We start from the raw sequence: 56,570 nt of genomic DNA on the forward strand, positions 1-56,570 counted from the left end.
GTCGGGGGGGGGGACTTGTGTATACCGCCCCGGTGGGGTGCGGGGGCGGGAGCCGTGCTCCCGTTTTCGCGCGGCTGGCAGCCGCCGAGGAGAATCAGGGAACCGAGGGCGAGAAGAGAAAGGATTTTCATGGCGGTTAATGGGCGGGAGTGGTGTTCCGGTCGGGCTGGCGGCCGGGAATGGCGCTGTCAAGACGGGCGTTTTTCGGAATATTGTAGGTTTTGGAGATGCGCTTGTTGGCCGCCTCCATGGCCTTGCCTTCAAAGACCAGGGGGCGTTCCCCGTTTTTCAATTCAATGACTACGTATTCCGGCATGTTTTTCGGGTAAAGCAGTTCGTAGGCGTGGGTGAGGCCCTTGACCTTCACGCCGTTGATTTTTTCCACGATGGCGTTGGAGATGGAGCCGGACAGGCGCGCGTTCACTTCGTCGTCCAGCACCTTGGTGATGATCACCATGTCTTCATGGTCCACGCAGCCGCCGTCTTCCTGGTAATCCCGGATGTCCAGGGCGACGTCCAGCATGGAGATGTCCGCCGCCGCCAGCACGTTGCGCTGGATGGGCTGGAATACCAGGCCGCCAAAGACGACGTAGCGGGGCATTTTATCGTATTCCGCCATCAGCAGGTCCTTGGAGAGGGAGGGTTTCATCACCATCTCCACTTTCATGGGCTTCCCGTTGCGGATGATGTCCAGCGGGAGCCGGTCATCCTTGAAACAACGTTCAATGAGCTCTTTCATGCTGATTTTCTGGCCGTCCAGCTCGATCATGGCGGAGCTGTCCACGTCGTAGCCGTCCACCTTCATCAGCAGGTCTCCGTTGCGGAGCACGCTGTCTGCGGAGGTGCCCTTGAGCACCTTGCCGATCAGCACCCCTTTTTCGTCGTCCGGCAGTCCGAACGCCTTGCGCATGGCAGGGTTCAGGATGGGCGCCGCCTGGATGCCCATGTCCACGTAGCCGTCATAGACGCCGTCCTTGATGTCTTCCAGAAAATGGCGGATGACGGGGGTGGGAATCACGTAGCCCGTGTTGTTGGCGTTGTTCAGCCCCTGGAAGGCCACGCCGATGACTTTATCCCCCATCAGGGCGGGGCCTCCGCTGTTGCCCGGATTGATGGCGGCGTCCACCTGGATGGTCAGGTGTTCCGTGTTGCGCGGATGGGCGTACGTGGTGAAGTCAATGCGGGAGACCACGCCGCGCGTGACGGAGAGCCTGTTGCCGCCGATGGGATAGCCGATCACCCTCACCTCATCTTCCAGATGGGGCAGGCTCTTGCTGAATTCAAAAGGCCTGATGTCCTTGAAGGGCGTGGGGTCTTCCGCCTCCAGCAGGGCCAGGTCCGCGTCATGGGCAATGAATTTGACCTTGGCGGGAATCTTGCGGGAATCCCCGTACATGGAGATGTAAATGCGTTCCGCGTTGCTGACTACGTGGGCATTCGTCATGAAGGCGTTTTCCCCGATCAGGAAGCCGGTGCCGATGCCGCCCTGGTAGCGGCCTGTATCCCACGGAGTGGCGTAGTCCGGAGTCAGGGAGTCCACTTCAATTTTCACGACTCCCTTGTACTGGTCATTGATGGAAACGGCGGGACCGGACATAACCTTGTCCACACCGAAGTCTGAGAGGGAAACGGCCGGTTCATCCGCATGGGAAAGCGCCGCGGCGGCCAGGACTGCACACAGCCCTTGGAGGCAGGTATGGAAATGCATGGTGGTCAGTGGTGAAAGGATAATGTTATCAAAAGAAAGGGAGGTTACAAGTTGCTCTTTCGGCTCTGGGTTGCCAGGCTTTCCTGGAAGGAATTGACTTCCTCCAGCAGGGAGGAGAAGCGTTCCGTCACGTTGCCGTCCACCTGGTTTCCGCAGTTTTCCAGGGCGGCTACGGTCTGGCGCGTCTGTTCCACGCACAGGGTCATGCGGGCGGCCATGGTGCAGTAGTCCGCATCGTTTTCCTTTTCCTGCAGGAGGCAGGAAAGAATGCGGGGGGTGATGTAGCGGATGCAGTAAAAGATCTGGCTCAGGGGTTCGGGCGGTTCCGTCCGGTTTCTCTGGGCCTTACTGATTTCCCTGCTGAACTGGCGCTGGCACAGGTCCGTCAGTTCCATGACCTGCTGGAAAAGCGGATGGAACATGCAGGACTGCACTTCCTGGGCCTCCTGCTCGTTCAGGATGTCAAACAGGCTGAGCATGCCGGTGCTTTTGCAGGAACACGGAGTACCCGTCTCTTCCGACTGGGCGATGTTGTCCAGCACGTCGTCCCAGCCCATCACAAAGGCCAGCCGGATGTCTCCGGTGGGGTTCAGCCTGTATTTCTGGAACACCTCCTGATAGGCGATGGCGATGGCTTCCGCCTCCCGGAGGCGCTTGTCCCAGTGGTGGTCGGGAAGGTTGCCGTCCTCCTGGTTGTTGGAGTAGGCCCTGGACCATTCCTTCACATGGGTGCGCAGCATCTGCTGGCTCGCCATGATCTGCACCTGTTCCTCGCAGGAATCCATGATCCACTCAGGCAGGGACACCTTGATGGAAAAGGCCGTGCTTTCCAGCAGCACCATGTCGTGATGGCTGGTAAACCATTCCAGGTACAGGGCGTTTTCCATGGTTTTCTTCCCCTTGACGGGCATGCGGCGGCTGGCCGTCATGTCCCCCGCCACGCCCTGGATATTTTCCGGCAGCTGGGTAAGTTCCGCAGGAAGCAACTGGGGGGAGGGATTTTTAAAGTCAACCATGCACCCGGCCAGGTCCTGCAGGCAGTCTCCCTGCAAGGTGATGTTCACCGGATGGGACATCCCCATGAGCTGAAGCGTAAGCCGGATAGTGCCGCGTTCACGGTTGTCCAGGGTGCCGTAGTGGACATAATCTGTAATTCTAAATATCATATGGGGAGGAGGGGGTAGGGGGAGATGAAGCAATGCTGAATCAGCAGGCGGCTGTTACCTGGGGCAGCTCCGCGTTTTTCTTTTCCACGGCATCCATGTTGACCAGCAGTTCCGCAATGGAATCCCAGCGGCCCTGGATCAGGGCTTCCCTGGCTTCCGCCGGCATCTGGATGGGGAAGGAGCCTTCCTTCCAGGAGACGGTCATGTTCCGGAGGTCGATCGTCACTTCCGTTTCCGGATGATCGGAGATGTATCGAGCCAGGGAGGCAATATCCGCGGCGGAGGCGCACACGCATGGCAGTCCGATGCCGGTGCTGTTGCCAAAAAAGATTTCCGCAAAGGATTCCGCGATGACGGCCTTGACGCCGGAACGCCTGATGGTCTGCGGCGCGTGTTCACGGGAGGAACCGCAGCCGAAGTTGGAGCCTCCCAGAATGATGGAAGCGCCCTTGAAACGGGGATCATCCACCGGATGGGATTTGGACTGGCCGTTTTCATCAAAACGCTCGTCCCAGAACATGACCCCTGCCAGCTCGTCAAACGTTATGCATTTGAGGAAGCGGGAAGGAATAATGCGGTCCGTATCCATGTCCGGCCCGGGAACGGGAACGCAGGTGCCGGTGATAGAGGTAAATTTAGTCAGAGACATACAGGAAAAAGGTGGGAAATTAATTAAAGGAAAAAACTTCGCGGGCGTCGGAGACTTTCCCTGTCAGGGCAGCGGCGGCCACCATGGCGGGGCTCATCAGCAGGGTGCGCCCCGTGGGGCTTCCCTGGCGTCCCTTGAAGTTCCGGTTGGAGGAACTGGCACAGAGCTGGTCTCCCTGGAGTTTGTCCGGGTTCATGGCCAGGCACATGGAGCAGCCTGCCAGGCGCCATTCAAAGCCGGCTTCACGGAAGATGTCCGCAATGCCTTCTTCTTCGCACTGCCTGGCAGTCATCTGGGAGCCGGGAACGGCCAGCGCCCGGATTCCGGGGGCTACATGGCGCCCCTTGATGAGGGCCGCTACTTCCCGGAAGTCCGAGATGCGGCCATTGGTGCAGGAGCCTACGAAGCACACCTGCACGGGCAACCCCTTGAGGGGCATCTCCGCCGGGAATTTCATGTATTCCAGCGCTTCATTGATCATCTTCCGTTCGTCGTCGTTCCTGGCGGCGGCGGGGTTGGGCGTGCTTCCGCTGATGCCCGTATTCTGGTCCGGGGAAATTCCCCACGTTACGGTCGGTTCAATAGCGGCTCCGTCAATCTCCACGATCTCGTCGTATTCTGCATCCGCATCGGAAGCGAAGCTCAGCCAGCGTTCCACGGCCTTGTCCCAGTCCGCGCCGGTGGGGGCGAACAGGCGGCCCTTGAGGTATTCCACCGTGGTCCGGTCCGGATTCACGTAGCCGCAACGCGCTGCGCCTTCAATGGACATGTTGCAAATAGTCATGCGTTCGTCCATGCTCATGGCGTCAATCACGTCGCCGCCGTATTCATAGGCAAAGCCCAGGCCGCCCTTGGCGCCCAGAAGGCCGATGATGTGCAGGGCCACGTCTTTGGCGCGCACGCCGGGGGCCAGTTTTCCGTTCACGTTGATGCGACGCACCTTGAGCGGGCTGAGGGCCATGGTCTGCGTAGCCAGCACGTCGCGCACCTGCGTGGTGCCGATGCCCATGGCAATGGAGCCGAAGGCGCCGTGGGTGGCCGTGTGGGAGTCCCCGCACACGATGGTCATGCCCGGCTGGGTGATGCCGAGTTCCGGGCCTACCATGTGGACGATGCCCTGGAGACCGGTGGGAAGGTCAAAGAAACGGATGCCGTTTTCCGCACAGTTCCGGCGCAGTTCCTTAATCATGGCGTCAGCCGTGGCGTCCGCGAACGGTTCCGCCTGGTTGTCCGTGGGGATGATGTGGTCTACAGTGGCAAAGGTGCGTTCCGGGTGGCGCACGGTTAGGCCCAGATCCCGGACCATTCCGAAGGCCTGCGGAGAGGTGACTTCATGCAGCAGATGTGTAGCGATGAACATTTGCGTTCTTCCGTCCGGCAGGATGCCGACGGAATGAGCGTCCCAGATTTTTTGGAAAAGTGTTTTTCCCATAGCTGGCATAAGCATCCGTCCGTTCGGGAACCGCGTCAAGATGCAAGGACGTATTGCTGACACGGTCTGTGTCTTACAGGAGGTGTTTTTTTGAACATTTCCTCCGCATTCATGGTCTGAATTGGCCGTTTCCCAGCCTTTGGCGCATTTCCGTCTTCAAGGAAAGGAGTTTTTTTAATGGCTGCCGCCCTGATCTGCGGCCTTGGAATTCCGGTGGAATTTTTTCTTCCACAGTTCCGCAAAAACGTCTCCGAAACGGTTCAACAAGTCGTCTTTCGGCAGGGAAGGGGGCATTTCATGTGCCAGGCAGGTCATCTGCACGCCCTGGATGCCACAGGGAGTGATGGCCTGGAAGGGGGGCAGGGATTCAGGAGTCACGTTGAAGGCGAAGCCGTGCATGGCGATCCATTTTTTCACCCCGACGCCGATGGAGGCTATTTTGCGGTCTTCCACCCACACACCCACCAGTCCTTCCCTGATGCGGGCGTGCACGCCGAACCGGGCGCACGCTTCAATCAAGGTGTTTTCCAGAGCGGTGACGTAATGGTGCAGATCCCTGCCGCAGCGGTTCAAGTCCGTGATGGGGTACCCTACCAGCTGGCCGGGACCGTGGTAGGTAGCCTGGCCGCCGCGGTTGATTTCATGAACCGGGAAAGGGAGCCGGGAACCGGGGTGCAGGCTGGCGTGGTCCCGCGTGCGCCCGATGGTATAGACCCCGGCATGTTCCAGCAGGAGCAGTTCATTTTCCCGTTCCGGGTCTTCCTGATGGGCCCGGACCAGCTGTTCCTGGAGTTCCAGGGTTTCCTGATAGTCTGCCAGACCGGGAATGCGGATGATGTTCATGCTGCGGAAAGGCGCCCCCTTGCGGTGCGGGGCTTAGCGCGTTCTGCGCACCTGCTGGCCCAGGGCCGTGCGGTACTGGCGCACGGCGGCGGCCAGGGAGGAGGCCATGAAGTTCTGATAACGCTCCGTGGAGATGAGCAGGGCTTCCTGGGGATTGGACATGAAGCCCCCTTCCACCAGAATGGCCGGGTGCTTGATGGTGCACAGCACGGAATAGCGCGCGCGCTTGATGCCGCGGTCTACCATGGAGATGCCCTCCTTGATGGCGAGCGGCCCTTTCAGCATGTGCCCCTGCACGGCCGTAGCGAGGGCGATGTTCATGCTGTCCTGGGAGTTGCCCTGCAGGGCGTCCTGGCGGATGTTGCGGGACATGGAGGAGGAAGTGCCCGCAGGAGCCAGCGTGAAGGTTTCCACCCCGCGGGCGGAGGGACCGCCGTCATTGAAGTGAATGCTGATGAAGATAGCGTTGTCGTGCCTGTTGGCGATGCGCACACGGTCCTGAAGGGTAATGAAGTTGTCCGTGTCACGGGTCATCACCACCTGGTAGCCCATGCCCTTGAGGCGGTCCCGCAGTTTTCTGGCAACGGAGAGATTGATATCCGCCTCCCTGCTGATGCGGTTGCGTGTGCCGCTGTCATGGCCGCCGTGGCCGGGATCAATGACTACCGTGTTGAAGCTGCGGCGGTTGGCGATGTAAGTGGGGCGCAGGACCGGGTCAATGATTTTATGCAGGTCCATGTTGGAGACCATCAGCCCCTTGGACGGATGGTCCGCCACGGGATAGGAAAGCACGAACTTCATGTTGTTCATGAACATGTCCTGGCTGTGCGCCTGCATGCGTATCTGGATCTTTTCCGGCACTTCGTAGACTTTCTGCCGTCCTTCCGTCCGTTCCCGGGTCAGTTTGTAATGAGTGCGCACTTCAGACATCGGGATGTACTGCACTCCATTGATGGTTTCCGGGTTCCATCCGAAGGCCGTGGACAGCGTCAGCAGAAACATGCCCAAAACGCCAAGCATGGCTGCAAATGATGTGCGAGAGGTCGGATACATAGGACGATATCGCGTCCAGACTAGCGGATTTTTCATGACGCACAAGAGAAAAGTTTCCGTGAAAGATTCTTTTGCGTCCGCCTCCGGAAAGCGTAAAGGCGGCTCCCGGAAGGGGGAGCCGCCTTTGATAAGCGGGAGAAGAAAAAGCGACGGATTATTTGGCCGCCTTTTCGTCCATCTTGGCCTTGACCTGTTCCTCGATTTCCGCGTACAGGTCCGGATTGGATTTGAGGGCTTCCTTCGCGGCATCCCTGCCCTGGGCAATCTGGCTGCCGTTGTAGCTGATCCAGGAACCGCGCTTCTGGATGATGTCGTATTCCATCGCCAGATCCAGCAGGCTGCCTACGGAGGAGATGCCTTCATTGTACATGATGTCGAATTCGCATTCCGTGAAAGGAGGGGCTACCTTGTTCTTGACCACCTTGATCTTGGTGCGGTTTCCGGCTACGGAACCGTCGCTGGCCTTGATCTGGCCGATGCGGCGGATGTCCACGCGTACGGAGGCGTAGAATTTCAGGGCGCGGCCGCCGGGCGTGGTTTCCGGGTTGCCGAACATGACGCCGATCTTTTCACGGATCTGGTTGGTGAAGATGCAGACGGTGCGGGCCTTGGAAATGAAGCTGGTAAGCTTGCGGAGGGCGGCGGACATCAGGCGTGCCTGGGCGCCCACCGTGGAGTCCCCGATTTCGCCTTCCAGTTCCTGCTTGGTGACCAGGGCGGCTACGGAGTCCACGACGATGACGTCAATGGAGTTGGAGCGCACCAGGGCTTCGCAGATTTGGAGTGCTTCTTCACCGGAACTCGGCTGGGAGACCAGCAGGTCGTCCAGATTGACGCCCAGACGGGCCGCGTACTGGGGATCCAGCGCATGCTCCACGTCAATGAACGCGGCCAGTCCGCCGGATTTCTGCGCCTGGGCGATGGCCGTCAGGGTCAGCGTGGTTTTGCCGGAAGATTCCGGTCCGTAGATTTCCACGACGCGGCCGCGGGCGAAGCCGCCCACGCCCAGAGCGCGGTCAATAAGAAGGTTGCCGGTGGGGATGACGTCCACTTCCATCTTGACGTTGTCGCCAAGGCGCATGATGGCGTTTTCTCCGAAGTCTTTCTGGATCTGGGAGAGGGCCAGGTCAAGGTTGCGCTTGCGGGCCGCAGCCAGTTTTTCCGCTTCGGGGGATAAAGGTGTTTCGTTACTCATAATATCGTGAAAAGTATAGCTGACGCGGCGTTAATGGCAAGTGTTCAGTAGGTCTTCCGGTCCTCATTTCTCCTTGAAAAAGAGCAGAATTCTGACATGGGGGAAATCCTGTGAAAACCGGGCGTTTTAGCTGGGGGAATTGAGGAAAAATGGAGAGAATTGCCGTGAGCGCGGGCCACGCATGGGGGAAGAATGGATTCTGCGAGGGGGAACCGGGGCCAGGTCATTCCTCAATCGGTTCCGCCAGGGGAATGTCTTCATAGGATTCGTCAAAAAGGACGGGGATATTATGCTCCGGAATCAGGTTGATGGCGCTGATTTTGCGGTGCGTCTGGCGGGCGTGCTGAAGAGCCAGGGACAGTTTTTCCACCTGGTGTTCCAGGCCGTAATGGCTGAAAGTGGCCTGGCAGTCATTGGAGAAGCGCACGCAGAAGGACCAGTCGTTGGGCGTGGTGATGGAAACGATGCTTGGCAGGAATTCCGTCACGGTGCCGGACAGCAGTTCAATCAGCTGCATGGGCGCTTCCAGCTCCCGGATGCTGATTCCGTAGCTGAGCTGTCCGGAACTGGGCGGCCTGAGAGTGACGGAGGGCATGTGCTTCCCCTGGATGTAGGGCATGTGGACCTGCTCCATGCATGGAAAGATGACGCCTTCCTTGTCCGCCAGAATGCCGTATCTGGCGTCTCCCGGATGGATGCCCAGTTCCGGGCAGTCAATCCATGCCACGGGGATGCGCGCGTCAATGTCCACCAGAAGCGTGGGGTTGGAGGAGATCTGGCGTTTGACGGACGCCCGGCGGATGGCGGGGCATTTCTGCAGGCGCTGTTCCAGCTCTGCGGCGTCCATGGAAAAGATGTTGTCCCCGGGACCTATGCCCATGACGGAGAAGGCCTGCTCCGAATTGAAGATGCCGTTGCTTTTCAGCGTGACGGTATCGATGGAGAGCCAGTCGTACTTGAGGATGTAATCCTTCCAGAGAAAAACGATGGCTCCGATGAGACCGAAGATGAGCGTGTAAACGGTGACGATGTGGTACAGCTTGCGCCGGAAGAGCCAGAAACGGTAGTTCCTGCCCTTGCGCTCAATAGTTTCTTTTCTGGCCTCCCGTTCCAGCAGGAGCATTTCCGGCCTTTTGGCGGAGCGGGGGACTGGCGTTGTGGCTTTGTGCGACATCGGGGGGTGTGGAATGGGCGACTCCCCGCCCTCTGTCAGATATTACGCTATTTCCGGGGGGTGGCTAGCGATAATTCCGCTATTTTTTCGCAAAGAGCCTCGTAGGACCAGCCAACGGCGGCTGCGGCCTTGGGAAGCAGGCTGGAAGGGGTCATGCCGGGGATGGTGTTGATTTCCAGTACAAAGGGAGCGCCGTCTTTCTCACGCAGCAGAACGTCCACCCGGCCGTACACTTCCACGCCTGCGGCGCGGTAGGCCTTCAGGGCGGCCTCCTGCACTTTCCTGGCGGTTTCTTCCGGAAGGTCCGCCGGGCAGATGTAGTCCGTGCCGCCGCCCATGTTCATCCACGGGTACTTGTTGCTCAGGTCATAGAACCCGGAGCGGGGGCAGATGTGGATGACGGGGAGGGCTTCTCCGTCCAGAATGCCCACCGTAAGTTCCCGGCCCTGGACAAATTCCTCCACCAGCACGGTGGAGCCGTGGGTGACGGCTTCCTCCATGGCGGGGAGCACGTCTTCCTGCCTGTGGACGATGTGGACGCCCACGCTGGAGCCTTCGCAGGGAGGCTTGATGACGAAGGGCAGGGGAAGGGAAGGCATGACGATGCCGTTGGAGCAGTCCAGAATTTCCGCGCGGGGAGTAGGTACTCCCGCTTCCAGAAACACGTTCTTGGATTTGGACTTGTCAAAGCAAACGGCGCTGGAGCGGGAGCCGGCGCCCGTGTATGGAATGCCGCGTTCTTCCAGCATGGCCTGGAGGGTGCCGTCTTCTCCAAAGGTGCCGTGAATGATGTTGTAGACCAGTTCCGTGCCTTCCGGCAGCCGGAAATCCGGGCCTTGCACGTCCACCTGCGTTACGTTGGTGAATCCGGCCTGGCACAGGGCGTCGTAAACGGATTTGCCGGAGACGAGGGAAACTTCCCGTTCCGCTCCGGGGCCGCCTAGTAGAAGGGCGATCTTGAGGTCGCGCTTGAGGGTGCTCATGATGAAATAAAATAATGAATGGGTTAAAATTGAGGTTCCCGGTCTCCGATGACCTGGGCTTCCGATTTCAGGTCGATGCCGCGGTTTTCCATGGCTTCCTTGCGGATCATGTCAATCAGGATGGTGATGTCACGCGCCCTGGCATGGCCGCGGTTGATGATGAAATTGGCGTGCACGTCAGACACGCAGGCATCCCCCACGCAGGCGTTTTTCAGGCCCAGTTCGTCAATGAGTTTTCCTGCCGGGATTTCTTCCGGGTTTTTGAAGATGCATCCTGCACTGGCCCCGACGGGCTGGGAAAGCTTGCGCTTGGCGCGCGCTTCTTCCAGGCGCTGTTCCATTTCCTCCGGAGAGGCGGCCTGCGCTTCAAACACGGCCTGAAGAACAAAGTTGTGGGCCAGGTCCGGAATGGAGCGGTACTGGACGTTCAATTCCTCCTTCGTGTGGCTGCGGATTTCTCCGTCTTCATCCAGACACACTACGGAGACGAGGTTTTTAATCATGTCCATGCCCATGGCTCCGGCGTTCATGCGGAGGCTCCCCCCCACGTTGCCGGGAATGCCGTCCATCCATTCCAGGCCGCCCAGGCCGTTCTGAACAGCGGCGGAGACCAGCTTTTTCAGCCGTACGCCCGCCCCGGCGGAAAGGCGGGTTCCCTGAATTTCCAGCACGTCGAATTCCCCGCCGGAGGGATGGATGACGGCGCCCCGCAGGCCGCCGTCCCTGACGATGATATTGGAGCCGCGGCCAATGACATGCACGGGAATGTTCCTGTCCCGGCAATAGTTGACGGCCGTCTGCATGGCGGAGAAGGAGGTAGGTTCCAGCCAGTATTGGGCGCAGCCGCCCACTCCCATGGTGGTGTGGCGGGACATGGGTTCGTACAGCCTGCCTTCCAGGGATTCCCCTGCGGTGCGTTCCAGATCCTCCAGAAGGGCCAGGTCGCGCGCAATGCGCATGCCGCATTCGTGAACGTTTCCGGCTCCCAGCGTCAGGAACAGGTCTCCGGGGTTCAGGGCGTTGCCAATGGTGTGGTGGGCGGTATCCAGATGGGGAAGGTAGTGCGTTTCCACCGGGCCGTGCTTGCGCATGGCGTCAATGATGGTCTGGCCGCTCACTCCTTCAATGGGCAGCTCGCTGGCGGGATAAACGTCCGCCACAAAGACGAGATCCGCCGCCTGCAGCACCTTCCCGAAGTCGTCCGCCAGCATCTGGGTACGCGTGTAGCGGTGCGGCTGGAAGTAAACCACCAGGCGGTTCGGCTGGAGGGAGCGGGCGGTCTGGAGGGTGGCGGCTATTTCCGTGGGATGGTGGCCGTAGTCGTCCACGATCCGGATGGAGGGGGAAAGGTATTTGGTCTCAAAGCGGCGCTTGGCTCCGGCAAAGGAGGCCAGGCCGCGCGTCACCGCCGGGAAGTCCACGCCCAGTTCCGTGACCAGCGCAATGGCCGCCAGGGAATTCAGCACGTTGTGGCGGCCGGGAATGCCCAGCTCCACGCGGCCCAGTTCTTCTGCCCCCTTCAGGACGGTGAACAGGGTGCGGCCGCGGCGTTCCACCACGTCCGTGGCGGTATAGTCCGCATCAGACCAGCCGTAGGAAACGGAATTGGGGAATCCGGCGCATACGTCCGCCGCCCCGGGATGGGCACGGCAGTAAATGATTTTGCCCCGCGTCTGGGAGCATAGTTGGTGAAATACGGCTTTGATTTCATCCAGATCCTTGTAATGGTCCAGATGTTCCGGCTCTATGTTGAGGACGATGCTGTGTTCCGGGATGTAGTTCACCAGCGTGCCGTCGCTCTCGTCCCCTTCCGCCACCAGGTATTCGCTGTCCTCATTCCAGTGGGCGTTGGTGCCCAGCACGGGAATTTCCGCCCCCACATAGTGGCACGGGCGCATGCGGCCTTCCCTCATCAGGTGGGCGCAGAGGGCTGAGGTGGTGGTTTTGCCGTGCGTGCCGGAGACCACGACGCCCTTCTTCCCGTTCAGGATGGCCGCCAGGCATTCCGCGCGGCGCATGCAGGGAATGTTGAGCTTGCGCGCGGCGGACAGGGCCGGATTGTCCTCCCGGATGGCGCTGGAATAAATGACGATTTCCGCGTCGGAGACGGCATCTGCGGAATGGGGGCAGGAGAAAGACAGCCCCAGGCCTTGCAGCCGTTCGGTTTCCGTGCTGGTCACCCGGTCGCAGCCGCTCACCCTGTGCCCCATTTCCATCAGCATGAGAGCCAGGCCGGACATGCCGGACCCGGCCACTCCGATGAGATGGAGGCGTGCCGGGTGTTCCCTGTCCATCAAACGTTTTCGTAAGGTTTCAATCATGGCTGGTTGCAGGGTCCGTATTTTCAATGACATTGGCGATGCGGGATACTGCATCAGGCGTATCCAGACGTAAAGCACATTCATTCATGGAGGCCAGCAGGGAGGAATCCTTGAAAACTTCCTTCAGGAACGCTGTGATATCATCCGGCGTGAGGGTGTTTTCACGCATCATCCGCGCCGCGCCGTGAGCGGCAAAGACGCGCGCGTTGTGCGCCTGGTGGTCGTCAGCGGCAAAGGGATAGGGAACCAGCAGGGCGGCTTTTCCCATGTGGGCCAGTTCCGTCAGGCTGGACGCCCCGGAACGGGAAATGACGACATCCGCCGCCGCATAGGCGGTCGCCATGGCGGAACAGAATTCAATGACGTGCACGTGGGGCATGTCCGCCGTCAACTGGCTGACGCGCGCAAAGTCCGCAGAACCGGTGATGATGAGAAAATCGCACAGGTCCGCGCACTGCCGCGCCGCTTCAATGACCAGGGAGTTCAGGTTCTTGGCCCCCTGGGAACCTCCCATCACCAGGGTCACGCGGCGGTCCACGGGCAGGTTGAGTTCCGCCCGGGATTCATTCCTGTCCTTGCGGGCCACCATTTCCTGGCGTACCGGAGTGCCGGTGACGATGCATTTGGCAGAATTAAAGTAATGCCTGGCCTCCTCAATACCCAGCAGCACGTTCGTGCAGCATTTGGCGGTCATACGGTTGGCTTTTCCGGGCAGTGCGTTTGAATCGTGCACGTAGGTGCGGATGCCCTTGCGGTGGGCGGCGTACACGGGAGGGAAGGAGGTGAAGCCTCCCATGCCGATGACGACGTCCGCGTTCACCTCGTCCAGAAGGCTGCGGCTGAAACGGATGGCCTTATAGAGCCTGAGCCCGAAACCCAGCAGGGACATGGACGGGATTTTGGGCATCGCAATGGCCTCAATGGTGCGGAAGTTGAGGTCGCCGTAATTCTTGCTGGCCTGGGCGTCTACCTTCTTCTGGGAAATCAGGAGGGTGACGTTGTGGCCGCGCTTTTTAAGTTCCTGCGCCACGGCTATGCCGGGGAAAAGGTGCCCCCCCGTGCCGCCGCAGGCAATCACGATGTTCAGGGTGGGATGCGTGGGAGAGGGGTCAGTCATAATCTTACATCAATGGAACGTTCGTCTTTGCGGGTGATTTCACAGTTGGGCTGTGCCCCGGTGGAAAATCTCTGAATGCTGGTGAGCATGCCCAGGGCGGCCAGCGTGAATACCAGGTTGGTGCCCCCGAAGCTGATGAAAGGCAGCGGCAGACCGGAGTTGGGCACGGCGTTGGTCACCACGGCTATATTCAGGATGGCGGGGCAGAAGATGATGGCGACAATCCCCACGGCCAGGAACCGCCCGTAGGCGTCCCGGCACTGCATGGCCACGCCGATGCCGGCGTACGTCATCAGGAAATAACAGAGCAGGACGAACATGGTCCCGTAAAAGCCGAATTCTTCTCCAAGGGGTGCGAAGATGAAGTCCGTATGGGCAAAGGGGAGCGTGCCGTGCTTTTCCGCGCTGTTGCCCAGGCCCACTCCGTCCAGTCCCCCGCGGGACAGGGCGATGGAGGCGCGGTACTGCTGAAGTCCGGCGCCCAGGCGGTGGGCGTCCAGGTCCTTCCAGGCCAGGAAGCGTTCCAGGCGGTTGGCGTTGCTCTGCACCAGTACGTAAAGGGCCGCCCCGGCGAGCGCCATGGCGCCTCCCAGGTAGATCTTGCGCGTGCCGGCGACGAACATCACGCAGAACGCGGACAAGGCCAGTGCTACGGAAGTCCCCATGTCTTTTTCAAAAAGAATCAGAGCCAGTGGAATGCCGAAAATGACGCCGGGCATCACGAACCCCCACCAGAGGGAGGTGGTGCGGTCCCGGTACAGGGCCAGCCAGTGGGCCAGCGCCATCATCATGCAGAGCTTGGCGCATTCACTGGGCTGGAACTGCATGCCGATGGTGATCCAGCGGCGTTCCCCGTTGATTTCCTTCCCGATGCCCGGTACGTAGCACAGCACCAGCAGGAAGGAGGCGATTCCCAGGATCCACCAGACGTACTTCCTCCATATCCGGTAGTCTATCCGGGAGAGGACCAGGGCCCCCAGCAGCCCCGCGCAGGCGAAGGCGGTCTGCTTGAAGAGGGGTTCATACGGATGCTTGGTTTCCTCCGCCCATGCCGCCGTGCTGGATACCATCACCAGGCCTACGACCAGAAGGCAGATGACGAAAAACCAGACCAGAATCATGCAGACTTTGGAAGACATGGCGTCAGGGACGGGGACAGGGGGGAATTACTTTTTGGGGATCATGATCTTTTGGCCGATCTTGAGGCGCGCTACGTCCCGGTCGCTCATCTTGTTGAATTTCTGGAGAGAACGCCAGTTCATCTTGTACTTGCGGGCGATGACGGAAAGGGTTTCCCCCTTTTTCACGATATGCGGCACGCCATCCAGTTCCGTTTCAACTGCGGCGGTTTTTTCCGGAACAAGCGTATCGCCGGGGCGCGCCGGGATGACCAGCGTGCTTCCGCTGACAAGGCGCTGCACCTTGGGATTGACGGCTTTCAGGTCATTGACGGCTACCCTGTTGTCACGGGCAACGCGTTCCCAAGTATCCCCCGTGCGCACGATGTGGCGCGCAGGACCTGCCACCGGAGCGGCGTCCGGAATGTATTCCTGGGCGGCAGGGGCCGGAGCCGGCTGCCTGTTCGGCCGGGCATCCACGACCTGTTCCGGCTGGGTGATGGTGACCGGAGCCACAGGTGCGGCCTGGGGCGCCTGGGGCACCACCGCGGGAGCTGCCGCAGGGGCCGGAGTCTGGGGAACGGTGGGCGGAGCGGGCAGGGTGCCTGTCATTTCCACGGGTTCCACCGTATTCCTAAACCAGGTGCTGCGGATATAGACCCCGCCGATGACGAGAAGATGGAGAAGAAGCAGGACGACGAGCCAGCGTACGACGGTGCTGCTGGGCGCGTCATCTTCAAATTCAGAGACGCGCGCTCGGTATCTGCTGAGCTTGGCACGGAGGATAGTGCCCATTTTACGTTTCGGACGGGTACGTCCGGTCGGGTTGTGATCGGGGGTTTTGGTCGTTTTCATGATGGTCGTTCTGGTGGGTTGTCAGGAAAGGGGGGAGAGGGCGTTCACCGCGTCCCGGAAGGCCTGCCCGCGCTGGACGTAGCCGGTGAACATGTCAAAGGAGGAGGTGCCGGGAGAGAACAGGACAGTGTCTCCCTCCCGGGCAAGGGAGCGGGCCTTTGCCACGCAGTCCGCTACGTCCGCGGCTTTTTCCGTGGGAACAGCGGGGGAGAAGGCATTCCAGAGCTGGTCCGTAATCTGGCCGAAGACCACGCAGGCGCGTACTTTTTCCTTCAGCATGGGTTGCAGAGGCACATAATCCAGCCCCTTGTCCTTGCCTCCGGCAATGAGGATGACCGGGGAATTCTGGGATTTCAGGGCCGCTTCCAGCGCGTGCAGGTTCGTGGCCTTGGAGTCGTTCAGCCACAGTATGCCGTCCAGCGTGCGGACAGTCTCGCAGCGGTGTCCGGGCGGCGTGAACTCTTTCAATACGTCCGCGGCAACTTCCGCGGGAATACCCAGGTGGCGGCAGGCCAGAACGGCGGCCATGACGTTTTCCGCGTTATGGCGCTGACTCAGGGTGGTGTCCGCCAGGTTCAACAGGGGAACGTTTCCCTCCATGACCTGCGGTTCCCAGTAATAAAGGTCTGCCGCCGGGTCTTCCGAGCTGAACGTGCGGACGGGAGCTTTCAGCTGCGGGAGCGGTTCTCCGGCGCGTACGACAGCCAGGTCTTCTTCCGTCTGGTTGTCGAAAATGTGCAGTTTGGCCTGGTAGTAATCCTCCACGGTCTTGTAGCGGTCCATGTGGTCCGGCGCAAAATTGAGCCATACGGCTACGTCCGGATGGAAGTCACGGATGGTTTCCAGCTGGAAGGAGCTGACTTCCAGGGCCAGTACTTCCGGCACGGAATCCCGGAGCAGGATTTCCGCCATCGGGGTGCCGTAATTGCCGCAGGCGATGGCCGTTTTTCCCGCGCGCAGCAGGATTTTTTCCACCAGGGACGTGGTGGTGGTTTTTCCGTTGGTGCCGGTGATGGCAATGATGCGGCCGTGGTAGAAGCGGCTGGCCAGCTCCATTTCCCCGATGGTTTTCACGCCTTTCCGGCCAAAGGATTTGACGAAGGGGCTGTCCGTTTCAATGCCTGGGGAAATCACCACCAGGTCCGCGCGGAAGGAGCGCCCGTCCTCCTCCGTGGCCCCGGCGTACAGGGGAATGTCTTCCGGCCAGCCGCCGATGGAGGCGGAAGTGTCAAACACGCACACGCGGGCGCCATGCTTCATGGCGAGGCGTGCCGCGGCGCGTCCGCTTCTTCCCGCTCCCAGAACGGCGATGTTGAGGTTGTTGAGCTGCATGTTCGTAGTCGTCAGGCGGTGGTGAGCAGGAAAAGGCCCAGGAACGCCAGCAGGAGGCTGATCATCCAGAAGCGGGTAATCACCTGGGTTTCCTTCCATCCCTTGAGTTCAAAATGGTGGTGAATGGGGGCCATGGCGAAAATACGCTTGCCGTGGCGCAGTTTGTAGCTGCCCACCTGAAGGACGACGGATGTGGCTTCCATGACGAAGACGCTCCCGATAATGATGAAAAGAAGTTCCTGCGCCGTACAGACGGCGGCCATGCCGAACGCCCCGCCCAGGGCCAGGGAGCCCGTATCCCCCATAAAGACCTTGGCCGGATAGCAGTTATGCCACAGGAAGCCCAGGCAGGCCCCCACGAGCGCCATCATGAAAACGCTGATTTCACCTGCTCCGGGATGGAAGGGAACGTCCAGGGAATCCGCCATCAGCCAGTTGCCGCAGATGGCGGCAATGATGGCGTAGGAGATGCCCGTGGTGACGGAGCAACCGGAAGCGAGGCCGTCCAGGCCGTCCGTCAGGTTCACCGCATTGGAGGCGGACATGACCACCACGGTGCCGAAGGGGATGTAAACGTACCACGGCAGGTTCACCTGCCCGTAGAATGGAATGAACAGGGAGGAAACGTAGTCAGGCAGCTCCACGCGGGGGCTGCCTTCCGGATACAGGTACAGGAACGTAACGCCCAGCAGCCCGGCCAGGAACTGGATGAGAAGTTTTTTACGTGCGGAAATGCCGTCGGAGGTTTTCTTGGCCACCTTCAGGTAATCGTCCCGGAAGCCCAGCAAGCCCAGCGCCACCGTGACGAACAGGCAGGCGATGATGAAGGGATTGTTCATTCTGGCGCACAGCAGGGTGGCTATCACCATGGATCCTACGATCAGCACGCCGCCCATGGTGGGCGTCCCCGCCTTGGCTCCGTGGAGTTCCGCCAGCTTGTGCACTTCCTCCGCCGTCCTGATGGGCTGGCCGATTTTCAGGGAAATCAGCGCGCGGATCACCCGCGGAGCGAACGCCATGGTCAGGACGAAGGAAATGAGGCAGGCCAGCAGGGCTCTCCCTGCCGGAGCTGCAAGCGCCCCTGAGGGGCAGAGGTGTTCAATGAAGGAATGCATGCGGTTTACTGGGGCGGAAAGGTGAGGTTCATGACTTGCTCCATGCGGGCAAGGCGGCTGCCCTTGAAGAGAACGATGTCTCCGGGGGACGTGTGGCTGCGGAGCCAGGCGGCGGCGTCCTCCGCGGTATCCAGATGAATGGCCCTGGTAGACGAACCGGGGGGGATGGCATCCGTGATCCGCGCGGCATCCGTTCCCACGCTGATTACGCAGTCAAAGCGGAGCTTTTCCGCCGTGCGTCCCACCAGGGCGTGCCCTTCATCGGAAAAAGAGCCCAGTTCCCCCATCCTGCCCAGCACGGCAAACCGCCTGCCCGTGCAGGAGAGTTCCGCGACGGTGCGCAGGGCGGCCTGCATGGAATCCGGATTGGCGTTATAGGTATCGTCCACTACCAGCATGCCGTTGATCCGGGTGCAGTGAAGCCTGCCGCCCGTGATCCGGGCCTGGTTGAGGCCGGAGATGATCTGTTCCTTCGCAAGACCTGCCACCCATCCGGCCGCGGCGGCCAGCAGCGCATTGCCCACCATGTGGCGGCCGTGGACGGGAAGTTCCACCTCTTCCCGGCAGAAGTCCGGGATGAAAAGGGTGAAGCGCGTCCCTTTTTCCGTGGAGACAAGGTTTTCCGCCCGGACAGTGCCGGAGCCGATGCCGCAGTCAATGCAGGAGGCGCGGGTGGACTGGCGGATCATGTCCGCATAGTCGCAGTCCGCCGGGAAAATCATGAAGCCGTTTTCCGGCAGGCACCGGGCCACCGTGCATTTTTCCCGGGCGATGTTTTCCCGGGAACCCAGGTATTCAATGTGGGACGTGCCGATGCTGGTAATGATGCCGATCTTCGGGCGCGCCATTTCACACAGGGGGGCCAGTTCTCCCGGATGGTTCATGCCCATTTCCCACACGGCCGCCTCATCTGCCGGAGAGGCCTGGAGAATGCTGAGGGGAACGCCGATGTGGTTGTTCAGGTTGCCCTGCGTGGCGATGGTCCGGAATCCCTGGGAAAGGACGGCGGCGGTCAGGTCCTTGGTGGAGGTTTTTCCGTTGGAGCCAGTCAGGCCGACGGCAGTGAGGGTCAGCCCGGCGCGCCACCAGGAGGCGAGTTTTTGCAGGGCTTTCAACGTATCTTCCACCAGGATGACGGCGCAGGAGGGATCAATGCCCTGTTCCACGCGGCTGACGACGACGATGGCTGCGGTGCGGGAGGCCTCCGGGGCAAACAGGTTGCCGTCAAATTTTTCTCCCCCCAGGGCGAAAAAAACGGCATGGGGCGGCAGCTTGCGGCTGTCCGTGCACACGCCTCCGGAAGAGACCCTGTCAAAGGGGCCGCTGACCAGTTTTCCGCCGATGGCGTTGCAGATGCCGTGTGCCGTGAGGGAGGTCATGAAAGGTGGAATGGTGGCTATGTCTGGGGGAATTCTTCCCGCTCCTTGATGAACATGTTGCGGCGCACTTCCTTGGCGTCGCTGAAATCAATGCGGCCGGAGGAAAGCTCCTGGTAGTTTTCATGGCCCTTGCCCGCAATGAGGACGATGTCCCCCAGCCGGGCCTGGTCGATGGCCGTGGCGATGGCCCGGGCGCGGTCCGGGATGATGGCGTACCTGCCTTCCGGCATCCCCGCCGTAATCTGGTTGATGATGGAGAGGGGTTCCTCGCTCCGGGGATTGTCGGAGGTGACGATGCAGGCGTCCGACAGGCGCGCGGCTACGGCTCCCATGAGCGGACGCTTGCCTTTGTCCCGGTCCCCGCCGCAGCCGAACACGGTAATCAGGCGGCGGGAGCACAGTTCCTTGAGCGTCCTGCAGACGTTTTCCAGGGCATCCGGCGTGTGGGCGTAATCAATGAAAATCTGGGCGCCTCCGGGATGGGTGAACAATTCCAGCCTTCCGGGAACCTGCGGGATGTTCTGGAGGTTTGCGATGGCGTCCCGCACCGGAATGCCGGCACAGATGACGGCGGCCAGGGCAGCCAGGCTGTTGTACATGTTGAATTTGCCGATCAGGGGCACGCGCACCAGATAGCTTTTTCCCTTGTATTCCAATTCGTATTCGCTGCCCTTGGCGGTGGCGTGGTGCACCAGCATGCGGAAATCCGCACCCAGGGCGGAGCCGTAGGTCTTTACGGTCATCCGTCCGGAGAACATCTCCGCCAGCCGGCGGCCGTAGGCGTCGTCCATGTTAATGACGGCCACGGGCTTGCGGCGGGATTTGGTGTCCTGCGCCATCTGCTCGAACAATTTCACCTTGGCCTGGAAATAATTTTCCATGGTGTGGTGGTAGTCCAGGTGGTCCTGGGTCAGGTTGGTGAAAATGCCCACGTTGAAATTGATGCCTGCCACGCGTTCCTGGTCCAGCGCATGGGAGGATACTTCCATGGAGACGCCGCGGCAGCCGTTTTCATACATTTCCTTCAGCAGATGTTCCAGTTCCAGCGGACCGGGCGTGGTGTGGGTGGAAGGGGTGATTTCCTGCCCGTTGTCATAGGCGATGGTGCCGATCAGCCCGGCGCGCAGCCAGGATTGCCGGAGCAGGGAATGGGCGATGTAGGCCGTGGTGGTTTTTCCGTTTGTCCCCGTGACGCCGATCATGGTCATGTGGCGCGAGGGGTGGCCGTTCCAGGCCGCGCCCATCAGGCTGACGGCCAGCCGGGAATCATTCACCTCCACCCAGGAGATGCTGGCGTTCCTGGCTTCCTGCGTGCAGGGTATTTCCGCGACGATGGCGCAGGCGCCGCGGCGGATGGCTTCCGGGATGAATGCATGGCCGTCCGCCTGGATTCCTTTCAGGGCAATGTAGCAGGAGCCGGGCAGAACGCGGCGGCTGTCGCATTCCAGATGGGAGATTTTCACCTGGGGGGAGCCGGTGAGCGTATGGGAGGGAAGATCTTTGAGTAACGTAAGTAGCTTCATGATGGAATTATCTGCGCGGCGGTTTGGACGGGGAAGGAGAGGCTTGGGACCGGGAGGCTTTCTTGTCCGCCTCTGCGGAAGGCGTGTTCTTGGGAATGTTCATGGCCGCCGCCAGGCGCGTGGCCAGTTTCTGGAAGACCGGAGCGCATACGGTGCCGCCGCCGGGATGGCAGTGCTTGGAAGTGGGGTCGTCAATGACGACGAGGCAGACGAAGGCCGGATCCTCCACGGGAAGCATCCCTACAAAGGAGACGGTATAGCGGTTGTCAAAATAGCCCCCGGTGGGCTTCACCTTGTGGGCGGTGCCGGTCTTGCCCCCTACATTGTAGCCTTCAATCCGCGCTCTTTTGGCGGTTCCGTCCAGGTCCGTAACATGGAAAAGGGCGTTCCTGAGGCCCCGTGCCGTTTTAACGCTCATGACCCGGCAGGCTTCCACAGGGGGGGAGGACTGGAAGTTCTTGTCATCCACGTAAATGCCGTCCACCAGCCGGGGGCGCATGCGCACGCCGTCATTTGCAATGGCGGCATAGGCCATGGCGATCTGCAGGGGGGAGACCATCAGGGAATAGCCGAAGCTGATGCGGGAGAAGTTGACGAAGTTGCTGCCGTCCTGGCACTGGCTGTTGGTTTCTCCCGGCAAATCAATCCCCGTCTTGGAGGAAAAGCCGTACAGGTCAAAGTACTTTTTATAAGTGGGCCATCCCGATTTCAGCGCAATGCGGAAGGCACCCGGATTGCTGGACTTTTTCAGCACGCCCGCTACGGTCAGGGCGCTGTAGAAGCGGGGAGCGTCCGTCACGGGACGGGAACCCGGCACCATGTAGGGCGTGCAGTTGACCATGGTGTCGAACGTGGCTTTCCCCGTATCCACGGCGGAAGTGACGGAAACGATTTTAAAGGTGGAGCCGGGTTCGTACAGGGACTGCACAGCGAAGTGGTAGGCTCCTTCCTGAAGGCCCTCGCGCGTATTTAAATTATAGTGGGGGCGGCTGGCCATCGCCAGGATGCTGCCGGTCTTGGGCTCCACCACGATGATGCAGCCGCGCGGCTTGTGCGTCTGGTCCGTATAAAAAGAGATGGCGGCGTCTAGCTCCTCCTCCACGATCGTCTGGTACTCCATGTTCACCGTCAGGCGCACGTTCAGGCCGTCTACGGCGTCCTTGAAGCGGGAATCCGCGGAGGGGATGATGCGGCCGCGGCTGTCCTTCCGGTATTCCCGGATGCCATTGTGGCCCAGAAGCTGGTCATCCAGCTGTTTTTCAAGGCCGGAAAGAGCCACGGGCCGGGGGCCGCTGTCCTTCGTCTGGGCAATGTAGCCCAGAATGTGCACCATGCATTCCGGAACGGAATAGACGCGCTTGGAAGAGGTTTCAAACCGGAATCCCTGCACGCGGGCGTTCTGGATGGCCTGGCGCAACAGTTCCGCTTTTTCCTCGGACAGGTTCTTGGCGATGACAATGCGCTTCTTGGGAATCTCCCCGTCCTTTTCCACCGTGCTGATGATGTCCTGCACGCTCATGTCCGGCAGGAAAGGGGCGATCACGCTGGCCGCGTATTCCAGATGGGCCTGCACGTATTTTCTCACCATGTCCGGCTCATAAAGCTCTTCCAGCTTCTTTTTGGCCATGTCCACCCCTTCCGGGCCGTCTTCAGGTTCTTCCAGCAGGATTTTCGCCAGGTTGTGCTCCTTGCTGCCGTCCTTTTTGCTGGCCGCCTGGCCGAGAATCTTGCTGCGGAAGCCGGAAACGAGCTTTTCCTTCTCCTTCTCCGTAGCAGCATCCTTCCAGAAAGAGGAATGGACGGCCTTGGAATAGGCCAGTGCCCAGCTGATGGTCTTGGGATCGTTCAGGTGGTAGCCGTCCGCAATTAGCTCGGAGCTCTGCATGTTGTTGGTGAGGATTTCCTCATTGGCGTCCATGATGCGGCCGCGCTGGGGCAAGAGCACCTCCCGTTCAATAATGCCGCCGCTGGGGACGCCGCCCGTTTTCCGGGGGGAAACCAGCTGGATATTGACCAGCGTCAGCATCAGCCAGATGACCGTGGCGCCCGCCACGCCGCACAGGACGAGGCTTCTTCTGGCGAATCTGGATTTTGTAATCGTGATCATGAACGGCTCAGCGCATTTAATTGCCTGCCGCGGCAATGCGGGAGGCGTTTTCGGGAGAAATGTATTCTACGGCGGAGGGATCGATGGGCTGCAGGTCGGACTTGTCCTGGGCCAGCCTGTCGCGGATGGCCCAGCGGCTGGTCAGGGAGGAAGTCTTGGAGCGGTAGTATTCCTTCGTGAGCTCGCAGGAGGCGATCTCCTCGTTCATTTGCTTGATGTCGCGGGCGACCTGGATCTGGTCGTTTTTCAGCACGGCATAAGTGATGCCCGCTCCGCAGGTCAGGGAAGCGAAGGCAATGAGCCACATGATCATGCTTACGCTGATCTGATGGCCGGTGAAACGCTGTTTGAATCTTTTCATGGTGGTGGCGAAGGAGAGGAGTCAGATGATTTTTTCCACGCCGCGCAATTTGGCGCTGCGGGAACGGGGGTTGGTTGAAAGTTCTTCTTCTCCCGCAGTGACGGGCTTGCGGGAAAGCAGGCGGAAGCAGTAATCCGGGTTGGGGCGCGGAGCCGGCCATTCCGGACGGTCGATTTCCGGACGGCTCCGGAGGTCGAAGAACTGCTTGACCCTGCGGTCTTCCAGGCTGTGGAAGGTGATGACGGCCATGCGGCCTCCCTTGCCGAGCAGGCGCACGGAGGAATCCAGCAGGGCGTCCAGGGCATCCAGTTCCCCGTTGACGGCAATTCTCAGGGCCTGGAACGTGCGGGTGCCGGCGTGCTGCCTGCCCTTGCGGGGAAGAACGGATTCCACCACGCGGGCGAGCTGTGCGGTGGTGGTGATGGGAGCCGTGGAACGCGCCTTCACGATGGCGCGGGCGATGGCGCGGGAAGCCCGCTCTTCACCGAACTGCCAGATGATGTCCGCAAGCTCCTCTTCCGGAGCTTCATTCACCAGATTCCGGGCGGAAAAGGCGGCGCGGGTGTCCATGCGCATGTCCAGGGGGCCGTCTTCCCGGAAGGAAAAACCGCGGGAGGCCGTGTCCAGCTGGTGGGAGGAAACGCCCAGGTCAGCCAGAAGTCCGTCCACCCGGGAAACGCCCTGCATGGCGAGGATGGCTTCCACGTCCTGAAAGTTGCCGGCAAGCACCTTGAAGCGGGAGCCGAAGCGGGCCAGCTTGAGTGTGGCGGCGCGGCGGGCGTCAGGGTCACGGTCAATTCCCCAAACAGTAGCGCCTTGTTCCAGAAGAAGTTCCGTATGGCCGCCGCCCCCGAGCGTGCAGTCCACGATGAGTTTTCCGGGTCCCGCTGCGAGCATGTCCACCGTCTCATGCAGCAGAACGGTGACGTGGCTGAATCCGGTTACGGCCTCGCCGCCGTCCTGTTCCTCCGCAGCAGTGGCGGAAACGGCGTCTTCACCCAGCTCGGAAATCAGGGCGTCCACCTTGGCTCCGGCTTCCGGAGCTTTCAGCGCTTCCGCGTGGTACACGTTTTCCCACGCCACGGAGGGGGCCAGGGCCTTCCAGGCGCAGACCAGTTCATCCACGCCCATCTCCTCCGTCAGTTCCGCAATCACGTGCACATGGTTGCGGCAGATGCTCCATGCCAGCAGGCGGCAGGACGTGCCGTCCGCAATGCCGTCCGCCAGGGCCTGAGCCTCCTCCGGGCGAACGTGCGTACCCGCGCCCGCGCGTAAAGAAAGCTCAACATGGTCGTCAAAAGCCCGGTTCAGGCTGGAGGACAATGCGCCCAGTTTGCCATAGGCGCCCTTCTGCCCCGCCAGGGACATCTCCGCGGTGATGCGCTCCTTTTCCTGCTGCCAGGAAACCATATCCTGCGCCGGAAGGGCGTCATGCACCCAAAAAACAATGGAATAGGCCGTAACTTCCGCATGCAGTCCGGTTCTGGCCCCCATGCCCAGACTGGAAACAAGCCAGCCCGGGCGCAACGCAAGCGTTGCGTACGGATGGGCCTGGTGCGTGGGCGGAATGGTTGGGTTGGGAGGCATGAAGGGAGATCAGAGAATGCCGTAGGATTGGTTGATGTCGGAAATGCTGGCGTTTTCACGCCGGGAAACTTCTTCATAGAGAGAGGGTTCCCATAATTCGAAATATCCTCTCCGCGCGGCCAGCCTGACGGAGGAACCGAGTTGTGCGTGTTCGCACATTTGTTTGGGTATCAGCAATTTACCCTGGGCGTTAATGACGGCCTCCACGCAGTTGGCGTATAACCGGCCGATGAACAGGTCAATCTGCGCTTCCGTATATCCGGGCGTAGCTTCTATCTTATCAATGATTTGCTGGAATTTTTCCCGCGTGTAGACCTTAACGGTCGGCAATTCAAGGCGCCGGCCGGAGAGCAGGAGCAGGGCGCAACCTTCGGTAGGCCTCCATTCCGTCGGAATCGCAATCCGGTTTTTGGGGTCCAGCTTGTGCGTGTATGCACCAAAAAGGTTGTCAGATACACTGCTCATCGCATGCAAGTACACTAAGTAGTGACTTCAATACACTTTAATGCACTTGAAATGTCAACACCGTACTGGAAAAAACTATTTTTTCTTGTGTTCATGTCATGAAAAAAAGCATTGATCCGGTCTTGCTCCGTTCCGGGGCCGGTATTATATTCCGCGCATGATGCAGTTTTGCGTGTTGGGCAGCGGCAGCGGAGGAAATGCCACCATTGTGAAGGCCGGTGAAACCGTCCTGCTGGTGGATGCCGGGTTCAGCGCCGCCAGGCTGCGGGATAAAATGAAATCCGCCGGCGTGGAACCGGATGAGCTGGACGCCATTCTGCTCACCCATGAACACACCGACCACATGAAAGGCGTGCACCAGTTCACCAAGAAATACACCGTGCGCGTTTATGCCACCCGCCACACGGCCATGTGCGTTCAGGAAAAAGCTCCGGAAGTCCCCTGGACTTATTTTGAAAAGGGGCAGTCCTTTAAAATAGGGGACATCGTGGTCACTCCCTTTGCCACTTACCATGATGCTGTGGACCCGGTGGGGTTCAAATTTGAAACGGAACAATCCAGCCTGGGCTTCATTTCCGATACGGGCCACGCTCCCGGCAGCGTGGCGGAATACCTCTCCCTGGTGGACAGCCTGGTGGTGGAATCAAACTACGATCCGGACATGCTGGCAGCCACTCCCAGGCGGCCCTGGCCGCTGAAACAGCGCATTGCTTCCGAGCACGGGCACTTGTCCAACGAACAGGCCTGCGACCTGCTGAGGCGGATTGCCCATGACGCGCTGAAAAACGTGGTGCTGGCCCACCTGAGCGCAGAAAGCAATTCTCCGGCATTGGCAGAAAGCCTGATGCGTGCTACCCTGCATGACATGGGACTGGCTTCCACCTCCCTGTTCTGCGCCAGCCAGGATACCAGCCTGCCGTGGATCCGGGTCTGCTGAATCTTCCCTTTTCCCCTTTCCTCCCGCCATGTTCCTCTCCATCTGTGAAATCATGAGCACGATCATTGGCGCCCTGGCGGGGTCCATTGCTTCTTCACGGGTGAAAATGGACCTGTTCGGTGTGATTGTGTGCGGCACGCTGGCGGCGCTGGGCGGCGGAACCGTGCGCGACCTTCTGCTGGAAATTCCGGTGTACTGGACGCTGCCCTCCGGAGAAATCTTTGTGCTGGCCGCCGTCGTCACCAGCCTGGTGACTTTTTACGTGGCCCAGAAATACCCGCCGCCCATGGGCACCATCCGCGTGGCGGACGCCATCGTGCTGGCCCTCTTCGGCATGATCGGCACGGAAAAATCCTACCTGCACGGCTATACGCCCACCGTTTCCGTGATGATGGGAATCTGCACCGGCGTGGCGGGCGGCCTGCTGCGCGACGTGCTTACCGGCAACGTTCCCTACGTGTTCCGTCCCGGGGAACTGTACGCCACTGCGGCCCTGCTGGGCGGCGTGGCATACGCGGTGCTTTATTACTTCGGAATAGATTCCTCCACCTGTTTTGTCACGGGCTTCGTGGTTACGCTCTCCGTGCGCCTGGCGGCTATCCGCTGGAACTGGAACCTGCCCTCCTATCTTCCCCTCTTTTCCCCGGAGGCGGAACCGGAAGCCATGGAAGAGGAGGAAAAGGAAATTCGTTCCGGAAAGACGGGCGGCAAGTGAACCCCGCCACTTGTGAAAGCTCCCCTCGATGCAATACCGGCGCTTTACTTGCCCAGGCAGAAGGAGGAAAAAATAGCACCCAGCACATCTTCCGTATCCACGGCGCCGGTGATTTCCCCCAGGTGCGTCACGGCTTCCCTCAGTTCCAGGGCCGTGAATTCCGGGCTCTCCTGCCGGGAGATGGATTCCGAAGCCAACCGGATGTGCTCCAGGCACAGGCCCAGTTCATGCTGGTGCCGGGCGTTGATGGCTACCAGGGAACTTCCCGATTCTCCGGGAAGCCGGGAAGCGAACGTGCGGACAATCGCTTCTTCCAGCTCTTTCTTTCCTTCCCCGGCGGTGCAGGAAAACCGGATGCCGGAAACGGCCGCCCAGTCCGGATGGATCCCCAGGTCGCACTTGTTCAGGATCAGCAGCCGGGGCGCGGTATAAGGAGCGGCCGGGAAAAGTTCTGTCCGGGGCGCGGAAGCGTCCGCCACCTCCAGAACAAGGTCGGCGGTTTCCAGCGCCCTGTTGGTGCGGGAAATGCCGGCTTGTTCAATGACGTCGGAGGATTCCCGGACTCCTGCCGTGTCAATCAGGCGCAGGGCCAGCCCGGCGAGCTGGATGGATTCCTCCACCGTGTCCCGCGTGGTTCCGGCAATGTTGCTGACAATGGCCCGTTCATACCCCAGCAGGGTATTCAGCAGGCTGGATTTTCCCACGTTGGGCGGTCCGGCGATTGCCGTCCGGATTCCTTCCCGCAGCAGACGGCCGCCTTCTGCGGTCCTCAGCAAGCCGGAAAGCTTTTCTTCCATGTTCCGGAGACGTTCCAGAAGATCGGAAGCCGTATCCGGGGAAATGTCTTCATCCGGAAAGTCGATATAGGCTTCAATGTGGGCCAGGACGTGAACCAGGCTGTCCTTGAGTTCGTCCACCTGGGCTCCAATGCCTCCGTCCAGCTGGGTTTGCGCGGCTTTCAGGGCCAGGTCGCTTCCGGCGGAAATCACGTCCATCACGGCTTCCGCCTGGGTCAGGTCCATCCGGCCGTTCAGGAAGGCCCTCTTCGTGAATTCGCCCGGCTCCGCCGGGGAGGCGCCGCACTGGTACAGGCGTTTCAGCAGCCGGTCCGTCACCAGCATGCCGCCATGGCAGGAGATTTCCACGGTGTCTTCCCCCGTGTAGCTGGCCGGAGCCGGAAACCAAGTGATGAGCGCCTGGTCAATGGCGACTCCCTCCGCGTCCAGAATGCGGGCCAGGGCAGCCTGGCGCGGCTGGAGGCGCCCGGTCAGGGAGGCAGACGTGCATTTGCCGAGGACGTCCAGGCATCCGGAGCCGCTCATGCGGATGACGGCAATGGCTCCCTGTCCTGCGGCGGTCGCCTGGGCGGCTATGGTGCGTTCCGGGTCAATCATGATTCTATGGATTCAAAAAAACCGCCGCCCAGCAACTTGCCTCCGTCGTAAAAGGCGCAAACCTGGCCCACCGCCAGGGCGCGGAGGGGCGTATCAAAGCTGAGGCGGACCTTGCCTTCTTCCAGATATTCGCAGGAGGCCCATTCCGCTTTGGCCCGGTAGCGTGGCTGCGCCATGACGCGGGGGGGCAGGGGGGCCAGCGTGTTGGAAATGCCGCCAACTACGGCACGGGTGGCGTACAGTCCCTGCGTGGAAACGTCTTCATACCCCAGGATCAGGCGGTTGCGCTTGACGTCCTTCCCCACCACCACGTAGGCGATTCCCTCCCGCGGAGAGGCGACCCCGTGCCCTTTCCTCTGCCCCATGGTGAACAGGTGCAGGCCGTTGTGCATGCCGAGCGTCCTGCCTTCCGTGTCCACGATTTTGCCGGGTTTGTCCGGCAGGTAGTGGCGCAGGAAATCGCTCATCTTCACCTGGCCGATGAAACAGATGCCCTGGCTGTCCTTCTTGCGCGCCGTAGGGAGGCCGTATTTGTCCGCCAGAATACGGACTTCCGGCTTCAGCAGGTCTCCCAGGGGGAATATGGCCCGTGCGATTTGGTCCGGCCGCATCAGGGACAGGAAGTAGGACTGGTCCTTGTTCGGATCCCGGCCACGCAGGATGAAAGAACCCTGCGGCGTGTCCAGCCTGCGGGCGTAATGGCCCGTGGCAACGTAGTCAAACCCCTGTTCCAGCGCATAATCCAGAAAGACGCCGAACTTCATTTCCCGGTTGCACAGCACGTCCGGATTGGGCGTATATCCGGCGCGGTATCCTTCAATCAGATAATTGACGATGCGGGCGCGGTATTCGTCCACCAGGTCGATGACCCGGAACTCGATGCCGATTTTTTTGGCGACGCCCAGGGCATCCTGAATATCCTGCTCCCAGGGGCATTCGCCGGGGATGCCCTCGTCATTCACCCAGTTTTTCATGTACGCCCCCACTACGTCATGGCCCTGCTCCATGAGCAGGGCCGCTGCCACGGAGCTGTCCACCCCGCCTGATAAGCCTACAAGAATGCGTGCCACGATGCTGGAAAAGATATGGATGTGATGGGGCGGAATGTGTTGGAGAGCCTTTCCCGCCAGCCCCTGTAAATCAAAGATACCCCCGCAAGCCAAGACAAAAAGAGAGGAAGACAGGCATCCGGCGTTAACTTCGGGCAAAATAAGGCGGTGTTTCCGGCTGGACTTTGATTGTTAAACAAGTGGCCCGAGTCCGGATCCAGAATCCGAAGTCAACGAAAAAACCTGGGGAAAAGTTGGTTAGGGGTAATAGGGCATCTAAGGATAACAGGAATAATAAGGGTCGGCAAAATTCCTCTATTGTCCCTGTTATCCTTATGTTTCCTATTAATAGGGTTTCTTGATGGCGGCGTTGACTGTCACGGTTCCCGCATCCGCTTTTCTCCGCATGGCGACAATTTCCTCAAAGCGTTTTTGCGACGGAGTCCCGGAGACCATTTCCTTTGCCGGAAAATGCCGGTCAAATTCGGCGGCGCACTTTTCATCAAGATCATACACGGCAGCTTCCACGTAACGGCCTTTCATGCCGAATAAGGCATCTTTCTGCAATTCGCAGGCCTGGAGGGCTGCCGCGTACATATCATCCGCCGTTCTGATGCCCAGCGTTTCCGCGGGCACGAACCCGTGGCGTGAATAGTAGCCCGGGTCGCCGTACAGCAGAATGGCACGGAACCCCATTTCACGGGCTTTCATTTTGGTATATTCGATCATTTGCCGCCCGATTCTCCGGCGCTGGTATTCCGGAAGAACGGAGATGGGGCCCATGCCCAGCACCTCGCATTCCTTCCCGTCATTTGTCCTGATGACGGATTTTGCATAAACGATGTTCCCGACAATGCGGCCGCCGTGAACGGCAACCACATCCAGTTCCGGGATAAAGGAGGGATGGCCGCGCATGATATGGAGCAGGTAGTGCTCATTGCAACCGGGGGAATAATGGTTCCAGAACGCTTCCCGCGTGACATGTTCCGTTTCCGCATAGTCTGCAGGCTGCTCCGTTCTTAATTTGATGGTCATGGAAAGTCTCTCTTTACGGTTCCCCCTTGGAAAAGTTCCAGAGGCGGTGCATGGTGATGACGTCCGGAATGTTCATGGGGCGCACCACGCGGAAGCCGATCATGCCTCCATCCGTCAGATACCAGATGCTTTTGGGGTTCTGGGGATCCTGGCGGTTCCAGGCGGGAGAGCTGGCGCGGCGCGCGGCGTTCCGCAGGCGGTCCGGATCATCTTCCCAGGAACCTCCGCGGACCACGTGGGGAGCCTTGGGCATGATGACGAGGGGATCTTTCACGGACTGTCCGGACCGTTTGGCGTAAGCGTCCGGAGTGTAGGAATCCAGGACCCATTCAGCCACGTTTCCGTGCATGTCCCGGAGTCCCCACGCATTCGGTTTTTTGGACCCCGTTTTCTGGTAGCGGTCATTGGAATTGTCCCAGTACCAGGCGTACTGGTCCAGGGCCTCCTCCCCGTTTCCGTAGGAATAGGCGCCGGAATTTCCTGCACGGCAGGCGTATTCCCATTCCGCTTCCGTGGGCAGGCGGTAGTAGTGCCCGGTCTGGGCGCTCAGCCATTCACAGAATTTGCTGGCGGCGTGATGGGACATGGATATGGCAGGCAGGCCGTGTTCATAGCCGCGGCCCATGCCCAGGTTCATCGCGGTGTAAGGGGCCGTGGGCTGCGTGACGGAGTCCCACAGTTCATCGTCCGGCTGTTCCTCCAGAAGCTGGCCGTCCTTGGCACGGGGGCGCCCATTCTCCATGAAGGCCGTATAGAGTTCCCAGGGGATTTCCATTTCTGAAATCCAGAAGGGGGAAACGCTGACTTCATGCCGGGGGCCTTCATCCGGTTTGCGGCCCGGTTCCTTCTCGGGGCTTCCCATGGAAAAAGTCCCTCCGGGAATGGCGATCATGCGGAGGGAAGCCCCTGCCGCAGGCACCGCTTCCGTATAGGACTCAAAGCGTGCCGGCGTGCCGGAGGCCTCAATGAGCTGATGGATTTGGCGCGTGGTGCCAATCAGTTCCCGGGAAGGAAGGTCATCCGGAACGGGAAGGGAAGGACCGGCGGCGCGGTCCAGCTCCCGTTTTTGCAGGGCGGAGCGGCTTTCCCCCCACTGGCGCGCGCTGGTAATGCGCGCGGCATCCTCCGTGGCCGGCCGGGGGGAACCTTCGTCCCGGCACCCGGTCAGCAGGGCGCTTCCTCCCAGAAAGCAGGAAACAAGGAAAATGCCGCGCATGGAGTGGTGCAGGCGGGAGAGTCCTACATCGTCATGCCCCCGTCACAGGCAATAACCTGTCCGGTGATGTAACGGGCGTCATCAGAGGCAAGGAAGGCCGTCAGGGCGGCGATGTCTTCCACGGAGCCCTGTTCCTTCAGAGGAATCTTTTTGACGATTTCCTCCTTGAGGTTGTCCGGGATGGCGTTGGACATTTCCGTGCAAATGAAGCCGGGGGCAATCGCGTTGCACGTTACTTTGCGCGGTGCGAATTCCAGGGCCAGGGACTTGGTGAAGCCAATCAGGCCCGCCTTGGAGGCGGCATAGTTGGCCTGTCCGATGTTGCCGACCAGGCCGATGACGGAACTCATGTTGATGATGCGTCCGGCGGGGGATTTCATCAGTACGCGCTGGAGGGCCTTGACCGTATTGAAGGCGCTCTTCAGGTTGGTGTCCATAACGGCGTCCCAGTCTTCCTCTTTCATGCGGAGCATGAGGGTGTCACGGGTGATGCCGGCATTGTTCACCAGAATGTCGATTTGCGGGAATTCCTTCAGAATGACGGAGATGGTTTCCTGGACGGCGGCGTAATCCGCTACGTCGCAGGGATACGCCTTGCAGGAGTCCGGGAATTCTCCGTTGATTTCTTCTGCGGCTCCCCCGCAGCTGGACGGGCTGCGGCTGATCAGGATGACTTTGGCTCCTTCCGAGGCGAAGCGGCGCGCGATGGCATTTCCGATTCCCCGGCCTGCACCGGTAACGATGGCTGTTTTACCTGCTAACTTTTGCATGCTGCCCCTAGTAAACCCGTTTTTTCCGGCTCCGGCAAGCTTGAAATGGGAGCAGGAGGCGACGGATGTTCCCGGTGCTTTGCCTGCTGTGCGGCCCTGCTGGTCAATTGGGAGGAAGTAGGTCTTCAACACGGATATCCTCGGCGTTTCCCCCTCCGTGTTCCTCCTCATCTTCATCCGTCTCTATAAAGGTACTGAATTCGTCCGAGTTTTCCAGAATATCCTTCAAGGCGGCGGACCCGTAATAGCGGGCTTCCAGCAGTCGTTTGCCTTCCTGCTTGCACTGCTCGGTCAATCGTTCCATCCGTTCCTCCATTTTTTCCATCAGGGCCTCTTCTTTTTCCTTTTCCTTATCGCTCAATTTATCCTGGAGATTAAGGAAATGCTGAATATCTTTCTGGATACCCTGCAGCGTCTTGACGGCCTTGTCCGCGCTTTCCTTATCCTGCACGGCGGCCAGTGTCTGGTGAGTGTTGATGGCAAGAGAAAAAGCCTGGTTGATCAGGGAATCGGCGGAAGGGGTTTTTTCTGCCGGGGCAGAGGACGCAGGGGCAGCGGCGAGCGCGGCCGGTTCACCGAACGCAAGCGATGCGCCGCACAGCAGCGCAGAACTCAGAACAGGGATAAGGGAAATCTTCATCCCGTCCTTTTAAGGCAGGATAAAACCCATGGCAAGGAGAAAAGACGCGGAGGCGGACAGTCCGGGAGATCGGGTCCCGGAAGTTTTTTCCCGGTTCAGGGAATTTCCTGAACATGGGGAAGCCGGGAGCTCCTCGTGTGCGGAAGAGTCATCATGACCGCCTGGTGCAGGCGAAGCGTTTCCTGCACGCTTGCCTGATTCTTATTCCGCCGTGATGCCACCCTTTTCGTCGTCCAGAATGCCGGACTTTTCCAGATAATAGTCATAGCCGCCCGCATAAGTGGTAATGGTTCCCCGGTTCACGTGCAGGGTTTTTTCCGCCAGGGAGCGGATGAAGTGCACGTCGTGGGAGATGAAGACCAGGGTTCCCTCATAATGTTTCAGGGCTTGCACCAGGGCTTCCACGGACAGAAGGTCCAGGTGGGTGGTCGGTTCATCCATCAGCAGGAGGTTGGGCGGGTCCACCAGGAACTTGACCAGGCTGAGGCGTGATTTTTCTCCGCCGGAAAGCACGCTGACGCGTTTTTCCACATCCAGCCTCCGGAACAGGAAGGAACCCAGGATGGAGCGCGCCTCTTCCTCGCGGATTTCAGCATTGCATTTCATGATTTCCTCCAGCACGGTATTCTCCGGATTCAGGTTTTCCGTGCGGGCCTGGGAGAAGTAGCCGATGCGCGTGGTGGTGCCGGGGGTGCGTTTGCCGGAATCAATGGGAATGATGCCCGCCAGGATTTTCAGCAGGGTGGATTTGCCTGCGCCGTTGGGGCCCACCAGCACGGTGCGTTCTCCGCGTTCTACCAGCAGGTCCAGGTTTTCGTAAACCTTGTGGTCGCCGTAGGACTGGCAGACCTTTTCCAGCTCAATGACTTTCTGGGTACTGCGCGGCGGCTGGGGAAAATTGAATTTGAATACTTTCCTGCGTGCCACGGGTTTTGGAATAAGCTTCATCTTTTCCAGCTGCTTGATGCGGCTCTGGACCTGTCCGGCCTTGGAATTGATGGAGCGGAAACGGTCAATGAATTCCTGGATATGTGCGATCTCCTTCTGCTGGTTGCGGTAGGCGGCCTGAAGCTGCTCAAAGCGCATGTCCCTCTGTTTCAGAAAGTCCGAGTAATTGCCGCGGTACTCCACCAATTTCTCGTTGTCAATGTCGTACACGCTTTCCACCAGTTCGTCCATGAAATCCCGGTCGTGGGAAATCATCAGGATGGCGCCGGGATAGTTTTTCAAATAGCGCTGAAGCCACAGCAGGGAAAGGAGATCCAGGTGGTTGGTGGGTTCATCCAGCATCAGGAGGTCCGGTTCCAGGACGAGAAGCTTGGCCAGGTATGCGCGCATGATCCAGCCGCCGGACATTTCCCGTGCGGGGCGGTGGAAGTCGCTTTCCCGGAAGGCCAGCCCCTTGAGGATTTTTTTTGCCTTGGGTTCCAGCTGGTAGCCGTTGGCCGCATTAAAGGTGTCAATGGCCTCCGCATACTCCGGGGTATCCGTCCTGTTTGCGTTTTCTGCCGTCCGGATGACGTGGATGGCCCGTTCCATTTCAGGCGTGATGCCCATGGCGATTTCCAGCACGGTTTCGTCCTTCGGTTCGCTGGCTTCCTGCGGAAGGTAGCCCACCATGGCGTACTCATCCATGCCGATGGAGCCTTCATCCGGCGTATCTTCCCCCAGAATCATGCGGAACAGGGTGGATTTGCCTGCGCCGTTGGGGCCTACCAGGGCAACCCGTTCCCCCCAGTTAATGGTCATTTCCGTTTCCCTGAACAGGGTGCGTCCGGCGTGTGATTTGGTGAGGTTTTTGATCGTCAGCATGGTGAAGAAGGGCGGCATTCTAGCGGGCCGGAAAGGGGAAGGCAAGAGCCGTCAGGGCGGCATCCGGCATTTTTGAAAGCTTTACTGGATTTCTACATATAATTTGCTAGCCTTGGCGCGCCATGCCGACCATGCAGACATTCAGGCTTTTGCTTGCTGCCGCTCTTTTGTGCGGATGGAGTTCCTGCTGCACTCCTCCGGATGAGGATTTTGTACAGAAACCGTATGTGCAGCAGCAGATGTCAGGACTGGCGAATGCCTTTCTGGCGCTGCTGCCGCCGGACAAGGCCGCTCTTCCCGCCGCCCGGGAGGAAGCCAAATGGCTGGCTGACACCGCCGTAGTCCAGTCCGCCGCAATCGCCCGCGAGAACAGAACCGTTCTCTTTGGCTGGCTGAACAACATCCTGGTCAATTCCAACCTGCGCGACAGGGGGCTCTGCTGGCAGGTCCAGCAGGATTTGTACCGTGACATGCGCCGCCGCCCCGTGAAGTATTTCCGGGTGGGGCTGACCATCCGCGACCATGGAACAGGGCGGGAGCACAGCTGCGTGTACGTGAACGCCGCCGGCGGAGGATTGCAGGGCTCCATCGTCCTGGACGCATGGAAAAACTGCGGGCACCTGGTGGCGCTGACCCAGAAGGACCGGACAGGCGGCAAATGGGAAGAGGACTGGCGGGAGCCTTTCGTCTCCGCAGCTTTTCCGGAAGGGCATTCCTACGGAATGAAACATCATCTGGTCTGGCCCGGATGGGCCAAGAAACGCCCGATGCTGATTCAGCGGATGTTCCAGTCCGGCCAGCAGGAGGAAGTGAAAGGCGGCGTCTCCACTGCCTCCGCTCCCCGGCAGGCAGCCGCTTCAGGTACTAAAGGGACCGGCACGCAAAAGGCTGCTTAAGAGAGACTGGCGCCCGGGAATAGGCGCGTGCGGTGGCGGCATGAAACGTGCCTGCCTTTCCTGCATGGGTGAAGCGTCCGCTTTTTTACGGGAAAGTCCGGTGAAATGGGGAATAGCGGAGTAAAAAGCAGGTTCAGGGCAAAGAAAAACGCACTCAGTGCGTACACCGAGTGCGGATTAATTGGATGATTTGCTAATGTTGCAGGGCAAGCCCCGCTGCAAACTTATTTGCCCTTGGCCTGCACAACCGGAGCGGGAGCAGGAGCGGTGGTTTGCTGTTGCTGCTGCTGCTGGGAGCAGGAAGCAACCAGGCAAGCGGCGCCGGCGATGGCGAGGATAGCGATGTTCTTCATAATTCGAATTAAATACAGTGTTTATTAACTACTGGAACCTCCGCATCCACGGAGGTTTGCTGGGACCAATGTAAATGGTGACAAGTAGAAATCAAGAGATTTTCTTGTTCCATGTCACGGCATTACAGAAAAGAGCAGGACCCCCGATTTCAAGGATCCTGCTCTTTTTTATGCGTTATGAAAAACGGTCCGTTTTTTACGATTACAACGTGGGGCCGAGTTCAATAATGGAATAGTCCCCGTCCGGACGCCGGTAGACGATCTGGAGCACGTCGCGACGCGCATTTCTGTAGAGCACGAAGGGCTTATCGGAAAGTTCCAGTTCCATGATGGCTTCCTCCTTGTAAAGCTTCTTGAGATTGTAGCTTTCTCTGTGAATGATCAGGGGTTCCGGATCTTCCTTAGAATCGCCGGGGTAATCCAGCACGGAATCGTCATAAACCGTTTCATCCAGCTTGCGGATGGTTTCCTGGTGATGAGGGCGGAAATTCTTCATCAGGCGCGTCTTGTGCTTGCGCATGCGGCGCATGATCTTGGTGATCGTTTCGTCGATGCAGGCATACATGTCCGCCCCTTCCGTGGAAGCGTCAATGGTGATATGGTCTGAACAGAACAGGATCACCTGGGAAATCTTGCGGTCGCGTTGCACATCAAGCAATACTTTAACCTCCATAATGCGCGGGAAGTCCAGCCGGATCCCCTCAATCTTTTTCGTTACGAATTCACGAATCGCGTCTGTGACTTCCACGTGGCGTCCCGTGATCGTAATGGGTGTGTTTACGTTTACCTTTTGCATTGTCGTACCTCTTTCTAGTTGATGTTAATGCGCGGACCCAGTCCGCACCTTTCAAGATATACAGATTTGACAATGTTTGTCGAGGAATCCTTTCTTTTTTCCGCATCCGTGACCGGGCGTTTTTCCGGGCCAGGACGGCGCGGGAGGAGACTGGTGCAGCCTGTTACCCGTTGTGTTCCAAGCCGACGCAAGAAGGGGGCCTTTTTCCGTCTCTTGCCGTTGTCTCCGGAACGCGCCGCCGGGCCTTTGTCATACGGCGGCAATCATGAAAAATTTTATCTGAAAATACTTGACAAGCCGGGAAGATGGGTTATAACAATCACGCATTCCTCTACGGATGCTCTCTAAATCGCGGGATGGAGCAGCCAGGTAGCTCGTCAGGCTCATAACCTGAAGGTCACAGGTTCAAATCCTGTTCCCGTAACCATTTGAAAACCCTGCAAGTCAAAAGCTTGCAGGGTTTTTGTTTGAGCAGGAGGTAGTTTTTGTGTGCCGGGTTCAAGGTATATTAAGAGTCCGGCCTCCCCACCTGCAACGCTCCCTTCAAGGGAGAAAAGCGCATGCCTTTTGAAGGCGGCGTTCGCGTTCCCATGATCGTCCGCTATCCTGCGGATTCTCGTCTCCAGCCGGGTTCCGTCTGTAAGCAGGTCATTTCCGCCGTCGACATCCTGCCTGCGATGCTGGTGAAAATGGAGCCCCCATTCCCAACAATCTGGACGGCATGGACATGCTGCCCCTGATCGCCATGAAGGAGAACAAGGTGCCGCGGACGCCCTATTGGCGTACGGATTATACCTCTGCCATCATGGACGGCGATGCGAAGTACCTGCTCGTGCCCGACCGGGCTCCTCAGCTGTATGATGTTGTAAAAGATTACCGGGAAATGGATGATCTTTATCCCGGGAACATGGAAAAAGCCGCTCCGCTGGCCCGCAAACTGGGGACCTACCTGAAGACGACTCCCGCTTTCCGCTTTCCGGATACCATTTTTTGGTCTTCCTGTTTGATGAAGCAGTACGACCATGCGCGTCCTGCCGTCCAATCCGGGGCGGGCAAATAAATTTCCTGTTTTGTCCGGTGATATTCCCGGAGGATTCTTTCTGAATCCTCCGGGGTTTCTTGGCATCATTTTCATCAACAGCCTGCCTCGTTGCAGTTGGTGGAATGTTTTTCCGCAATGGCGCTTGGAAAAGAGGAGTTTTCCAAAAGGAGTCATCCTTGAAAGGTGCGCCGGCGGCGGTCAGTATATTTTTACCGTTTTAAGGCGGCTGCGGGACATCACGACCTTCTTTGTTCTTGTGACGACTAACAATAAAGGGTATGACACCGCTGGCCTATCTTTGCCGGGAGCTGCATGACTGATGAAACGGCATGCTTTCCGGCCGGGAAATAATCCTTTCATCCATTCCGGAACGACTTTCCGGCCTACATTATTCAACATATTACAATTATGGGAAACTCAATTGACAATGGCATGTTCCGGAAGTCCGTTCTGCTGGCTTTCGGATTGTCCTTTTCCTTCTCCGGTTTTGCCCTTGCCGCATCAGGGGATCCGGCCCCGGAACAACAGGTCCAAACGGTGGAAGGCGCCAGGAAAATCAATCCTGCCGCCGTGGAAGTGCTGCTTGGGGAAAATCACCGGATGACGTTTGATTTTTACGGGGACAACGTTTTCCGGATATTCCGGGATGACAAGGGCGGCATTATCCGTGATCCCAAGGCGGAACCGGAAGCCAGGATACTGGTGGACAATCCCCGGAAGCCTGTTTCCAGACTGGATGTGGCCGAGCAGGGTGGCGTGGTCGCCATCACCACGGGGAAGATCAGGATTGAGATAGACAAAAAAACCTCCCTCCTTAAAATCATCAATCTGAAGGACAATTCCGTGGTGGTGGAGCAGATGGCTCCCATTCTTTTTGAGAAGGGTAAAACCAGCCTGTCCCTGAAGGCGAACCCTGATGAATATTTTTACGGCGGCGGCGTGCAGAACGGCCGTTTTTCCCACAAGGGGAAAGTGATTTCCATTGAAAACCAGAACAGCTGGACGGACGGAGGCGTGGCTTCCCCCACTCCCTTCTACTGGTCTACCAAGGGGTACGGCGTCCTGTGGCACACTTTCAAAAAAGGGCAGTATGATTTCGGATCCAAGGAAAAGAACCTGGTCAACCTCCAGCATGATGAAAATTACCTGGACGTCTTTTTCATGGTCAACGATGGCCCTGTCAGCCTGCTGGGGGATTTCTACCAGCTCACCGGCACGCCCGTCCTGCTGCCCAAGTTCGCCTTTTACCAGGGCCATTTGAACGCCTACAACAGGGATTACTGGAAGGAAGACGAAAAAGGCATCCTGTTTGAGGACGGCAAGCGGTACAAGGAAAGCCAGAAGGACAACGGAGGGATTAAGGAATCCCTGAACGGGGAGCTGGGCAACTACCAGTTTTCCGGCCGTGCCGTGGTGGACCGCTACAAGGCCCATGACATGCCCCTGGGATGGCTTCTGCCGAATGACGGCTACGGGGCCGGCTACGGGCAGACGGATACCCTGGACGGCAATATTGCGAATTTGAAGAGCCTGGCGGAATACGCCCACAAGAACGGCGTGGAGATCGGGCTGTGGACCCAGTCCGACCTGCATCCCAAGCCGGAAATCAGCGCCCTGCTGCAGCGGGACATCGTCAAGGAAGTACGGGACGCCGGAGTTCGCGTGCTGAAGACGGACGTCGCCTGGGTGGGGGCCGGCTATTCCTTCGGCCTGAACGGCATTACGGATGTGGCCCAGATCATGACTTATTACGGAAACAACAGCCGTCCGTTCATCATCTCTTTGGACGGCTGGGCCGGAACCCAGCGGTATGCCGGCATCTGGACGGGCGACCAGACGGGCGGCGTCTGGGAATACATCCGTTTCCATATCCCCACGTACATCGGATCCGGCCTTTCCGGTCAGCCCAACATCTGTTCGGATATGGACGGCATTTTCGGCGGGAAGAACCCCCTGGTGAATGCCCGTGATTTCCAGTGGAAGACCTTCACTCCCATGGAACTGAACATGGACGGCTGGGGAGCCAATGAAAAGTATCCCCATGTTTTCGAGGAACCCGTCACTTCCATCAACCGGTGGTACCTGAAGCTGAAGTCGGAACTGCTTCCATACTCCTACAGCATCGCAGAGGAATCCGTTTCCGGCCTGCCCATGATCCGGGCCATGTTCCTGGAATATCCCAATCCCTATACCCTGGGTAAGGCGACCCAGTACCAGTTCCTGTACGGCCCCTATTTCCTGGTGGCTCCCATTTACCAGGAAACGCGTGTGGACAAGGAAGGCAATGACGTTCGCCACGGCATTTACCTGCCGGAAGGACAGTGGATTGATTATTTCACCGGAGACCTGTACGAAGGCGGCAAGATTTACAATGACTTTGACGCTCCCCTGTGGAAACTGCCCGTGTTCGTCAAGAACGGCGCGATCATTCCCATGACGAATCCGAACAACAATGTTTCGGAAATTAACCCGAATCTCCGGATTTACGAGCTTTATCCGCACGGCAGTACTTCTTTCACCACGTATGACGACGACGGAGTGACGGAGGAATACCGGGCCGGCAAAGGCGTCCGCACGCTGGTTGAATCCAGGGTGGACGGCAAGAATAACGTGACCGTGACCGTTCATCCCGCCGTAGGGGATTTCAACGGCTTCCAGAAGAAGAAGGCCACGGAGTTCCGCATCAACGTGACGCAGAAGCCTTCCGGAATCTCTGCAAAGATCGGGGAAAACGGCGTTAACCTGGCGGAAGCGGCTTCCCTGGACGATTTCAAGTCCCGGGAAAACGTGTACTTCTATGACCAGGCTCCCAACCTGAACCGGTTTGCGACGAAGGGAAGCGAGTTTGAAAAGAAGGTGGTCACCAAGAATCCGCAGTTGCTGGTGAAGCTGGCCGCGGCGGACATTACGGCGGCTCCCACCGTGCTGACTGTAGAAGGATTCCGTTTTGAACCCGCTGAAAAGTACCGCCTTTCTTCCGGAGTACTCACCGCTCCGGCGAATGCCGCCGTAACGGAGGAAAACGCGGCCGCGTACACCTTGAAGCCCTCGTGGGACGCCGTTCCGAATGCCGATTTTTATGAGATCGAGTTCGGCGGCATGCTGTACACCACGATCAAGGGCACGGAATTCCTGTTTGAGGATTTGGAGGCTGAAACGCCCTATTCCTTCAACGTGCGCGCCGTCAACCGTGACGGCCATTCCGGCTGGACGGCCATCAGTGCTAAGACCAAGGCCAATCCGCTTGAGTTCGCCATTCCGGGAATTGAAGGCGAGACGAGCGTGGAAAACCAGGGCAACTCCCTCGTGAAGCTGTTTGATTTCAAGGAAAAGGATGCCTGGCACACCAAGTATGGCGCGAAGGCCGTGCCGTTTGACCTGGTCATGGATCTGAAGACGATCAACAAGCTTGAGAAGTTCCATTACGTTCCCCGTGAGGATGGCGGCAACGGAACGTTGCTGAAGGGCACCGTCTACTACAGCATGGACCGGGAAAACTGGACGAAAGCCGGAACGTTCCAGTGGGACAAGAATGGCGAAGTGAAGATATTCAACTTCAAGGACGCTCCCACGGCGCGCTACATCAAGCTGAACGTCACGGAAGGCGTGGGCGACTACGGCTCCGGCAGGGAAATCTATGTCTTCAAGGTTCCCGGCACGGAAAGCTATCTGCCGGGCGACATTAACAATGACGGCAAGATTGACCGTAATGACCTCACCTCCTATATCAACTACACGGGCCTGAGGAAGGGTGATTCCGACTTTGAAGGTTATATCAGCAATGGGGACATCAACAAGAATGGCCTTATTGACGCCTACGATATTTCCGTGGTAGCCACCCAGCTGGAAGACGAGGCCGACGAGCCGCAGGAAGAGGCTAACAAGGACGAGGAAGCGGATAAGAAGGAGGGCGATGAGGACAAGGAGAAAGCCGCCGCAAAAGAGCAGAAGAAGGTTCACGTGGACGGAAAGCTCCTGCTCAGCACCGATAAGAAGAAGTACGCCAAGGGAGACGCCGTCAAGGTGACCGTCAAAGGCAGAAACCTCCGTCAGGTGAATGCCCTGAGCTTCGCCCTCCCCTATAATCCCCAGGATTTGGAATTCGTGGGCGTGGAAGTTAAAAACATGAAGAAGATGGAGAACCTGACGAACGACAGGCTTCATACGAACGGTACAAAGGCTCTTTATCCCACCTTTGTCAATATTGGAGACAAGGAATCCGTTGAAGGTTCTTCCGAACTCTTTGTGTTGAAATTCAAGGCCAGGCGTGACGTGAAGTTCCAGCCGAAACTCACGGACGGCATGCTGGTGGATAAAAAATTGAATACCAAGAAATTATAAGGTTGTTTCCTGATGCGGTTCCTCCTGTTCCGGCTGAATGCGTCGGCACATGGGGGACGCCATTGATGGAAGGGCGTTCCCGCGGCTTTTCCGCCGTGGAAACGCCCTTCCGCCTATTCGGGACGATCCCGGGAGCGGGAACTGGAAACGATTCCATCCCCCTTTTCATTTCCGGAAGCGGCGGTGACGTGATGAGGCTGCCCCGGGAAGCGGATGAACCGTTTTTTTCTGGAGCGCCCGGCCTTTTCACGTATGTTGGGAGCGCCAGACAGGCGCCCATGATGCCATGACAGGCCCCGGATTTACCCCCTTGTTCTGTTCTCTGTTGACGGCCTCCCCTTTTCCGGGCGGCATGCTGGATGCGGGCATGATTTCATGTGCGGCGTTGGCAGTCCTCTCTTGTTCCGGCCGCCATACTTTGGGCGGGGATTGCGTCTCCCGGTGTTCTCATGGCGTACTTGGCCTTGCCAAGGCGCCGCTCTTTTCCTCTGTCCTGTCCGCGCGGGCGGACAGCCCTTTTGCAACGCTGGCTGCCGCCGTTTACGTGATGCTTTCAGTGACGGCGCAAGTCTGGTTTTATTCATCATGAAAGATACCTATACCCTGGAATATTCGTTTTGCGGAGGCTGGATGGAGCCTGCCCAGTGGCAGGCGGTTCTGGACGCCGTGGACGGCGGATGCCGTTTTGTTTCCTTCTCCACTGTTTCCATTCCACTGGACGGGGAGGAGGAGCAGGCATGTGTGGAGAAGGGGCTGGCTCTGGCGGAAAAGCTTTCCCGCCTGGTTCCCTGGGCGGAACAGGCCGTGGACGTGGGTTCTTCCCTTTCCTGGGGGGGAAACCGGGACGCATGGCTGGAATTCGCCGGGAAGCTGAACAGGTTTTCCTCTCCCGTTTCCTTCCCCGCGTATGAGATACGCAAAAACCGTGAACGGCTCTTTTCCTCAGATCCCCGTCCGGAGGAACGTTTTTCCGCCCTGCACAAACGCACCAGAATTTGTCTGGAAGAAGCTCCCCATGATGAATTCGGGCTGTTTTCTTGTGATCTGGGCTTCGTGGTTCCCAGAGGCGGCCATCCGGAGGGCGGCGTGCATCTGTTTGCGGGCGGCGGTGGCGGCATTCAGTGGGGGAGTCCGGCTTTGGCTCCCCGGGCCGCATCGTGGCTGGGGCGGTATTCCCTGCCGGAGGCCCTGAAGGCGGCCGGGGTGCTGGCGGCCTTGAACGAACGGTTCGGGGACCCGGGCAATCCGCGCAAGAGGAGGTTGAAGTCATTGTTCGCCGCCCGTGGCCTGGACTGGGTGCTGAATGAACTGAAAAAAGCCGGATTGTATCCGGGAGAGGGGGAAAAGCCGGAGTTTTCCTCTTCCGGAGAGTGGAGCCGCAATGATTTTTACAACGGACTGCTGGTGGCGCTCCCTTCCGGCAGGTTGGAGGATACGCCGGAATATGCGGTAGCCGCGGCTCTGCGGCGCGTTGCGCCTTTACTGACTTCTCCGGTGCGTATCACGCCGCGTGGGAATCTCAGGTTCCATCCGGCGGACAGGTGTGCGGCGGAACGCCTCAAGGTGCTGCTGCGTGGTTCCAGGCATTTTTCCCCCCTTTCCATTCAATCCTGTTCCTGCCGTGGCTTGCCGGGCTGCCGCCGCGCCCGCTCCGCGTCTTCCCTGATTCATCAGGAACTCAATGGCTGGCTGGAGGAAATTCTACAGGAATTCGGGCTGGAGGAGGAACCTGTCGTATTCCGGATTTCCGGCTGCCCCAATGGCTGCTCCCGCCCTCTGTTTGCGGAACTGGCCCTGGTAGGCCGGAGCGAAGGCGTTTACGACGTGTTTGCCGGAGGAAGCGCTCAGGGCGACAGGACGGCGTTGCTGCTGCGCTGGGCCGTTCCCATCGGGGAAGTGCGGGGGCTGTTCCGGGAACTCTTCCTCCAGTTTGCCCTTGCCAGGCAGGAGAATGGGGAGCGGGCGTTCGGGGAATGGATCTTTGACCGGATTTTGTCCGGGGGAACGGAGCCCGGGTGCTCCTGTCATCCGTAATTCGCAGGCGGCGCGTCCGTACATTCCATATGACTGAAACGTGCTCCGGCTTCCAAGGGCGCACGGGCGAATAGCGGAGGTTGAGGTCGGGCAGGAACCCCGGCGATCTTGAAAAGCCGGTGTAGGATTGCCGCATGGGATTCCGGAGCCATGTCAGCATTGGGAATCATCGGGACGGCTTTTGCCGTCATGTTTGTATTTTCTTCCGTCAGAAACTGGCCTGGAAGATGAAGTTTTTTCTTGGCAGAAAGAGGTGGAATTCAAACGGCGGAACAGGCTTTTCCGAGGTCTGAATGTGTTGACATGCCGTTGTTTCCATGTCCCTTCAGAGACGTGGAATTTGGTTTTAGAAGGTTATTTTAATCATTCATTGATGATTTTATTGATGATTTAAAGTTTTTGTTATCATTTTTGGATGACCATTAAATTTATTAAAGTCACTAAAAAAGATAGAACCTGCTACGCCCCGGTTCCGGAACCCGTGGAGCAGGGGGACAACCTGGAGATCATGGAAGTGAAGGATGGCGCCCTTTCCCCGCGGCCAACCGGAGCCTCCGTGGTTTCCCTGTCCAGGAATCCCATGGTATTCGTAAAGGTAAACGACGGGTTCAAGCGCATCCTGATGAAGCACATCCTGTATGTGGAGGCGGGAGGGAGCTACTGCACCCTGCACGTGCACGGGATGCCGTCCATCCTGGTATCCGCTCCGCTGGCACGGGTGGCGGAACATCTGGACGGGGAATATTTCCTCCGCGTGCATCGTTCCTATCTGGTGAACAAACTGCATATAGAATCCATTGCAGGAAATTTCCTCCAGGTGGGAAATGCCTCCATTCCCGTCAGCAAATTCATGAAAAAGAAAGTGCTGGGCAGTCTGAACATGCTGTCGTTCTCCAAATAGGAACAAGGGCGGGCGCATGCTCCGGCCGTCGTCCGGAAAGGCGGAACGGCGATTCCGGAAAGGCGGGATGGAAGCACCGCTCGAATGGACCCATCATTACAACGTCGCCAGAAGGCGGCACATGATATTAACCTCAACCAGAATATAACTATATGGCAATTGATAAATCAGCAGCAGACGTAGCGACGTCCTCCCTGCAGTCGCTGCCTTTCGGCAACATCATCGGCGGTCCCCTGGTCGCCTGCGTGGAAGCCCAGGCCCAGGCGGCCCGGACATCCTGGGAATTCATCCAGAACGTGGGTCTGTACACGGAGGGAGAAGAGAAGAAGACGGTGAACGTCTCCTTCCAGTTCGTCAAGGAGGGCCGCATGGCCCAGATCTCCGTTCCCCTCCTGACCATCGTTCCCATCCCGTACATCGCCATCAACTCCATTGACATCAACTTCAAGGCGAACATCAGCGCCTCCGCCGCCAGTACGGAAACGGAGAATTCCTCCAGCTCCGTAGACACCAGCGTTTCCGCTTCTGCAAGGTGTTTCTGGGCGCGCGGCAGCATGAATGCCAGCTATTCCAGCAAGAAGGATTCCTCCGCGACGAAGGATTCCAAGTACAGCGTGGAATACACGATGGATGTGGCGGTTCACGCCGGGCAGGACAGCATGCCCGCCGGCATGGCCAAGGTCCTGGAAATGCTGAACAACAGCATCTCCGTGGTATCTCCGCAAGGAGAGCTGCAGGTGGAGCACGTCGTCAATGAAGACGGCAGTGTGAAATTGACGGCGGCCTACAAGAATGGGGAAGGCCTCTACAAGCCTGAAGAGATCAGCCTCAAGATCGGGGATTCCGCGACGGTGTTTGAAGCGGCGGACAAGATCCTGGTGACGGAAACCTCCAAGGAGTTCTCCCTGACTGCATCCGAAGCCCAGAACTGCACGGTGTCCGCAGGCCAGTGCTCCAGGAAGGTAGCCGTGCCCTCCGCCTCCTAAGAAGCCATAACCCTTTCTCCTCCATCCCGCAGCCATGTCACGCCTGAATTTGATCGTTGAGTCCTTGTTAAGGGACATCATTGAAGCGCAGCACGCGGCGAACTGCCATGCGGCATCGCTCGCGCGCCAGTATGGGAAGCACGGCAGTGTGCGTGGCTTCCAGCTTCCCAGCGCACAGGTGGATACCCTGGAATTCGATCTGAAATATGCCGTGACCGGGACTTCCGGGGTGGAGGAGAAACAAGTGCTGGATGCGGAACAGTGCAGCCTGTTCCAGCAGGAAGTGGCGGAGAGGTTTCCCGCGTACATCATCCGGTCCATCGTGATGACCGTCGTTCATTCCGATTTGCCTGACGACGAGGCGCGTAGCGATTTCCATTCCCTGGTATCCCGGGAAGAGCAGTGGAAGAAGCGTTTTTGCGATTTCCTGCAGGAAAAGATAACCAGGGCCGTTTCCGACCACGAGGGCGCGTTGATCCAGGCGGAATCCGGACTGGACAAGGGCCTTCTGGCCGACTTGCTGGCAGGTGTGGGAGAGAAGGAGTTTCTGGACAATGGCGATCTGGCCGGCCTTTTCCAGGGCCGGCAGGGCGACGCCCTCAGGCAGGAATGCCGGGAGAAGCTCCGTGAAAGCCTTGCCTCCTTCATTGATGTCATTGCGGAAAAATACACGTTCACGAAACAGGTGAGCAATGTGGTGGTGGACGTGGAGGTGGAGACGGAAAAGCTCCGGAAGATGCCGGAGAACGCCATCCAGACGCTGCACATGCATATTGCTCCCGCCGCTCCCCCCGCCGTCCTGGCGGAACAGAACGATATTTCCGGACTGGGCAACCAATAAAGATAGATTTATGAGTGATTCAACCAATAACAAGGTGAACGGGCACATCATGAGCCTGCAGCAGTTGATCTCGGCCCCTCTGGTCGCGACGATTGATGCGGACGCGATGTCCACGGAACGTTACATGAAGCATTTCATGTCCCTGGCTTTTGAGTCCTACAATCCTGCGGACGGTTCCACGGGGGCGTTGAGGCTCATCAGCTTCAATTTTACGGACAGTGACGCTTCCGGCGGAACGGAAAAAAAGGTCAGCGTGCCGCTTATCAGCCTGGTGACGCTGCCGCTGCTGCAAATCAAGCAGGCGGACTTCGACTTTGACATCAATATCATTGATGCCGTCGCTTCCGCTCCGGATGAACGCTTTTCCCTGGACAAAGGGGAGGTGGACTCCTCCGCCGGGAAGGCGCAGGACGGCGGCCTGAATTTCCGGGCTTCCCTGGCTCCCCAGGCCGGGCGCGGCCCGTCTTCCTCTTCCTCCCTGCAGGCAAACATGAAAATCCATGTCACCATGCATCAGGCGGACATGCCTTCCGGTTTGTCCCAATTCCTTCAGCTGACCTCCAGGCCGCATTACGAAGACTCTCCCTCACAGGAAAAATAACTAATTGAAATAAACATATGGACCAGAAAACAACTTATTCCTACCAGCGCACTCCGGGGCTTGACTGCCCCAAATGCGGAGTGTACTTCCCGACAACCATTCCGGACCTGCTGTCCGGAACCATCCAGTGCCCCCACTGCGGGCTGGCCCTATCCATTGACCGGAACGCTTCCGGCCACGCCATGCAGGCCCTGGAAAAATTCCAGGCCAGCATTGACAAGCAACTCCCCTCGGCCTCCCTGTCATGAAGAAATTGCTGGTTCTATTATCCGCCCTGCTGTGCATGGCCCTTCCTCCCCTTTCCTTGGCGGACATGCAGGAGATCCATCCCCGCCAGCTTGCCGCAGGATGGCAGGAAGTTCTGCGTCTTGTGCCGGACGGGCAGAAAACCATCCGGGTCCGGGACAAGGCGGCTGCGCTGGATCTTCTGTTGAACCTGGGCGCCTCCGGAGTGCCGGAAGACGGCGTGAAGCTTTCATGGGAGGGCTTGGCCGTCACCGTGAAACCGGGAGAGAAGGGGAGCGGCGTTTTCTACGTCCTGCAGGCGCAGGACAAGGAAGGAACAATTCGTGAAATAAGGATTGTTCCGCAGTGAGCAAGCGCTTCCCCCGGAAAGCCGTCATTCATTCTCAAAATCCCACACGCGGCGGCGGGCGTTTTTCTTCGTCCGGCCGCCGTTGGCCTTGCGGAAGGGGTCAAAAAGAGGGTCCAGCCCGTTCCCTTTCAGCAGCAGGCATTGTTCCATCAGGCGGCCCAGTTTCCCTTTCGGGAAGCCCTTGGCCTGGAACCAGGCCAGGTATTCCTGGGGAACGTCCATCAGCGGGCATCCCTTGGGCGGGTATTTGGCCGGCCCATACATGCCGAAGGGGACATGGGTTTGCGCGATTTCCTCCACCAGTTTTCTTAAATCCTCTGCGTCAGGTATCTTAGGATCGTTCATGGGTTTTGCAGGATGAATTGTTGCAGGCATTCCGCCAGCCGTTCCGGAGCTTCCAGAGGAAGCCGGTGGCCGGCATGAGGGATGATGACGGCTTGTTCCCCTCCCTCCCTGCGTGCAAGGGCGGTGAATTTGGCGTCGCGCTCCCCGGCTATCCATAAGTGGGGAACGGGAGACTGCTTCAGGAGCGGAGCCAGGTTTTCCTGGGCGCCCACGGACCAGTCGATAAAAGCGCGGGAGATGGATTTACGCCACGGTTTCAGGGAAGAACGGTCAGTTTTTTTTTCTCCGCCGTCAAACACGCTTTGAGCGTCCCATTCCTTTAAAAAATCCTCCCATGGGGAGGAAAGGCATTTGACGGCCCATTCCGCATCCTTTGCCCGGCGAGCGGCTTTTTCCGCCTCACCCTCCAGCCCGGGATTGGAGCTGACGAAGACGGCGCCTTTCCAGAGGGGGGGATGGGCCAGAACGGCATGCATGGCCAGCCTGCCCCCCAGGGAATAGCCGCAGAGATGGGGATGCTTGTCCTGGGCGGCTATTTCAGAGCACAGCACGCGGCCCATGTCCTTCAGGCTCTTGGGGCAGCATTCCAGATATTTCCAAAGGTTCAGGGCGCGCGCTTCCATTCCTCCGGAGCGCAGGGCTTCCATGACAGGCTTCCAGTCCGCCGGAGATCCCAGGTTGCCGTGCAGGAGCCAAAGCATGATGGAAGCCCTTTCCTATTTGACGCCGTACCCGGCGAGTCCATTCATAAACATCTGGACGGAAATCATGATGAGCACCATGCCCATCATCCGTTCCAGAGCGATTGTTCCCTTGCTCCCCAGCATCCGCAGGAACTTCTGCGCGATGAAGAGCACCAGCCCGGAAAGGAACCACGCCGTGACGATGGCTCCGGCGTAGGTCATCTGGGAAATGCTGTCCGGAATCTGGGAAGCGTGCAGCATGATGATGGCCAGGGAGGAGGGACCGGCCATCAGAGGCATGGCAATGGGGACGATGAAGGGTTCGTCCTGTGCTTCGCTGCTTCCGCCGGTGGAGAGCATGTTTTTGGCCGGAAACACCATGCCCAGCGCCACGAGGAACAGCAGGATGCCGCCGGAAATATTCAGGGTGGACGGTTCCAGCCCCAGCAGGGTCAGCAGGAATTTGCCGGAAAAGAAGAATAGCAGAAGAAGGCACAGCGCAAAGACAAGTTCCCTGACCAGAATGGCTTTTTGCTGGGCCGGGGTATATTTTTTCAGCATTCCCTGGATCATCGGAGCCAGTCCCACGGGATCAATGATGATAAACAGAAGAATGACGGTGGAAAGGAAATCCTGCATGGAATACGCCCGTTGTAAACGATACGGGCGCATGCGTCAAAGGGAACCGTCGGCAGCGGGAATTTTCCCCGTCCGTATGGCTGTTTTTCCCCCGGCACCAAAGTTGGGTTTTTGTGTCCGGGAAGCGATTTGAGGACGTTGGGAGATTTTTCGCAGGATACCATATTTTTTGGGAAGGACGGGAGAGGAATTCCTTCCCCTGGCCGGAGCATCCAGAAGGTTTCCGTTTCCGGAGTTACAGAAGAAGGTCCTGGATGTTGTCCGAGGAGATGACGCCCGTTTCCGTGGAAGACAGGGTGCACAGGGCGTCCATCAGGTTTTCCTGGCCCAGGGCAAGCCCGGCTTCCTCCACCAGCACGTCGTCGATATCTAGGGTGGCGACGGACATGGAAGCCGTATCCGGAGCGGAGGGGTTCATCAGGGCGGCAATGCCGATGACGGCAGCCACCAGGGCCGCGGCGGAAGCGCCCCAGATGCGGAAGGAGTGCCGTTTAAAATGATGAATGGATTCCACCGGGACGGCCGGGGAGGTTTCTTCCCCGGCAATACGCATCATGACCTTGCGGGCAAAATCATCCCCCGGAACAGGCTGGGAGGCATGGCCCAGAATCTGCCAGAGTTTTGTATCGTCCTGTTCGTTCATTGTGGTGTTTCTGCTGAAGTTTCTATCAGGAAAAACCCCGGAAAGTAAGTCCGGTTTCTTGGCGGCGTCATTTTTTCCGTTCTGCGGCCTGCCTGATGACGGGGGCCAGCACGGCGGCGATGCGTTCATAGCCGGCCGCGGAAGGATGCAGGCCGTCATTGGAGAGTTCTTCCGGAACGCGCCCGGAAGCGTCCGCCATGACGCGGCCCGGTTCCGTGTAGATGAAGTTCTGTTCCGCAGCCAGGCGGCGCAGGAGAAGATTGATGGCGGCAATGCGTTCCGCCGTGCCTTCACGGGCGCTGTTGCGCGGATAGAAGCCCTGGAGGATGATGACGGCTTTTTCCAGCCTGCGGATGATTTCCCGGCAGACGGCGCGGATGCCATCCAGGATTTCCTCATCCGTGTTTTCCGTAAGGTTGTTCGTGCCGATGAGCACCACGCAGACGGCGTTTTCCGCCGCACCGTCCAGTTCGCCGTGGCGGAGCCGCCACAGGGCGTTTTCCACCCGGTCATAGCCGAAGCCCAGGTTGGCCGCCGTCATTCCCGCCGTGCACATGCGCCATGTCTCCGGGGATTTCTGGAGGATGTCCCGGCCCGGTTCGTCCACGGGAGGCCCTCCCCAGAAGTGGGTGATGGAGTCTCCGATGAAGAGGAGGTCCGGATGCGTTTCCCGCACCAGGCGGCACACGGCTTCATGCCGGGCCGCCCAGTCGTAGATCATGAAGTCCCGGTTCTGGGTGCAGGGAATCAGCGTAGAAGGAAAGGGCCGGACCGCGGGAACGCCCGGCATGATGAAGGTTTCCGGTTCCGTAAGCCCGCGCTTGCCCTGGAACAGGCGGAAGCGGATGCGCGTGCCGGGCGGGGCCTGCACCGGAGCCAGGTAGCGGCCCTGCGTGCAGAGCATGCGGGGGGAGGCCGCGTTCACGTCCATGCGGATGACGGCTCCCGGAGGGGCGTTCACCGCAGTGAGTTCCAGTTCTCCGGCGCCGTTCAGCACGGCGCGGATTCCAGGGAATGTAGAAGATTCTGTCATGAGACGTCGCGCATGTGCTGGCGCATCTGCCTGCGTCCGATGGAGTCCGGGCCGCGGCCGTCCTGCATGCAGTAGTTCACGGGACGGCTCTGGGAAGCGCCATGGGGAGCGCCCAGGCGCTTGTCCGGTTCCGACGGCAGCAGATGCACCACTCTCTTGTTTTTCCAGACCAGCCAGAGCACGACCACGGCCACCAGCGCGGAGACGTGCAGGATGATGCCGACCCCATTGGCCAGGGCAAAGGACATCCAGGTTTTTATCATGGCGTGGAGGTGGGATTCATGCGCTTCCTCCGGCTCCTGGATGGTGATGTTGGCTTCCGGAATGCTGGCGGGGTTGTCCGGGTCCAGCGCGGGAAGGGAAGGCTTGGGGGCGGAAGCCATGTCCGCCTCCGTCCTCCGCGCCAGGGAAATCATGGCTTCAATGAGTTCGTCCTGCGGGTTGGTGAAGCGGGAGGCGTCCTGCTTCACCTGGTACAGGAGGTCCCGGCGGCCCGCATCCCCCAGCTGGGCGCTCAGGTCCGGATCCAGCGCAATCTGGGCGCTTTTAATGTCCCCCATGTGGAAGTGGAGCAGCAGGTTGCGCTCCTTGTTCCTGAAGATCTGGCGGCCGATCGTAGGGGCATTGATGGAGGGGGGCACTTTCTGCCCGGCCGCGAAGATGCTGACGAACAGGTTGACGTTGTAACGGGATTTGATGAGCTTGATGAGTTCGACGACGTCATTGCTCTCCACTTCCGTTAAAAGTTTCTGGGGATCGATCAGTCCCGTCGTAGTGCGGATGTAGTCCGGAAGGAAGTATTCATTGACGTCCGTGAAGTCCTCCGGAATGGGGTCCACGGCGGGGGAGTCCTCATTGGCGGGGGGAGCCGGTACGGAAGCGGAGGAAGGCGCTGCATCCACGGGAGGCAGAAGCGGGGCGTGGGCTTCCCACCAGGTTCCCTTCATCACGGCCTGCTGGTCACGGGCATTCCATTTCAGGGCGGGGAGCTCCTGGGCCGGGGCCATGCATGCGGCCCCCATCAGCATGAATGGAAGCAGCAGGAGTTTCATTCGCCGCCTCCTTTCCGCTGGTGCGGGGAGGGGGGAGTCAATCCGTACCGCATGGGGTGCCTGACCTTGGAGCGCGCCTTCCGGGCCACGAGGTGGACGGCGTCTTTCATGATGGCTCCCGCCGCCTGCAGCAGCATGCTTTCCCTCAGGGGGATGCGGGCCTTCATGATGGTCTTGTTGATCAGGTCCGGTTCCACATAGGGATCCAGTTCATAGCCCCACATGAAGCAGGCCGTGTCCGTGCGCACGTCCAGCACCAGGATCAGGAGCCACTGGGGGTCCAGCGGGCCCTGGTGGTTGGGGAAGCCCGCCTCGTCCACCGTCAGGTGGTTCATCATCCAGAAGCTGTGCGGAATGAGGGAAAAGGGCTCCAGGATGTTGGGGAAATAGACGGAAAGGAGAACGGGGGGGATGCGGCGTTCCAGTTTTTCCAGCAGGGCGTTCAGCTTGACGCGGTCCTGCTGCCGGAGCGCTCCGGCGTTGTCGCACACGCGGCGGTAGGGGATGGAATTGGTGCCGTATTTCCTGTCCAGGTTTTCCAGGGAAAAGCCGCAGTGGGGGCAGAGTGATTCCGCCCCGCGGTGGAAATTATGTAAACACTTCGGACAAGTCGGCACGGGGAAAGTTTAAGCATGAAATTCGCTGCCGAAAAGGCTAATTGTCAAAAAGAAATCATGTATGTCTCAATCTCCCAGATTTTCTTTCGTCACACGGTAAATGGCGGCGCATCTGGGGCACGTGACTTCCAGTTCCTCTTCTCCCTGGAACAGGTCTTCCTCCCTTTCCTGAAGGGCCTTGAGCGTCGGCAGGATGCGGTCCAGCGTGCATCCGCAGTAGAAACGGAACCTGCGCGTTTCCAGCACGCGGGTGTCTTCATTCTCTTCCAGATGGGCCATTTTTTCCTGGGTAAGGGAGGACAGCCATTCTTCATCGGCGTCCGGCTGGGCCGTCACCATGGTGTAGCATTCATCCGGCAGTTCGATGCAGCGCGCATTTCTCTGTTCGCTCTGCCTGTAGAATTCCTCCACCCACTTGGAGGGCGTAGTTCCCGGAATGGGAACGACGGAGTACCGCGGTTCAAAGCCCTTGCGGAGCAGGGTGGAGTACAGTGTGTTTTCCTCCGGCTCCTTGATGTCCTGCGTGAAGATGCGCCCCACCACGGATTCCGTAAGGGAGGACCCCGTGACAAACAGGTTGGCCACGGCGGGCGTTTTCAGGTTGACCGTCCAGGCGTGCTGTTCCGCCCAGGGACGGGCGACCATGTAGAGGGTGAAGTAGGCCATCAGTTCTTTCAGCAGGCCGTCATAAGGTTCTTCGTTACGCAGGCCGTACTGCATGAGATGGAGGTAGTAGTCCGTGAACAGGGGTGAGAATTTCGCCTTCAGAGCCAAGCAGTTGCGCCCGCGGACAAAGATGGATTCAACCGTAACGAATTCTTCTACCAATTCTTCGCTCATATCACGCAAATTCAGCCCTTTTCCGCAGGAAATCAACCGTTCCTCCTGTCATTAGAGGTGATCATGACAGGCGGTTCCCCCTGCCGTTTTCCTCCCCCGGCATGGAAAAGACGGAAAAGAAGCTGACGGAGAAATAACGGCGCAGGCCCGGCGACTGCACGCAATACAGCCTTTACCATGCCTTTCCGCGCGTTTAACATGCACGCATGGCAACCGACAAGAATATTACCATCCACACTTCCAAGGGCGACATCAAGGTGACGGTGTTCGCTTCCAAGACGCCCGTGACGGCGGCTTCCTTCCTGAACCTGGCTTCCAGAGGGTTTTATGACGGACTCAAGTTCCACCGCGTCATTCCGGATTTCATGATCCAGGGCGGTGACCCCACGGGAACCGGCATGGGCGGCCCCGGCTACCGTTTTGAAGATGAATTCCATCCGTCTCTCAAGCATGACGGTCCCGGCGTGCTTTCCATGGCGAATGCAGGCCCCGGCACCAATGGTTCCCAGTTCTTCATCACCCATGTGCCCACCGACTGGCTGAACGGCAAGCACTCCGTCTTCGGCAAGGTGACGGAAGGCCAGAACGTGGTGGATTCCATCAAGCAGGGGGATACCATTTCCGGTATCACGATTGAAGATGATACGAACGACCTGTTCACGGAGCAGGCCGACCGCATCGCCGCGTGGAACAAGGCCCTCGGCAAATAAGTCCACCAGACTTTTTCAGGCGGCGGAAAAGGCGGTTTAACGCCGCCTTCCGCCGCTTTCCTCTCTACTTCTCCGGTACATGGTTCTGGCTGTTCAAAATCTGCGCGTGCAGTATGGCGCGCGCATTCTGTTCAATGATCTCTCCTTCACGGTTGAGGATGGGGAAAGAATTGCCCTGGCGGGCCATAACGGCGCGGGCAAGTCCACGCTGATGAAGTGCATGGCCGGCCTCAACGAGCCGGATTCCGGGACCATCATCAAGGCCAGGCACTCCCAGGTGGGCTATCTGCCCCAGGAGGGCATCCACGTGCGCGGGCGCAGGTTGATTGATGAAGCCATGTCCGCCTTTGCGGACCTGATGGACCTCCAGAAGCGCATTGACGCCCTGACGCAGGAGATGGCTGGGTTGGATCCCCGCTCCGCAGCCTATTCCGAAGTGCTCAATGAGATCGGGGAACTGGAACTGGTGCTGCATGCCCATGATTCCGCGCGCCTGCGTCCCCGCACGGAATCCATCCTGCGCGGACTGGGGTTCAAGGACCGGGATTTTGAAAGGGACTGCGGGGAATTTTCCGGCGGCTGGCAGATGCGCATCGCCCTGGCCAAGCTGCTGCTCCGGGAACCGGAAGTGCTGCTGCTGGATGAGCCCACGAACCACCTGGACATTCAGTCCCAGCGGTGGATGGAGCAGTACCTGCGCGGCTACCGGGGGGCCATTATCCTCATTTCCCACGACGTTGCCCTGCTGGATTCCCTCGTTTCCCGCACCATCGCCTTTTATCACGGACGGGCGGAGGAGTATGCCGGCAATTTTTCCTATTTCCTGAAGGAAAGCGTGTTGAGGAAGGAGATTCTGCTGCGCCAGAAAAAGGCCCAGGACCGGGAGATCGCCAAGACGAAGGAGTTTATCGACCGGTTCCGCTACAAGGCTTCCAAGGCGTCCCTGGTGCAATCCCGCATCAAGCAGCTGGAAAAGGTGGATTTGATTGAAGTGGAAGATGAGGATGCCGTGATGGATTTTCATTTTCCCGCCCCTCCCGCCGGGGGCCATTCCGTGGTCCGGCTGGAAAAGGTTTCCAAGCATTATGGCCCCGTTTCCGTCTTCGAAGAGGTGGATTTTGAAATCGTCAAGGGGGACCGCATTGCCATCGTGGGGGTGAACGGCGCGGGCAAGTCCACGTTTTCCCGCCTCATTTCCGGAGGGGAGGATCCCAGCTCCGGCAGCGTGACGATGGGGCACCATACGCAGATTGCCTTTTTCTCCCAGACGCATGCCGATGACCTGGACCCGGAAAAGACGGTTCTGGAATGCGTGGAGGCAGCCGCCACGCGGGAATCCGCGCCGATGGTGCGGAACCTGCTGGGCTGTTTCCTGTTCCGGGGGGACGACGTGCACAAGCGCGTAGGCGTGCTCTCCGGGGGGGAACGCTCCCGCGTAGCGCTGGTCTGCATGCTGCTGCATCCGGCCAATTTCCTGATTCTGGACGAACCGACCAACCATCTGGACATCCAGTCCCAGCAGGTGCTTCAAAAGGCGCTTTCCGAATATCCGGGCTCCTATTGCATCGTTT

At 59.0% G+C, this 56,570-nt stretch carries 53 protein-coding genes and 1 tRNA gene (1 of these 54 running past the window's edge); 16 read left to right on the forward strand and 38 right to left on the reverse strand.

Annotated elements, in window-relative coordinates; translation table 11 throughout:
* Positions 1-136 precede the first annotated feature (136 nt).
* From LIO64_RS12275 to LIO64_RS12375, 21 genes are all read right to left on the reverse strand, one after another.
* Positions 137-1,708 (reverse strand): trypsin-like peptidase domain-containing protein, encoded by a 1,572-nt coding sequence (locus LIO64_RS12275; protein WP_290549740.1) that lies wholly within the window; start codon positions 1,706-1,708, stop codon positions 137-139.
* A 44-nt stretch (positions 1,709-1,752) separates the two neighbouring features.
* Positions 1,753-2,874, reverse strand: coding sequence for a hypothetical protein (locus tag LIO64_RS12280; protein WP_290549741.1), 1,122 nt, complete (start codon positions 2,872-2,874; stop codon positions 1,753-1,755).
* Positions 2,875-2,914: 40 nt separating this feature from the next.
* Entirely contained in the window at positions 2,915-3,523 is a 609-nt protein-coding gene (gene leuD / locus LIO64_RS12285; protein WP_290549742.1) for a 3-isopropylmalate dehydratase small subunit, read from the reverse strand.
* 19 nt (positions 3,524-3,542) lie between these two features.
* Positions 3,543-4,955 carry a 3-isopropylmalate dehydratase large subunit gene (leuC, locus tag LIO64_RS12290; RefSeq protein ID WP_290549743.1) on the reverse strand — a complete coding sequence of 471 codons (1,413 nt, stop codon included), beginning with the start codon at positions 4,953-4,955 and terminating at the stop codon, positions 3,543-3,545.
* A gap of 174 nt (positions 4,956-5,129) precedes the next feature.
* Positions 5,130-5,798 carry a lipoyl(octanoyl) transferase LipB gene (gene lipB / locus LIO64_RS12295; RefSeq protein WP_290549744.1) on the reverse strand — a complete coding sequence of 223 codons (669 nt, stop codon included), beginning with the start codon at positions 5,796-5,798 and terminating at the stop codon, positions 5,130-5,132.
* 33 nt (positions 5,799-5,831) lie between these two features.
* A complete protein-coding gene (locus tag LIO64_RS12300) occupies positions 5,832-6,818 on the reverse strand; it encodes an N-acetylmuramoyl-L-alanine amidase (protein ID WP_290549745.1) in 987 nt (328 codons plus the stop codon).
* A gap of 187 nt (positions 6,819-7,005) precedes the next feature.
* Positions 7,006-8,046 (reverse strand): recombinase RecA, encoded by a 1,041-nt coding sequence (recA, locus tag LIO64_RS12305; RefSeq protein WP_290549746.1) that lies wholly within the window; start codon positions 8,044-8,046, stop codon positions 7,006-7,008.
* A 223-nt stretch (positions 8,047-8,269) separates the two neighbouring features.
* Positions 8,270-9,220, reverse strand: coding sequence for an FtsQ-type POTRA domain-containing protein (locus LIO64_RS12310; RefSeq protein WP_290549747.1), 951 nt, complete (start codon positions 9,218-9,220; stop codon positions 8,270-8,272).
* Between the two features lie 47 nt (positions 9,221-9,267).
* On the reverse strand, positions 9,268-10,203 hold the full coding sequence (locus tag LIO64_RS12315; RefSeq protein ID WP_290549748.1) for a D-alanine--D-alanine ligase: 936 nt from the start codon (positions 10,201-10,203) through the stop codon (positions 9,268-9,270).
* A gap of 23 nt (positions 10,204-10,226) precedes the next feature.
* A complete protein-coding gene (gene murC / locus LIO64_RS12320) occupies positions 10,227-12,524 on the reverse strand; it encodes a UDP-N-acetylmuramate--L-alanine ligase (RefSeq protein ID WP_290549749.1) in 2,298 nt (765 codons plus the stop codon).
* On the reverse strand, positions 12,517-13,641 hold the full coding sequence (murG, locus tag LIO64_RS12325) for an undecaprenyldiphospho-muramoylpentapeptide beta-N-acetylglucosaminyltransferase (protein WP_290549750.1): 1,125 nt from the start codon (positions 13,639-13,641) through the stop codon (positions 12,517-12,519). Before murG ends, murC begins: the two co-directional genes overlap by 8 nt.
* Entirely contained in the window at positions 13,638-14,780 is a 1,143-nt protein-coding gene (locus LIO64_RS12330) for a putative peptidoglycan glycosyltransferase FtsW (protein WP_290549751.1), read from the reverse strand. The genes murG and LIO64_RS12330 overlap by 4 nt, the downstream gene beginning before the upstream one ends.
* Before the next feature lie 27 nt (positions 14,781-14,807).
* On the reverse strand, positions 14,808-15,614 hold the full coding sequence (locus LIO64_RS12335; protein WP_290549752.1) for a LysM peptidoglycan-binding domain-containing protein: 807 nt from the start codon (positions 15,612-15,614) through the stop codon (positions 14,808-14,810).
* 21 nt (positions 15,615-15,635) lie between these two features.
* Positions 15,636-16,946, reverse strand: a complete 1,311-nt coding sequence (murD, locus tag LIO64_RS12340) for a UDP-N-acetylmuramoyl-L-alanine--D-glutamate ligase (protein WP_290549753.1) — start codon at positions 16,944-16,946, stop codon at positions 15,636-15,638.
* Between the two features lie 11 nt (positions 16,947-16,957).
* On the reverse strand, positions 16,958-18,061 hold the full coding sequence (gene mraY / locus LIO64_RS12345; RefSeq protein WP_290549754.1) for a phospho-N-acetylmuramoyl-pentapeptide-transferase: 1,104 nt from the start codon (positions 18,059-18,061) through the stop codon (positions 16,958-16,960).
* Between the two features lie 5 nt (positions 18,062-18,066).
* Positions 18,067-19,440, reverse strand: a complete 1,374-nt coding sequence (gene murF, locus LIO64_RS12350; protein ID WP_290549755.1) for a UDP-N-acetylmuramoyl-tripeptide--D-alanyl-D-alanine ligase — start codon at positions 19,438-19,440, stop codon at positions 18,067-18,069.
* Positions 19,441-19,457: 17 nt separating this feature from the next.
* Positions 19,458-20,963 carry a UDP-N-acetylmuramoyl-L-alanyl-D-glutamate--2,6-diaminopimelate ligase gene (locus LIO64_RS12355; RefSeq protein WP_290549756.1) on the reverse strand — a complete coding sequence of 502 codons (1,506 nt, stop codon included), beginning with the start codon at positions 20,961-20,963 and terminating at the stop codon, positions 19,458-19,460.
* 7 nt (positions 20,964-20,970) lie between these two features.
* Entirely contained in the window at positions 20,971-23,070 is a 2,100-nt protein-coding gene (locus tag LIO64_RS12360) for a penicillin-binding protein 2 (protein ID WP_290549757.1), read from the reverse strand.
* A 16-nt stretch (positions 23,071-23,086) separates the two neighbouring features.
* Positions 23,087-23,431, reverse strand: a complete 345-nt coding sequence (locus LIO64_RS12365) for a hypothetical protein (RefSeq protein WP_290549758.1) — start codon at positions 23,429-23,431, stop codon at positions 23,087-23,089.
* Positions 23,432-23,452: 21 nt separating this feature from the next.
* The gene (rsmH, locus tag LIO64_RS12370) at positions 23,453-25,018 is read right to left on the reverse strand and encodes a 16S rRNA (cytosine(1402)-N(4))-methyltransferase RsmH (RefSeq protein WP_290549759.1); all 1,566 of its coding nucleotides are present in this window, start codon (positions 25,016-25,018) and stop codon (positions 23,453-23,455) included.
* Between the two features lie 9 nt (positions 25,019-25,027).
* Positions 25,028-25,483, reverse strand: coding sequence for a hypothetical protein (locus LIO64_RS12375; protein WP_290549760.1), 456 nt, complete (start codon positions 25,481-25,483; stop codon positions 25,028-25,030).
* Positions 25,484-25,640: 157 nt separating this feature from the next.
* Between LIO64_RS12375 and LIO64_RS12380 the strand changes: the two genes are divergently transcribed.
* Both LIO64_RS12380 and LIO64_RS12385 read left to right on the forward strand, forming a co-directional pair.
* Positions 25,641-26,420: an MBL fold metallo-hydrolase gene (locus LIO64_RS12380; RefSeq protein ID WP_290549761.1), complete on the forward strand. Its 780-nt coding sequence runs from the start codon at positions 25,641-25,643 to the stop codon at positions 26,418-26,420.
* A gap of 52 nt (positions 26,421-26,472) precedes the next feature.
* Entirely contained in the window at positions 26,473-27,135 is a 663-nt protein-coding gene (locus LIO64_RS12385) for a trimeric intracellular cation channel family protein (RefSeq protein WP_290549762.1), read from the forward strand.
* Positions 27,136-27,179: 44 nt separating this feature from the next.
* Here the strand turns inward: LIO64_RS12385 and mnmE are convergent, their stop codons facing one another.
* The 7 genes from mnmE to LIO64_RS12420 form a co-directional block, all read right to left on the reverse strand.
* On the reverse strand, positions 27,180-28,529 hold the full coding sequence (mnmE, locus tag LIO64_RS12390; RefSeq protein WP_290549763.1) for a tRNA uridine-5-carboxymethylaminomethyl(34) synthesis GTPase MnmE: 1,350 nt from the start codon (positions 28,527-28,529) through the stop codon (positions 27,180-27,182).
* Positions 28,526-29,599 (reverse strand): tRNA 2-thiouridine(34) synthase MnmA, encoded by a 1,074-nt coding sequence (gene mnmA, locus LIO64_RS12395; RefSeq protein WP_290549764.1) that lies wholly within the window; start codon positions 29,597-29,599, stop codon positions 28,526-28,528. Before mnmA ends, mnmE begins: the two co-directional genes overlap by 4 nt.
* 324 nt (positions 29,600-29,923) lie before the next feature.
* On the reverse strand, positions 29,924-30,613 hold the full coding sequence (locus tag LIO64_RS12400; RefSeq protein ID WP_290549765.1) for an N-acetyltransferase: 690 nt from the start codon (positions 30,611-30,613) through the stop codon (positions 29,924-29,926).
* Between the two features lie 13 nt (positions 30,614-30,626).
* Complete coding sequence (locus LIO64_RS12405) at positions 30,627-31,829, reverse strand: SUMF1/EgtB/PvdO family nonheme iron enzyme (protein ID WP_290549766.1); 1,203 nt, start codon at positions 31,827-31,829, stop codon at positions 30,627-30,629.
* 23 nt (positions 31,830-31,852) lie between these two features.
* Entirely contained in the window at positions 31,853-32,599 is a 747-nt protein-coding gene (gene fabG, locus LIO64_RS12410) for a 3-oxoacyl-[acyl-carrier-protein] reductase (protein WP_290549767.1), read from the reverse strand.
* Between the two features lie 103 nt (positions 32,600-32,702).
* The gene (locus tag LIO64_RS12415) at positions 32,703-33,239 is read right to left on the reverse strand and encodes a hypothetical protein (protein ID WP_290549768.1); all 537 of its coding nucleotides are present in this window, start codon (positions 33,237-33,239) and stop codon (positions 32,703-32,705) included.
* A gap of 201 nt (positions 33,240-33,440) precedes the next feature.
* A complete protein-coding gene (locus tag LIO64_RS12420) occupies positions 33,441-35,051 on the reverse strand; it encodes an ABC-F family ATP-binding cassette domain-containing protein (RefSeq protein WP_290549769.1) in 1,611 nt (536 codons plus the stop codon).
* Between the two features lie 131 nt (positions 35,052-35,182).
* Between LIO64_RS12420 and LIO64_RS12425 the strand changes: the two genes are divergently transcribed.
* Positions 35,183-35,947, forward strand: a complete 765-nt coding sequence (locus tag LIO64_RS12425) for a hypothetical protein (protein ID WP_290549770.1) — start codon at positions 35,183-35,185, stop codon at positions 35,945-35,947.
* Between the two features lie 224 nt (positions 35,948-36,171).
* On the opposite strand, the gene LIO64_RS12430 is transcribed toward LIO64_RS12425, so the two are convergent.
* Positions 36,172-36,300: a hypothetical protein gene (locus LIO64_RS12430; RefSeq protein ID WP_012420041.1), complete on the reverse strand. Its 129-nt coding sequence runs from the start codon at positions 36,298-36,300 to the stop codon at positions 36,172-36,174.
* Positions 36,301-36,502: 202 nt separating this feature from the next.
* Positions 36,503-37,096 (reverse strand): ribosome-associated translation inhibitor RaiA, encoded by a 594-nt coding sequence (gene raiA, locus LIO64_RS12435; RefSeq protein ID WP_290549771.1) that lies wholly within the window; start codon positions 37,094-37,096, stop codon positions 36,503-36,505.
* 350 nt (positions 37,097-37,446) lie between these two features.
* Between raiA and LIO64_RS12440 the strand changes: the two genes are divergently transcribed.
* From LIO64_RS12440 to LIO64_RS12490, 11 genes are all read left to right on the forward strand, one after another.
* A tRNA-Met gene (locus LIO64_RS12440) sits at positions 37,447-37,523 on the forward strand.
* Positions 37,524-37,817: 294 nt separating this feature from the next.
* Positions 37,818-38,156, forward strand: coding sequence for a hypothetical protein (locus LIO64_RS12445; protein WP_290549772.1), 339 nt, complete (start codon positions 37,818-37,820; stop codon positions 38,154-38,156).
* Positions 38,119-38,454, forward strand: a complete 336-nt coding sequence (locus tag LIO64_RS12450) for a hypothetical protein (protein ID WP_290549773.1) — start codon at positions 38,119-38,121, stop codon at positions 38,452-38,454. Before LIO64_RS12445 ends, LIO64_RS12450 begins: the two co-directional genes overlap by 38 nt.
* 92 nt (positions 38,455-38,546) lie before the next feature.
* Complete coding sequence (locus LIO64_RS12455) at positions 38,547-42,479, forward strand: TIM-barrel domain-containing protein (RefSeq protein ID WP_290549774.1); 3,933 nt, start codon at positions 38,547-38,549, stop codon at positions 42,477-42,479.
* Positions 42,480-43,064: 585 nt separating this feature from the next.
* Positions 43,065-44,513, forward strand: coding sequence for a hypothetical protein (locus LIO64_RS12460; protein ID WP_290549775.1), 1,449 nt, complete (start codon positions 43,065-43,067; stop codon positions 44,511-44,513).
* Positions 44,514-44,928: 415 nt separating this feature from the next.
* Positions 44,929-45,414, forward strand: a complete 486-nt coding sequence (locus LIO64_RS12465; protein ID WP_290549776.1) for a LytTR family DNA-binding domain-containing protein — start codon at positions 44,929-44,931, stop codon at positions 45,412-45,414.
* A gap of 152 nt (positions 45,415-45,566) precedes the next feature.
* Positions 45,567-46,400 carry a DUF2589 domain-containing protein gene (locus LIO64_RS12470; RefSeq protein ID WP_290549777.1) on the forward strand — a complete coding sequence of 278 codons (834 nt, stop codon included), beginning with the start codon at positions 45,567-45,569 and terminating at the stop codon, positions 46,398-46,400.
* 34 nt (positions 46,401-46,434) lie between these two features.
* Positions 46,435-47,241, forward strand: a complete 807-nt coding sequence (locus LIO64_RS12475) for a hypothetical protein (RefSeq protein WP_290549778.1) — start codon at positions 46,435-46,437, stop codon at positions 47,239-47,241.
* A 10-nt stretch (positions 47,242-47,251) separates the two neighbouring features.
* Positions 47,252-47,842 (forward strand): DUF2589 domain-containing protein, encoded by a 591-nt coding sequence (locus LIO64_RS12480; RefSeq protein WP_290549779.1) that lies wholly within the window; start codon positions 47,252-47,254, stop codon positions 47,840-47,842.
* Positions 47,843-47,859: 17 nt separating this feature from the next.
* Complete coding sequence (locus tag LIO64_RS12485; protein ID WP_290549780.1) at positions 47,860-48,090, forward strand: hypothetical protein; 231 nt, start codon at positions 47,860-47,862, stop codon at positions 48,088-48,090.
* The gene (locus LIO64_RS12490; protein WP_290549781.1) at positions 48,087-48,437 is read left to right on the forward strand and encodes a hypothetical protein; all 351 of its coding nucleotides are present in this window, start codon (positions 48,087-48,089) and stop codon (positions 48,435-48,437) included. Before LIO64_RS12485 ends, LIO64_RS12490 begins: the two co-directional genes overlap by 4 nt.
* 24 nt (positions 48,438-48,461) lie before the next feature.
* Here LIO64_RS12490 and LIO64_RS12495 read toward each other — a convergent pair whose 3' ends face one another.
* From LIO64_RS12495 to LIO64_RS12530, 8 genes are all read right to left on the reverse strand, one after another.
* Positions 48,462-48,782, reverse strand: coding sequence for a DUF3820 family protein (locus LIO64_RS12495; protein WP_102727649.1), 321 nt, complete (start codon positions 48,780-48,782; stop codon positions 48,462-48,464).
* Positions 48,779-49,483: an alpha/beta fold hydrolase gene (locus tag LIO64_RS12500; RefSeq protein WP_290549782.1), complete on the reverse strand. Its 705-nt coding sequence runs from the start codon at positions 49,481-49,483 to the stop codon at positions 48,779-48,781. Before LIO64_RS12500 ends, LIO64_RS12495 begins: the two co-directional genes overlap by 4 nt.
* A 15-nt stretch (positions 49,484-49,498) precedes the next feature.
* A complete protein-coding gene (locus LIO64_RS12505) occupies positions 49,499-50,104 on the reverse strand; it encodes a MarC family protein (RefSeq protein ID WP_290549783.1) in 606 nt (201 codons plus the stop codon).
* 235 nt (positions 50,105-50,339) lie between these two features.
* Complete coding sequence (locus tag LIO64_RS12510) at positions 50,340-50,747, reverse strand: hypothetical protein (protein ID WP_290549784.1); 408 nt, start codon at positions 50,745-50,747, stop codon at positions 50,340-50,342.
* Between the two features lie 67 nt (positions 50,748-50,814).
* Positions 50,815-51,780, reverse strand: a complete 966-nt coding sequence (locus LIO64_RS12515) for a GDSL-type esterase/lipase family protein (protein WP_290549785.1) — start codon at positions 51,778-51,780, stop codon at positions 50,815-50,817.
* On the reverse strand, positions 51,777-52,832 hold the full coding sequence (locus LIO64_RS12520) for a hypothetical protein (protein ID WP_290549786.1): 1,056 nt from the start codon (positions 52,830-52,832) through the stop codon (positions 51,777-51,779). The genes LIO64_RS12515 and LIO64_RS12520 overlap by 4 nt, the downstream gene beginning before the upstream one ends.
* Entirely contained in the window at positions 52,829-53,449 is a 621-nt protein-coding gene (locus LIO64_RS12525; protein ID WP_290549787.1) for a hypothetical protein, read from the reverse strand. Before LIO64_RS12525 ends, LIO64_RS12520 begins: the two co-directional genes overlap by 4 nt.
* Positions 53,450-53,515: 66 nt before the next feature.
* On the reverse strand, positions 53,516-54,289 hold the full coding sequence (locus LIO64_RS12530) for an Hsp33 family molecular chaperone HslO (RefSeq protein WP_290549788.1): 774 nt from the start codon (positions 54,287-54,289) through the stop codon (positions 53,516-53,518).
* A 206-nt stretch (positions 54,290-54,495) separates the two neighbouring features.
* On the opposite strand from LIO64_RS12530, the gene LIO64_RS12535 reads away from it, so the two are divergent.
* Positions 54,496-54,999: a peptidylprolyl isomerase gene (locus tag LIO64_RS12535; RefSeq protein WP_290549789.1), complete on the forward strand. Its 504-nt coding sequence runs from the start codon at positions 54,496-54,498 to the stop codon at positions 54,997-54,999.
* 79 nt (positions 55,000-55,078) lie between these two features.
* A protein-coding gene (locus LIO64_RS12540; RefSeq protein ID WP_290549790.1) for an ATP-binding cassette domain-containing protein crosses the window boundary here: on the forward strand, positions 55,079-56,570 show its 5' portion. 503 nt of this gene lie beyond the right edge of the window; only the first 1,492 of its 1,995 coding nucleotides appear in the window; the start codon lies at positions 55,079-55,081; its stop codon lies off the right edge, out of view.

This window comes from Akkermansia sp. (assembly GCF_020860705.1).
Taxonomy (GTDB): domain Bacteria; phylum Verrucomicrobiota; class Verrucomicrobiia; order Verrucomicrobiales; family Akkermansiaceae; genus Akkermansia.

What these genes read in the sequence shown, in the direction of transcription:
- LIO64_RS12275 (WP_290549740.1), bottom strand. Translation starts at nt 1,708, where the DNA reads ATGCATTTCCATACCTGCCTCCAAGGGCTGTGTGCAGTCCTGGCCGCC.
- LIO64_RS12280 (WP_290549741.1), bottom strand. Translation starts at nt 2,874, where the DNA reads ATGATATTTAGAATTACAGATTATGTCCACTACGGCACCCTGGACAAC.
- leuD (WP_290549742.1), bottom strand. Translation starts at nt 3,523, where the DNA reads ATGTCTCTGACTAAATTTACCTCTATCACCGGCACCTGCGTTCCCGTT.
- leuC (WP_290549743.1), bottom strand. Translation starts at nt 4,955, where the DNA reads ATGGGAAAAACACTTTTCCAAAAAATCTGGGACGCTCATTCCGTCGGC.
- lipB (WP_290549744.1), bottom strand. Translation starts at nt 5,798, where the DNA reads ATGAACATCATCCGCATTCCCGGTCTGGCAGACTATCAGGAAACCCTG.
- LIO64_RS12300 (WP_290549745.1), bottom strand. Translation starts at nt 6,818, where the DNA reads ATGCTTGGCGTTTTGGGCATGTTTCTGCTGACGCTGTCCACGGCCTTC.
- recA (WP_290549746.1), bottom strand. Translation starts at nt 8,046, where the DNA reads ATGAGTAACGAAACACCTTTATCCCCCGAAGCGGAAAAACTGGCTGCG.
- LIO64_RS12310 (WP_290549747.1), bottom strand. Translation starts at nt 9,220, where the DNA reads ATGTCGCACAAAGCCACAACGCCAGTCCCCCGCTCCGCCAAAAGGCCG.
- LIO64_RS12315 (WP_290549748.1), bottom strand. Translation starts at nt 10,203, where the DNA reads ATGAGCACCCTCAAGCGCGACCTCAAGATCGCCCTTCTACTAGGCGGC.
- murC (WP_290549749.1), bottom strand. Translation starts at nt 12,524, where the DNA reads ATGATTGAAACCTTACGAAAACGTTTGATGGACAGGGAACACCCGGCA.
- murG (WP_290549750.1), bottom strand. Translation starts at nt 13,641, where the DNA reads ATGACTGACCCCTCTCCCACGCATCCCACCCTGAACATCGTGATTGCC.
- LIO64_RS12330 (WP_290549751.1), bottom strand. Translation starts at nt 14,780, where the DNA reads ATGTCTTCCAAAGTCTGCATGATTCTGGTCTGGTTTTTCGTCATCTGC.
- LIO64_RS12335 (WP_290549752.1), bottom strand. Translation starts at nt 15,614, where the DNA reads ATGAAAACGACCAAAACCCCCGATCACAACCCGACCGGACGTACCCGT.
- murD (WP_290549753.1), bottom strand. Translation starts at nt 16,946, where the DNA reads ATGCAGCTCAACAACCTCAACATCGCCGTTCTGGGAGCGGGAAGAAGC.
- mraY (WP_290549754.1), bottom strand. Translation starts at nt 18,061, where the DNA reads ATGCATTCCTTCATTGAACACCTCTGCCCCTCAGGGGCGCTTGCAGCT.
- murF (WP_290549755.1), bottom strand. Translation starts at nt 19,440, where the DNA reads ATGACCTCCCTCACGGCACACGGCATCTGCAACGCCATCGGCGGAAAA.
- LIO64_RS12355 (WP_290549756.1), bottom strand. Translation starts at nt 20,963, where the DNA reads ATGAAGCTACTTACGTTACTCAAAGATCTTCCCTCCCATACGCTCACC.
- LIO64_RS12360 (WP_290549757.1), bottom strand. Translation starts at nt 23,070, where the DNA reads ATGATCACGATTACAAAATCCAGATTCGCCAGAAGAAGCCTCGTCCTG.
- LIO64_RS12365 (WP_290549758.1), bottom strand. Translation starts at nt 23,431, where the DNA reads ATGAAAAGATTCAAACAGCGTTTCACCGGCCATCAGATCAGCGTAAGC.
- rsmH (WP_290549759.1), bottom strand. Translation starts at nt 25,018, where the DNA reads ATGCCTCCCAACCCAACCATTCCGCCCACGCACCAGGCCCATCCGTAC.
- LIO64_RS12375 (WP_290549760.1), bottom strand. Translation starts at nt 25,483, where the DNA reads ATGAGCAGTGTATCTGACAACCTTTTTGGTGCATACACGCACAAGCTG.
- LIO64_RS12380 (WP_290549761.1), top strand. Translation starts at nt 25,641, where the DNA reads ATGATGCAGTTTTGCGTGTTGGGCAGCGGCAGCGGAGGAAATGCCACC.
- LIO64_RS12385 (WP_290549762.1), top strand. Translation starts at nt 26,473, where the DNA reads ATGAGCACGATCATTGGCGCCCTGGCGGGGTCCATTGCTTCTTCACGG.
- mnmE (WP_290549763.1), bottom strand. Translation starts at nt 28,529, where the DNA reads ATGATTGACCCGGAACGCACCATAGCCGCCCAGGCGACCGCCGCAGGA.
- LIO64_RS12400 (WP_290549765.1), bottom strand. Translation starts at nt 30,613, where the DNA reads ATGACCATCAAATTAAGAACGGAGCAGCCTGCAGACTATGCGGAAACG.
- LIO64_RS12405 (WP_290549766.1), bottom strand. Translation starts at nt 31,829, where the DNA reads ATGCGCGGCATTTTCCTTGTTTCCTGCTTTCTGGGAGGAAGCGCCCTG.
- fabG (WP_290549767.1), bottom strand. Translation starts at nt 32,599, where the DNA reads ATGCAAAAGTTAGCAGGTAAAACAGCCATCGTTACCGGTGCAGGCCGG.
- LIO64_RS12415 (WP_290549768.1), bottom strand. Translation starts at nt 33,239, where the DNA reads ATGAAGATTTCCCTTATCCCTGTTCTGAGTTCTGCGCTGCTGTGCGGC.
- LIO64_RS12420 (WP_290549769.1), bottom strand. Translation starts at nt 35,051, where the DNA reads ATGCTGACGATCAAAAACCTCACCAAATCACACGCCGGACGCACCCTG.
- LIO64_RS12425 (WP_290549770.1), top strand. Translation starts at nt 35,183, where the DNA reads ATGCAGACATTCAGGCTTTTGCTTGCTGCCGCTCTTTTGTGCGGATGG.
- LIO64_RS12430 (WP_012420041.1), bottom strand. Translation starts at nt 36,300, where the DNA reads ATGAAGAACATCGCTATCCTCGCCATCGCCGGCGCCGCTTGCCTGGTT.
- raiA (WP_290549771.1), bottom strand. Translation starts at nt 37,096, where the DNA reads ATGCAAAAGGTAAACGTAAACACACCCATTACGATCACGGGACGCCAC.
- LIO64_RS12445 (WP_290549772.1), top strand. Translation starts at nt 37,818, where the DNA reads ATGGACATGCTGCCCCTGATCGCCATGAAGGAGAACAAGGTGCCGCGG.
- LIO64_RS12450 (WP_290549773.1), top strand. Translation starts at nt 38,119, where the DNA reads ATGCGCGTCCTGCCGTCCAATCCGGGGCGGGCAAATAAATTTCCTGTT.
- LIO64_RS12455 (WP_290549774.1), top strand. Translation starts at nt 38,547, where the DNA reads ATGGGAAACTCAATTGACAATGGCATGTTCCGGAAGTCCGTTCTGCTG.
- LIO64_RS12460 (WP_290549775.1), top strand. Translation starts at nt 43,065, where the DNA reads ATGAAAGATACCTATACCCTGGAATATTCGTTTTGCGGAGGCTGGATG.
- LIO64_RS12465 (WP_290549776.1), top strand. Translation starts at nt 44,929, where the DNA reads ATGACCATTAAATTTATTAAAGTCACTAAAAAAGATAGAACCTGCTAC.
- LIO64_RS12470 (WP_290549777.1), top strand. Translation starts at nt 45,567, where the DNA reads ATGGCAATTGATAAATCAGCAGCAGACGTAGCGACGTCCTCCCTGCAG.
- LIO64_RS12475 (WP_290549778.1), top strand. Translation starts at nt 46,435, where the DNA reads ATGTCACGCCTGAATTTGATCGTTGAGTCCTTGTTAAGGGACATCATT.
- LIO64_RS12480 (WP_290549779.1), top strand. Translation starts at nt 47,252, where the DNA reads ATGAGTGATTCAACCAATAACAAGGTGAACGGGCACATCATGAGCCTG.
- LIO64_RS12485 (WP_290549780.1), top strand. Translation starts at nt 47,860, where the DNA reads ATGGACCAGAAAACAACTTATTCCTACCAGCGCACTCCGGGGCTTGAC.
- LIO64_RS12490 (WP_290549781.1), top strand. Translation starts at nt 48,087, where the DNA reads ATGAAGAAATTGCTGGTTCTATTATCCGCCCTGCTGTGCATGGCCCTT.
- LIO64_RS12495 (WP_102727649.1), bottom strand. Translation starts at nt 48,782, where the DNA reads ATGAACGATCCTAAGATACCTGACGCAGAGGATTTAAGAAAACTGGTG.
- LIO64_RS12500 (WP_290549782.1), bottom strand. Translation starts at nt 49,483, where the DNA reads ATGCTTTGGCTCCTGCACGGCAACCTGGGATCTCCGGCGGACTGGAAG.
- LIO64_RS12505 (WP_290549783.1), bottom strand. Translation starts at nt 50,104, where the DNA reads ATGCAGGATTTCCTTTCCACCGTCATTCTTCTGTTTATCATCATTGAT.
- LIO64_RS12510 (WP_290549784.1), bottom strand. Translation starts at nt 50,747, where the DNA reads ATGAACGAACAGGACGATACAAAACTCTGGCAGATTCTGGGCCATGCC.
- LIO64_RS12515 (WP_290549785.1), bottom strand. Translation starts at nt 51,780, where the DNA reads ATGACAGAATCTTCTACATTCCCTGGAATCCGCGCCGTGCTGAACGGC.
- LIO64_RS12520 (WP_290549786.1), bottom strand. Translation starts at nt 52,832, where the DNA reads ATGAAACTCCTGCTGCTTCCATTCATGCTGATGGGGGCCGCATGCATG.
- LIO64_RS12530 (WP_290549788.1), bottom strand. Translation starts at nt 54,289, where the DNA reads ATGAGCGAAGAATTGGTAGAAGAATTCGTTACGGTTGAATCCATCTTT.
- LIO64_RS12535 (WP_290549789.1), top strand. Translation starts at nt 54,496, where the DNA reads ATGGCAACCGACAAGAATATTACCATCCACACTTCCAAGGGCGACATC.